This window comes from Curtobacterium sp. A7_M15, from assembly GCF_030705415.1.
GTDB lineage: Bacteria > Actinomycetota > Actinomycetes > Actinomycetales > Microbacteriaceae > Curtobacterium.
Genome location: NZ_JAUZED010000013.1, coordinates 1 through 50660, shown reverse-complemented (window position 1 = coordinate 50660; position 50660 = coordinate 1). Strand labels below are relative to the sequence as shown.

At 71.5% G+C, this 50660-nt stretch carries 45 protein-coding genes; 5 read left to right on the top strand and 40 right to left on the bottom strand.

Annotated elements, in window-relative coordinates; translation table 11 throughout:
* Positions 1-151: 151 nt before the first annotated feature.
* The 17 genes from pyk to fmt all read right to left on the bottom strand — a co-directional run bounded on the left by pyk (position 152) and on the right by fmt (position 20453).
* Positions 152-1597, bottom strand: a complete 1446-nt coding sequence (pyk, locus tag Q7F20_RS04490; protein WP_305738904.1) for a pyruvate kinase — start codon at positions 1595-1597, stop codon at positions 152-154.
* A gap of 140 nt (positions 1598-1737) precedes the next feature.
* A complete protein-coding gene (locus Q7F20_RS04485) occupies positions 1738-3195 on the bottom strand; it encodes a glutamate synthase subunit beta (RefSeq protein ID WP_305738903.1) in 1458 nt (485 codons plus the stop codon).
* Positions 3188-7705, bottom strand: a complete 4518-nt coding sequence (gltB, locus tag Q7F20_RS04480) for a glutamate synthase large subunit (protein WP_305738910.1) — start codon at positions 7703-7705, stop codon at positions 3188-3190. The genes Q7F20_RS04485 and gltB overlap by 8 nt, the downstream gene beginning before the upstream one ends.
* A 288-nt stretch (positions 7706-7993) precedes the next feature.
* Positions 7994-8992 carry a prolipoprotein diacylglyceryl transferase gene (lgt, locus tag Q7F20_RS04475; RefSeq protein ID WP_305738902.1) on the bottom strand — a complete coding sequence of 333 codons (999 nt, stop codon included), beginning with the start codon at positions 8990-8992 and terminating at the stop codon, positions 7994-7996.
* A gap of 286 nt (positions 8993-9278) precedes the next feature.
* Complete coding sequence (trpA, locus tag Q7F20_RS04470; RefSeq protein ID WP_305738901.1) at positions 9279-10073, bottom strand: tryptophan synthase subunit alpha; 795 nt, start codon at positions 10071-10073, stop codon at positions 9279-9281.
* Positions 10070-11284 carry a tryptophan synthase subunit beta gene (gene trpB, locus Q7F20_RS04465; RefSeq protein WP_305738900.1) on the bottom strand — a complete coding sequence of 405 codons (1215 nt, stop codon included), beginning with the start codon at positions 11282-11284 and terminating at the stop codon, positions 10070-10072. The genes trpA and trpB overlap by 4 nt, the downstream gene beginning before the upstream one ends.
* Before the next feature lie 97 nt (positions 11285-11381).
* Positions 11382-12167, bottom strand: a complete 786-nt coding sequence (gene trpC, locus Q7F20_RS04460) for an indole-3-glycerol phosphate synthase TrpC (RefSeq protein WP_305738909.1) — start codon at positions 12165-12167, stop codon at positions 11382-11384.
* Between the two features lie 16 nt (positions 12168-12183).
* The gene (locus tag Q7F20_RS04455; RefSeq protein ID WP_070416235.1) at positions 12184-12423 is read right to left on the bottom strand and encodes an HGxxPAAW family protein; all 240 of its coding nucleotides are present in this window, start codon (positions 12421-12423) and stop codon (positions 12184-12186) included.
* The gene (locus Q7F20_RS04450; protein WP_305738899.1) at positions 12420-13190 is read right to left on the bottom strand and encodes a Trp biosynthesis-associated membrane protein; all 771 of its coding nucleotides are present in this window, start codon (positions 13188-13190) and stop codon (positions 12420-12422) included. Before Q7F20_RS04450 ends, Q7F20_RS04455 begins: the two co-directional genes overlap by 4 nt.
* Positions 13187-14731: an anthranilate synthase component I gene (locus Q7F20_RS04445; protein ID WP_305738898.1), complete on the bottom strand. Its 1545-nt coding sequence runs from the start codon at positions 14729-14731 to the stop codon at positions 13187-13189. Before Q7F20_RS04445 ends, Q7F20_RS04450 begins: the two co-directional genes overlap by 4 nt.
* Positions 14728-15168 carry a phosphoribosyl-AMP cyclohydrolase gene (hisI, locus tag Q7F20_RS04440; RefSeq protein ID WP_305738897.1) on the bottom strand — a complete coding sequence of 147 codons (441 nt, stop codon included), beginning with the start codon at positions 15166-15168 and terminating at the stop codon, positions 14728-14730. Before hisI ends, Q7F20_RS04445 begins: the two co-directional genes overlap by 4 nt.
* A 79-nt stretch (positions 15169-15247) precedes the next feature.
* A complete protein-coding gene (gene hisF / locus Q7F20_RS04435; RefSeq protein WP_305738896.1) occupies positions 15248-16054 on the bottom strand; it encodes an imidazole glycerol phosphate synthase subunit HisF in 807 nt (268 codons plus the stop codon).
* Positions 16051-16890 (bottom strand): ATP phosphoribosyltransferase, encoded by an 840-nt coding sequence (gene hisG / locus Q7F20_RS04430; protein ID WP_305738895.1) that lies wholly within the window; start codon positions 16888-16890, stop codon positions 16051-16053. The genes hisF and hisG overlap by 4 nt, the downstream gene beginning before the upstream one ends.
* A gap of 45 nt (positions 16891-16935) precedes the next feature.
* On the bottom strand, positions 16936-17199 hold the full coding sequence (locus tag Q7F20_RS04425) for a phosphoribosyl-ATP diphosphatase (RefSeq protein WP_031259753.1): 264 nt from the start codon (positions 17197-17199) through the stop codon (positions 16936-16938).
* A 101-nt stretch (positions 17200-17300) separates the two neighbouring features.
* A complete protein-coding gene (gene rpe, locus Q7F20_RS04420; protein WP_305738894.1) occupies positions 17301-17960 on the bottom strand; it encodes a ribulose-phosphate 3-epimerase in 660 nt (219 codons plus the stop codon).
* A gap of 25 nt (positions 17961-17985) precedes the next feature.
* On the bottom strand, positions 17986-19521 hold the full coding sequence (locus Q7F20_RS04415) for an RsmB/NOP family class I SAM-dependent RNA methyltransferase (RefSeq protein WP_305738893.1): 1536 nt from the start codon (positions 19519-19521) through the stop codon (positions 17986-17988).
* Positions 19518-20453, bottom strand: a complete 936-nt coding sequence (fmt, locus tag Q7F20_RS04410; RefSeq protein ID WP_305738892.1) for a methionyl-tRNA formyltransferase — start codon at positions 20451-20453, stop codon at positions 19518-19520. The genes Q7F20_RS04415 and fmt overlap by 4 nt, the downstream gene beginning before the upstream one ends.
* Positions 20454-20542: 89 nt before the next feature.
* Between fmt and Q7F20_RS04405 the strand changes: the two genes are divergently transcribed.
* Positions 20543-21001 carry a DUF4383 domain-containing protein gene (locus Q7F20_RS04405; protein ID WP_305738891.1) on the top strand — a complete coding sequence of 153 codons (459 nt, stop codon included), beginning with the start codon at positions 20543-20545 and terminating at the stop codon, positions 20999-21001.
* 194 nt (positions 21002-21195) lie between these two features.
* Here the strand turns inward: Q7F20_RS04405 and Q7F20_RS04400 are convergent, their stop codons facing one another.
* The 14 genes from Q7F20_RS04400 to Q7F20_RS04335 all read right to left on the bottom strand — a co-directional run bounded on the left by Q7F20_RS04400 (position 21196) and on the right by Q7F20_RS04335 (position 37437).
* Positions 21196-23178: a primosomal protein N' gene (locus tag Q7F20_RS04400; RefSeq protein WP_305738890.1), complete on the bottom strand. Its 1983-nt coding sequence runs from the start codon at positions 23176-23178 to the stop codon at positions 21196-21198.
* A 9-nt stretch (positions 23179-23187) separates the two neighbouring features.
* Positions 23188-24402 (bottom strand): methionine adenosyltransferase, encoded by a 1215-nt coding sequence (metK, locus tag Q7F20_RS04395; RefSeq protein ID WP_305738889.1) that lies wholly within the window; start codon positions 24400-24402, stop codon positions 23188-23190.
* Positions 24403-24407: 5 nt separating this feature from the next.
* Positions 24408-24671 carry a DNA-directed RNA polymerase subunit omega gene (rpoZ, locus tag Q7F20_RS04390; RefSeq protein ID WP_022906709.1) on the bottom strand — a complete coding sequence of 88 codons (264 nt, stop codon included), beginning with the start codon at positions 24669-24671 and terminating at the stop codon, positions 24408-24410.
* A 35-nt stretch (positions 24672-24706) separates the two neighbouring features.
* Positions 24707-25621: a guanylate kinase gene (gene gmk, locus Q7F20_RS04385; RefSeq protein ID WP_305738888.1), complete on the bottom strand. Its 915-nt coding sequence runs from the start codon at positions 25619-25621 to the stop codon at positions 24707-24709.
* The gene (gene pyrF, locus Q7F20_RS04380) at positions 25618-26502 is read right to left on the bottom strand and encodes an orotidine-5'-phosphate decarboxylase (RefSeq protein ID WP_305738887.1); all 885 of its coding nucleotides are present in this window, start codon (positions 26500-26502) and stop codon (positions 25618-25620) included. The genes gmk and pyrF overlap by 4 nt, the downstream gene beginning before the upstream one ends.
* Positions 26499-29777 (bottom strand): carbamoyl-phosphate synthase large subunit, encoded by a 3279-nt coding sequence (gene carB / locus Q7F20_RS04375; RefSeq protein ID WP_305738886.1) that lies wholly within the window; start codon positions 29775-29777, stop codon positions 26499-26501. Before carB ends, pyrF begins: the two co-directional genes overlap by 4 nt.
* Positions 29777-30976 carry a glutamine-hydrolyzing carbamoyl-phosphate synthase small subunit gene (gene carA / locus Q7F20_RS04370; RefSeq protein WP_305738885.1) on the bottom strand — a complete coding sequence of 400 codons (1200 nt, stop codon included), beginning with the start codon at positions 30974-30976 and terminating at the stop codon, positions 29777-29779. Before carA ends, carB begins: the two co-directional genes overlap by 1 nt.
* Positions 30976-31518 carry a hypothetical protein gene (locus tag Q7F20_RS04365; RefSeq protein WP_305738884.1) on the bottom strand — a complete coding sequence of 181 codons (543 nt, stop codon included), beginning with the start codon at positions 31516-31518 and terminating at the stop codon, positions 30976-30978. Before Q7F20_RS04365 ends, carA begins: the two co-directional genes overlap by 1 nt.
* Positions 31515-32873 carry a dihydroorotase gene (locus tag Q7F20_RS04360; RefSeq protein WP_305738883.1) on the bottom strand — a complete coding sequence of 453 codons (1359 nt, stop codon included), beginning with the start codon at positions 32871-32873 and terminating at the stop codon, positions 31515-31517. Before Q7F20_RS04360 ends, Q7F20_RS04365 begins: the two co-directional genes overlap by 4 nt.
* The gene (locus Q7F20_RS04355) at positions 32870-33841 is read right to left on the bottom strand and encodes an aspartate carbamoyltransferase catalytic subunit (protein ID WP_305738882.1); all 972 of its coding nucleotides are present in this window, start codon (positions 33839-33841) and stop codon (positions 32870-32872) included. The genes Q7F20_RS04360 and Q7F20_RS04355 overlap by 4 nt, the downstream gene beginning before the upstream one ends.
* Positions 33838-34497 (bottom strand): bifunctional pyr operon transcriptional regulator/uracil phosphoribosyltransferase PyrR, encoded by a 660-nt coding sequence (gene pyrR, locus Q7F20_RS04350; RefSeq protein ID WP_370871615.1) that lies wholly within the window; start codon positions 34495-34497, stop codon positions 33838-33840. Before pyrR ends, Q7F20_RS04355 begins: the two co-directional genes overlap by 4 nt.
* A gap of 24 nt (positions 34498-34521) precedes the next feature.
* On the bottom strand, positions 34522-35007 hold the full coding sequence (gene nusB / locus Q7F20_RS04345; protein WP_305738880.1) for a transcription antitermination factor NusB: 486 nt from the start codon (positions 35005-35007) through the stop codon (positions 34522-34524).
* Positions 35008-35018: 11 nt separating this feature from the next.
* Positions 35019-35582 (bottom strand): elongation factor P, encoded by a 564-nt coding sequence (gene efp, locus Q7F20_RS04340; RefSeq protein ID WP_305738879.1) that lies wholly within the window; start codon positions 35580-35582, stop codon positions 35019-35021.
* 163 nt (positions 35583-35745) lie between these two features.
* Positions 35746-37437, bottom strand: coding sequence for an AarF/ABC1/UbiB kinase family protein (locus Q7F20_RS04335; RefSeq protein WP_305738878.1), 1692 nt, complete (start codon positions 37435-37437; stop codon positions 35746-35748).
* 137 nt (positions 37438-37574) lie between these two features.
* Here Q7F20_RS04335 and Q7F20_RS04330 point away from each other — a divergent pair, with 137 nt between their 5' ends.
* On the top strand, positions 37575-37859 hold the full coding sequence (locus Q7F20_RS04330) for a hypothetical protein (protein WP_305738877.1): 285 nt from the start codon (positions 37575-37577) through the stop codon (positions 37857-37859).
* 17 nt (positions 37860-37876) lie between these two features.
* The gene (locus Q7F20_RS04325; protein ID WP_305738876.1) at positions 37877-38053 is read left to right on the top strand and encodes a hypothetical protein; all 177 of its coding nucleotides are present in this window, start codon (positions 37877-37879) and stop codon (positions 38051-38053) included.
* Position 38054: 1 nt separating this feature from the next.
* Here Q7F20_RS04325 and aroB read toward each other — a convergent pair whose 3' ends face one another.
* The 9 genes from aroB to Q7F20_RS04280 all read right to left on the bottom strand — a co-directional run bounded on the left by aroB (position 38055) and on the right by Q7F20_RS04280 (position 48348).
* Positions 38055-39161: a 3-dehydroquinate synthase gene (aroB, locus tag Q7F20_RS04320; protein ID WP_305738875.1), complete on the bottom strand. Its 1107-nt coding sequence runs from the start codon at positions 39159-39161 to the stop codon at positions 38055-38057.
* The gene (locus Q7F20_RS04315) at positions 39158-39670 is read right to left on the bottom strand and encodes a shikimate kinase (RefSeq protein ID WP_305738908.1); all 513 of its coding nucleotides are present in this window, start codon (positions 39668-39670) and stop codon (positions 39158-39160) included. The genes aroB and Q7F20_RS04315 overlap by 4 nt, the downstream gene beginning before the upstream one ends.
* Positions 39671-39738: 68 nt before the next feature.
* Positions 39739-40959, bottom strand: a complete 1221-nt coding sequence (gene aroC / locus Q7F20_RS04310) for a chorismate synthase (RefSeq protein WP_305738907.1) — start codon at positions 40957-40959, stop codon at positions 39739-39741.
* Between the two features lie 45 nt (positions 40960-41004).
* Positions 41005-42525, bottom strand: a complete 1521-nt coding sequence (mltG, locus tag Q7F20_RS04305) for an endolytic transglycosylase MltG (RefSeq protein ID WP_305738874.1) — start codon at positions 42523-42525, stop codon at positions 41005-41007.
* 99 nt (positions 42526-42624) lie between these two features.
* Positions 42625-43068, bottom strand: coding sequence for a Holliday junction resolvase RuvX (gene ruvX / locus Q7F20_RS04300; RefSeq protein ID WP_305738906.1), 444 nt, complete (start codon positions 43066-43068; stop codon positions 42625-42627).
* An 8-nt stretch (positions 43069-43076) separates the two neighbouring features.
* Positions 43077-45734 (bottom strand): alanine--tRNA ligase, encoded by a 2658-nt coding sequence (gene alaS / locus Q7F20_RS04295; protein WP_305738873.1) that lies wholly within the window; start codon positions 45732-45734, stop codon positions 43077-43079.
* 54 nt (positions 45735-45788) lie between these two features.
* A complete protein-coding gene (locus Q7F20_RS04290; protein ID WP_070416260.1) occupies positions 45789-45971 on the bottom strand; it encodes a hypothetical protein in 183 nt (60 codons plus the stop codon).
* Positions 45972-46100: 129 nt separating this feature from the next.
* On the bottom strand, positions 46101-46730 hold the full coding sequence (rpsD, locus tag Q7F20_RS04285) for a 30S ribosomal protein S4 (RefSeq protein WP_058726527.1): 630 nt from the start codon (positions 46728-46730) through the stop codon (positions 46101-46103).
* A gap of 223 nt (positions 46731-46953) precedes the next feature.
* Positions 46954-48348, bottom strand: a complete 1395-nt coding sequence (locus tag Q7F20_RS04280; protein ID WP_370871614.1) for a replication-associated recombination protein A — start codon at positions 48346-48348, stop codon at positions 46954-46956.
* Positions 48349-48455: 107 nt separating this feature from the next.
* On the opposite strand from Q7F20_RS04280, the gene Q7F20_RS04275 reads away from it, so the two are divergent.
* Together Q7F20_RS04275 and Q7F20_RS04270 are read left to right on the top strand one after the other, a co-directional pair.
* Positions 48456-49271, top strand: a complete 816-nt coding sequence (locus Q7F20_RS04275; protein WP_305738872.1) for a peptidylprolyl isomerase — start codon at positions 48456-48458, stop codon at positions 49269-49271.
* A gap of 113 nt (positions 49272-49384) precedes the next feature.
* The gene (locus tag Q7F20_RS04270) at positions 49385-50617 is read left to right on the top strand and encodes a DUF349 domain-containing protein (protein WP_305738871.1); all 1233 of its coding nucleotides are present in this window, start codon (positions 49385-49387) and stop codon (positions 50615-50617) included.
* The last annotated feature ends 43 nt before the right edge of the window (positions 50618-50660 follow it).

The window sequence follows — 50660 nt, the reverse complement described above, 5'->3', positions numbered from 1 at the left end:
CGGCGCGAGGCGCGCGCGCGGCGCGCCACGGGGCGGAGACGGGTCGGGGACGGGAGCGCGACCGGCGGGGTGGAACGCGACAGGGCGCGGACCGGAGGGTGCGTGCGTCGCCGCACCGCGCCTCCCGTCCGCGCCCTGTCGGGACGCGACGTCAGTCGCGCACGTAGGCCGGAGCGGCCTCGGCGTGGGCGTCGCCCACGCGGTGCACGCGGAGGTCGTTCGTCGACCCCTCGATGCCGGGAGGGGAACCCGCCGTCACGATGACCCGGTCCCCGGGGGCGGCGAGGCCGTTCTCGAGGAGGACGTCGTCCACCTGCGAGAAGAGCTCGTCGGTGTGGGTCTTGCGCTCGACGAGGAACGAGCGGACGCCCCAGGTGAGTGCCATACGGCGACGCGTCGCCTCGTTCGGGGTGAACGCGATGATCGGCAGGCCGTGGCGGAGACGCGACATGCGGCGCGCCGAGTCGCCGGACTCGGTGAAAACGCAGAGGTAGGAGGCCTCGGTGAACTCCGCGATCTCGACGGCGGCGAGGGTGATCGCCCCGCCGAGGGTGCGCGGCTTGGTGCCGAGCGGCGCGATGCGCTCGAGGCCGTGGTCCTCGGTGGACTCGACGATGCGGGCCATCGTGCGGACGGTCTGCACCGGGTACTCGCCGACGCTGGTCTCGCCGGAGAGCATGACCGCGTCCGCGCCGTCGAGCACGGCGTTCGCGACGTCGGACGTCTCGGCGCGGGTTGGGATCGGCGACGAGATCATCGACTCGAGCATCTGCGTCGCGACGATGACCGGCTTCGCCATACGGCGGGCGAGCTCGACCGCGCGCTTCTGCACGATCGGGACCGCCTCGAGCGGGAGCTCGACACCGAGGTCACCGCGGGCGACCATGATGCTGTCGAACGCGTCGATGATCTCCTCGAGCGCGTCGACGGCCTGCGGCTTCTCGATCTTCGCGATGACCGGGAGGCGCTTGCCCTCCTCGTCCATGATCTCGTGCGCGCGCTCGACGTCGGCGGCGTTGCGCACGAAGGAGAGCGCGATGAGGTCGGCGCCCTGGCGGATGCCCCAGCGGAGGTCCGCCTCGTCCTTCTCGCTGAGCGCGGGGACGTTGACGGCGACGCCGGGCAGGTTGATGCCCTTGTTGTTGGACACGGTGCCGGCGACGACGACCTCGGTGCGGACGCGCACGCCGTCGGTGTCGAGCACGCGGAGGCGGACCCGGCCGTCGTCGATGAGCAGCGGGTCGCCGGGCTTGACGTCCTGCGGGAGGCCCTTGAACGTCGTGCCGCAGATCTCCTTCGAGCCGGGGACGTCCTCGGTGGTGATCGTGAACACGTCGCCGACGGCGAGTTCGTGCGGGCCGTCGGCGAACTTCGCGAGGCGGATCTTCGGACCCTGCAGGTCGACGAGGATCGCGACGGGCTTGCCGAGCTCCGCGGCGGCGCGGCGGACGTTCTCGTAATTGGCCTCGTGGACGCTGTAGTCACCGTGGCTGAGGTTGAGGCGGGCGACGTCGACGCCTGCCTCGATGATCTCCTTGACGGTCTCGTACTCCGACGTTGCCGGTCCGAGCGTCGAAACGATCTTTGCGCGTCTCAATGGATTCCTTCGTGGTGGTGGATGGTGCTTGGGTTTCCGCGCTGTGGGGCCGCGCGGAACGAAGCGAGGCCACCAGCACCCTATCGAGTGCCGGTGGCCTGTCGCTCACTGCTGGATGAGCATCGGGTGGACGTCCATGATCAGACCGAGATCGCCCGGTCGGTCGCCTTGACCGGAGCCGGGAGGATCGTCGAGCCCTCGAGGTACTCGTCGACCTTGGCGGCGGCGGCACGGCCCTCGGCGATCGCCCACACGATGAGCGACTGCCCACGGCCGGCGTCACCGGCGACGAAGACGCCCGGCTCGTTGGTCGTGTAGTCGGCCTGGCGGGCAACGGCACCGGACACCGTGACCGGCAGTCCGAGCTGCGGCTCGAGCGTGTCGGTCTCGGGGCCCGTGAAGCCCATCGCGATGAGGACGAGGTCCGCGGGGATCTCCCGCTCGCTGCCGGCCTTCGGGACACGGCGCCCGTCGAGGTACTCGGTCTCGGCGACCCGGAGCGCCCGGACCTCGCCGGCCTCGTTCGCGAGGAACTCGACGGTGGACGCGAGGTACTGGCGTTCGCCGCCCTCTTCGTGTGCGCTCGTGACCTCGAACACGGTCGGGAACATCGGCCACGGCTGCTCGGACGGACGCTCGAGCGGCGGCTGCTTGCCGATCGCGAGGTTCGTCACGCTCAGCGCGCCCTGCCGGTGGGCGGTCCCGATGCAGTCCGCACCCGTGTCGCCGCCGCCGATGACGACGACGTGCTTGCCCTCGGCGGTGACCTGGTTGTCGACCGTCGTGCCCGCGTTCGTCTTGTTCTGCTGCACGAGGTAGTCCATCGCGAAGTGGACGCCCGCGAGGTCGCGCCCCGGGATCGGCAGGTCGCGCGGGACCGTCGCGCCGGTCGCGACGACGACCGCGTCGTACCGGGACTTGAGGTCGTCCCAGGTGATGTCGCGCCCGATCTCGACGCCCGCACGGAAGCGGGTGCCCTCGGCCTGCATCTGCGCGAGCCGGGCGTCGATCTGACGCTTCTCCATCTTGAAGTCCGGGATGCCGTAGCGGAGCAGACCGCCGATGCGGTCGTCGCGCTCGTACACCGCGACGGTGTGGCCGGCCCGGGTCAGCTGCTGTGCGGCGGCGAGTCCGGCGGGTCCGGACCCGACGACCGCGACCGTCTTGCCCGTCAGGCGCTCCGGCGGGTGCGGGGTGACCCAGCCGTTCTGGAACGCCTCGTCGATGATCGACACCTCGACCTGCTTGATCGTCACCGGGGGCTGGTTGATACCGAGCACGCACGACGCCTCGCAGGGAGCGGGGCAGAGGCGACCGGTGAACTCCGGGAAGTTGTTCGTCGCGTGCAGCCGCTCGATCGCCTGTCGGCCCTCGCCGCGCCACGTGAGGTCGTTCCACTCCGGGATGAGGTTGCCGAGCGGGCACCCCTGGTGGCAGAACGGGACGCCGCAGTCCATGCAGCGTCCGGCCTGGCGCTTGAGCGCGCCCGACTCCTGCTGCTCGTAGACCTCTTTCCAGTCCATGAGTCGCACGGGCACGGGTCGACGGGCCGGGAGCTCGCGCTCCTGGACCTTGAGGAAGCCCTTCGGGTCAGCCACCGGTCACCTCCAGAATTCGGTTCCACACCACGTCGCCGTCGGGGTCGAGCCCCTCGTCGACGGCCTGCTGTCGGGTCTCGAGTACGGCCGCGTAGTCCCGCGGCAGCACCTTGACGAAGTCGCTCAGGTCCCCGGACTCGAGCAGCTCGCTCGCGAGCGACGACCCGGTCTCGACGGCGTGCCGCGCGAGCAGGTCGTTCACGATCTCGACGTCGGCGCTGTCGAGCGGGCCGAGCCGGAGTTCACCGGAGGCGAGCGAGTCGGCGTTCACGTGCTCTTCCCGCAGCCCACGGACGTACGCCGTGCCGCCGGACATGCCGGCACCGAGGTTCCGGCCCGTCTCGCCGAGGATGAGCGCGAGCCCACCGGTCATGTACTCGAGCGCGTGGTCGCCCACGCCCTCGACCACGGCGGTCGCACCGGAGTTGCGCACGAGGAACCGCTCCCCCACGATGCCGCGGATGAACATGCTGCCCTGGGTCGCGCCGTAGCCGATGACGTTCCCCGCGATGACGTTCTGCGACGGGTCGAAGCCGCTGCCCGCGTCGGGACGCACGACGATCTCGCCACCGGACAGGCCCTTGCCCACGTAGTCGTTGCTGTCCCCGATCAGGCGGAGCGTGATGCCCGCCGGGAGGAACGCTCCGAGCGACTGCCCGGCGGACCCGCGCAGCGTCACGTCGATCGAGCCCGACGGCAGACCGTTCTCGCCGTGGCGGAGCGTGACCTCGTGGCCGAGCATCGTGCCGACCGCGCGTTCGGTGTTCCGGATCGGCAGGTCGAGTGCGATCGTCCCACCGTGCTCCAGCACGTCGGCCGTCTGCTGGATGAGCTGCACGTCGAAGTGGTGCTCGAGCTCGTGGTCCTGCGCGCGCTGGTGCCGGCGGGGCTCGTCGGCGTCGAACCGCGGCCCCTTGAGCACCGGCTCGAGGTCGAGACCGGATGCCTTCCAGTGCTCCACCGCACGGTCGACGTCGAGGGCGTCGGCCTGGCCGATGGCCTCTTCGAGGGACCGGAAGCCGAGCTCGGCGAGCAGCTCGCGCACCTCTTGGGCGATGAACTCGAAGAAGTTCACGACGAACTCCGGCTTGCCGCTGAAACGCTTGCGGAGTTCGGGGTTCTGCGTCGCGACGCCGACCGGGCAGGTGTCGAGGTGGCACACCCGCATGAGGATGCAGCCCTCGACCACGAGCGGCGCGGTCGCGAAGCCGTACTCCTCGGCGCCGAGCAGCGCGGCCACGACGACGTCACGGCCGGTCTTCATCTGCCCGTCCACCTGGACCACGACGCGGTCCCGCATGCCGTTCAGCATGAGCGTCTGCTGCGTCTCGGCGAGACCGATCTCCCACGGGGTGCCCGCGTGCTTGAGCGAGTTGAGCGGCGACGCGCCCGTCCCGCCGTCGTGCCCGGAGACCAGGACGACGTCGGCCAGCGCCTTCGTCACGCCGGCGGCGACGGCCCCGATGCCCGACTGGCTCACGAGCTTCACGTGGACGCGTGCGGACGGGTTCGCCCGCTTGACGTCGAAGATCAGCTGCTTGAGGTCCTCGATCGAGTAGATGTCGTGGTGCGGCGGCGGCGAGATGAGGCCGACGCCCGCGGTCGCGTGCCGGGTGCGGGCGACCCACGGGTACACCTTGGTCGGGGGCAGCTGTCCGCCCTCGCCCGGCTTCGCGCCCTGCGCCATCTTCAGCTGGATGTCGGTGGCGTGCGTCAGGTACATGCTCGTGACGCCGAAGCGCCCGGAGGCGACCTGCTTGATCGCGCTGCGACGCTCGGGGTCGAGCAGGCGGTCGACGTCCTCGCCGCCCTCGCCCGTGTTGGACCGGCCACCGAGCCGGTTCATCGCGATCGCGAGGGTCTCGTGGGCTTCCTTCGAGATGGACCCGTAGGACATCGCGCCGGTGTTGAACCGCTTCACGATAGACTCGATCGGCTCGACCTCGTCCAGCGGGACCGGCTTCCGAGCGCCCTGCGCGAAGCGGAACAGACCGCGGAGCGTCATCAGCTGCTCGGACTGGTCGTCGACGGCCTTGGAGTACTCCCGGAAGATGTCGTAGCGCCGGGACCGGGTCGCGTGCTGCAGCCGGAACACGGTGTCCGGGTTGAACAGGTGCGGCGGACCTTCGCGACGCCACTGGTACTCGCCGCCGGTCTGCAGGCGCTCGTGGGAGAGCACCGCGCCGTCCTGCGGGTACGCCTGGGCGTGCCGCTCGGCGTTCTCCTTCGCGATGACCTCGATGCCGACGCCACCGAGGATCGACGAGGTTCCGGTGAAGTACCGGTCGACGAACTCCTGGCTCAGGCCGACGGCCTCGAACGCCTGCGCACCGGCGTAGCTCGACACGGTCGAGATGCCCATCTTCGACATGATCTTCAGCACGCCCTTGCCGAGCGCCTTGATCACGTTCTTGACGGCCTGCTCCGGCGTGACGCCGCTGATCATGCCCTGGCGGACGAGGATCTCGCAGGTCTCCATGGCGAGGTACGGGTTGATCGCCGAGGCGCCGTACCCGATGAGGGTCGCGACGTGGTGGACCTCACGCACGTCGCCGGCTTCGACGATGAGCCCGACCTTCATGCGCTGCTCGGTGCGGATCAGGTGGTGGTGCACCGCCGCGAGCAGCAACAGGCTGGGCACCGGGGCCTGCTCGGCGTTGCCGTCGCGGTCGGACAGCACGATGAACTGTTTGCCCGCTTCGATCGCGGCGTCGACCTCGTCGCACACCGCGGCGATGCGCTTCTGCATCGCCTTCTTGCCCGCGTCGACCCGGTACAGGCCCTTGATCGTCACGGTCAGGTGACGACCGGACGCCGTCTCGAAGTGCTGGATCTTCGCCAGTTCGTCGTTGTCGATCACGGGGAAGTCCAGCGTGATCTGCTTCGCGTGCTCGGGACCGGCGGTCAGGAGGTTGCGCTCCGGACCGAGTCCCATGCCCATCGAGGTGATGACCTGCTCGCGGATCGAGTCGAGCGGCGGGTTCGTCACCTGGGCGAACTGCTGGGTGAAGTAGTCGAAGAGCAGCCGGGGGCGCTGGGACAGCACCGCGATCGGCGTGTCGGACCCCATCGCGCCGAGGGGCTCGGCGCCGGTCTGCGCCATGGGACGCAGGAGGATGCGGACCTCTTCCTCGGTGTAGCCGAAGGCGCGCTGCCGTCGGGTCACCGACGCGGGCGTGTGCACGATGTGCTCGCGGTCGGGCAGGTCACTCAGGTTGATCCGCCCACGCTCGAGCCACTCGCCCCACGGGCCGGAGGTGGCGAGCTCACGCTTGACCTCGTCGTCCTCGATGATGCGCCCGGCCTCGGTGTCGACGAGGAACATGCGGCCGGGACGGAGCCGTCCCTTGCGCACGACCTTGTCGGCCGGCACGTCGATGACGCCCGTCTCCGAGCCCATGACGATGAGGCCGTCGTCGGTCACCAGGAAGCGACCGGGGCGCAGGCCGTTGCGGTCGAGGGTGGCCCCGACCAGCGTGCCGTCGGTGAAGGTGATGGCCGCCGGACCGTCCCACGGCTCCATGAGCATCGAGTGGTACTCGTAGAACGCCCGGAGCTCGGGGTCCATGCCGACCTGGTTCTCCCATGCTTCCGGGACCATCATCGAGACCGCGTGCGGCAGCGACCGACCGGTGAGCGTGAGGAGCTCGAGGACCTCGTCGAAGGACGCGGAGTCGCTGGCACCGGGGCTGACGATCGGCAGCAGGGGTGCCATGTCCCCGAGCAGTTCGCTCTGGAGCTGCGACTGGCGTGCACGCATCCAGTTGCGGTTGCCGCGGACGGTGTTGATCTCACCGTTGTGCGCGAGCGTGCGGAACGGCTGAGCCAGCGGCCACGAGGGGAACGTGTTCGTCGAGTAGCGCGAGTGCACGATGGCGAGCTTCGACGCGAAGCGCTCGTCGCTGAGGTCCGGGTAGAACGGCTCGAGCTGGAGCGTCGTGACCATGCCCTTGTAGACCATGGTCCGGCTCGACAGCGACATGAAGTAGACCTCGGCGTCGTGCTCGGCACGCTTCCGCAGACGGAACGCCTGACGGTCGAGCGCGACCCCGCTCCACGACGCGCCGTGCACGTCGTGCCGGATCGAGGCGACGAAGAGCTGCTCGAACGCCGGCATCGCCGCACGTGCGAGGGTGCCGAGGACCTCGGGACGGACCGGGACCTCGCGCCAGCCGACGACCCGGAGGCCTTCTTCGCGCGCCAGTCGCTCGATCGCACCCTTCACCGCGTGACGGTCGTCCTCGCCCACCGGCAGGTAGGCGGTCCCGACCGCGTACTCCCCCGCTGCAGGGAGCTCGAACGGCACCTCGGCCCGGAAGAACTCGTCCGGAACCTGGCAGAGGATCCCCGCGCCGTCGCCGGTCCCCGCGTCCGATCCGACCGCGCCCCGGTGTTCGAGGTTGCGCAACGCCCCGAGCGCGGCGTCGACGATGTCGTGCCCGGCCGTGCCACGGAGCGTCGCGACCATCGCCAGGCCGCAGGCGTCCTTCTCATTTGCCGGGTCGTACATGCCGGCGGCGTCCGGGATCGCGGAGAACCGACGGTGCGGCGGCACGAGTGCCGCCGGGGACTTGGGTGGCTGGAGCGCCATGGGGAACCGTCCTCACGAGGAAGTGGAACAGGGACAGCGGTGGCCCGGTGGTGCGTTCCGCGACGCATGAGCGGAACTGGTGCCCGTGCCCGCCGTCAGTGAGGTGCCCTGGCGGCGTGCGAGGTGTCGGACCCGCTTGTGGCGTGTCCGGGAGGTGCTGCTGGCACTCGTGGCCGATCGGGATCGGTCACGCAGGAGGGGTGCTTCCTAGGCGCGGCCAGCGGCGCTGGTGGTGACCGGATCGGAGTCCGGGACGACCGCCGGAGCGTCGTCGTCGTCCTCCGACCAGGTGTCGTCCGAGTCTACCCCGGACTTCGAGCGGGGCTCGCGACCGGGCAGGTACGGACTCGGTTCCTTGCCGACGTGCCGCTTCGACTGGACGAGGAAGATGATGATCCCGAGCAGGATCGCCGCGAAGGACATCCACACGTTCGTCCGGATGCCGAAGAACGTCTCGCTGGTGTCGACGCGGATGGACTCGAGGACCGAGCGACCGATGCCGTACCAGATCAGGTAGAGCGCCAGGACCTTGCCCCACTGCAGGCGGAACTTCTTGTCGAGCAGCAGGATCACGACGACGCCGACGACGTTCCAGATGATCTCGTACAGGAAGGTTGGGTGGAACAGCGTGCCCTCGGGCAGGCCCTTGGGGAACGCAGCGTTGGACGACTCAATCTGCAGCCCCCAGGGCAGGCTGGTCGGCATGCCGAAGAGCTCGTGGTTGAAGTAGTTGCCGAGGCGACCGAACGCCTGGGCGAGCAGCACGCCGGGGACGACGGCATCGATGAACGCGGTGAACCGCAGGCCGACCTGGCGGCAGCCGATGTACGCGCCGACCGAGCCGAGGATGAGCGCCCCGAAGATGGCGAGCCCGCCCTCCCAGATGTAGAGGAAGGACAGCGGGTCGCGCCCGGGACCGAAGTAGTCGCTGACGTGTGTGAAGACGTGGAACAGTCGACCGCCGATGATGCCCGCGGGCACCGCCCAGATCGCGATGTCGATGATGATCCAGCGCTCGACGCCGCGTGCGTTCAGCCGACGGTTCGCGAGGATGACCGCGGCCACGATGCCGAGCAGGATGCAGATCGCGTAGGCGTGGATGCGGAAGTCGAGCGGCAGCGACCAGCCGAACGCGTCGCGCAGCCAGGCGGTCAGGTCGAAGTACTGCCACGCGGTGCTCGGGCTCGGGATGCTCAGGAGGGGCATGGAGGTGCTGTCGCCTTTCGGTGCTGGCTGGGCGCGGTGCCGACGTGCCGTCGGCCCCGCTCACTGTAGCGCGGGAGGTGCGTGCGTCAGGAACCGAGGACCCGGTCCTGTGGAAACTGTGACCGACGGGAGGCGCGGTGCGGGCCGGACTCGTCGCTCACCCGCACCGCGGTGCAGGGCCGGAACCGTCGCTCACCCGCACCGCAGTGCAGGGCCGGACTCGTCGCTCACCCGCACCGCGGTGCGGGTGCGCCGAGCGGGTCGCCGGCACCGTGCCTCCTGGACGTCAGCGACGCCGCGCGCCGGACGTGAGGTCCGCTGCCCGGTCGGCGACGCCCTGCACGCCGAGGTCCGCGAGGGCGCGGACGAAGGCCGAGCCGATGATCGCGCCGTCGGCGTACTCGAGGACCTCGCCGACCTGCTCCGCCGTCGAGATGCCGAGACCGACGCAGGTGCGCTCGACGCCGGCGTCGCGGAGGCGCGAGACGACGGTGCGTGCCGCGACGTCGACACCCTCTCGTGCGCCGGTGACGCCCATCGTCGAGACGGCGTAGACGAACCCGCGGCTGGAGTCGACCGCCTGCTGCATACGCGCGTCGGATGAGGACGGAGCCGCGAGGAACACCCGGTCCAGACCGGTGCGCTCGGACTCGCGGATCCACTCCGCGCCCTCGTCGGGGATGAGGTCCGGCGTGATGAGCCCGGCGGCCCCCGCGGCGACGAGGTCGTCGGCGAACCGCTCCACCCCGTACCGGAGCACCGGGTTCCAGTAGGTCATCACGAGCACCGGGACGTCGGCTCGCGACGTGATCTGGTGGACCGCGTCGAAGACCTGCGCGACGCGGAAGCCGCCCGCCAGGCTCTCCTCCGCCGCGCGCTGGATGACCGGCCCGTCCATGACCGGGTCGGAGTAGGGCAGCCCGAGCTCGATGACGTCGACGCCGTTCTCGGCCAGTGCCACGGCGGCGTCGACGCTCGTCTGCAGGTCGGGGTAGCCGGCGGGCAGGTAGCCGACGACGGCCCCTGCGCGCTCGGCGTTGGCGGTGTCGATCGTCGTGGCGACCGTCTGGTTCGTGGTCACAGCTGCACCGCGTTCTCGTCGAGGATGCCGAAGTAGCGACTGGCGGACGCGACGTCCTTGTCACCCCGGCCGGACAGGTTCACGAGGACGACGCCCTCGGGGCCGAGCTCGTTGCCGAGCTTGATCGCGCCGGCGAGTGCGTGCGACGACTCGATGGCGGGCAGGATGCCCTCGGTGCGGCTGAGCAGGCGGAAGGCCTCCATCGCCTCGTCGTCGGTGATCGGCTCGTACTTCGCACGGCCGATCGAGGCGAGGTAGGCGTGCTCCGGTCCGACGCTCGGGTAGTCGAGGCCCGCCGAGATGCTGTGGCTCTCGATCGTCTGGCCGTCCTCGTCCTGCATGAGGTAGGACTTCGTGCCCTGGAGGACGCCCTCGCGGCCGAGCGTGATGCTCGCGGCGTGCCGGCCGGTCTCGACGCCGTCGCCACCGGCCTCGAAGCCGTGCAGCGCGACGGACTCGTCGTCGAGGAAGGCCTCGAAGATGCCCATGGCGTTCGAGCCGCCACCGACGCACGCTGCGACCGCGTCCGGCAGGCGCCCGACGCGGTCGAGGACCTGCTGGCGGGCCTCTTCGCCGATGACCTTGTGGAACTCGCGCACCATCTCGGGGAACGGGTGCGGACCGGCGACCGTGCCGAGCAGGTAGTGCGTCGAGTCGACGTTGGCGACCCAGTCCCGCAGGGCGTCGTTGATGGCGTCCTTCAGGGTGCGGGAGCCGGTCTCCACCGGGATCACCTCGGCGCCGAGCAGGCGCATCCGGGCGACGTTCAGCGCCTGCCGTTCGGTGTCGACGGCGCCCATGTACACGACGCAGTCCATGCCGAACAGCGCTGCGGCGGTGGCCGTCGCGACGCCGTGCTGGCCCGCGCCGGTCTCGGCGATGAGGCGGGTCTTGCCGAGCCGCTTCGCCACGAGCGCCTGTCCGAGCACGTTGTTGATCTTGTGCGAGCCGGTGTGGTTCAGGTCCTCGCGCTTGAGGATGATCCGGGCTCCCCCGGCGTGCTTGGCGAACCGGGGCACCTCGGTGATGATCGAGGGCCGGCCGGTGTAGTCGCGCTGGAGGGTGTAGAGCTCGTCACGGAAGGCCGGGTCGGCCCAGGCCTCGCGGAAGGCCGCTTCGAGTTCGTCGAGCGCGAGGACGAGCGACTCGGGGACGAACCGCCCGCCGAAGTCGCCGAAGTACGGTCCGTGCAGGTCGCGGAGTGAGGTCACGATGGGTCTCCCGGGACAGGCCCGGCGAACCGGGCTGGGACGGGCCCGGCGAACCGGGCGGGGTGCCCGGCGGACCGGGCGGGGACGGTCGCCGTCGTCAGCCGCGGTCGGCGGCTGCGATGAACGACGCGAGCGTGGCAGCGGGGTCGTCGCCCGTCACGAGCGCCTCTCCCACCAGGACGACGTCCGCGCCGGCGGCACGGTAGTGCGCCACGTCGGCTGGACCGGCGACCGCGGACTCGGCGACGCGCACGACCCCGTCGGGGATGCGGTCGGCGAGCGAGCCGAACAGGCCGCGGTCGAGCGAGAAGTCCGTCAGGTCGCGGGCGTTCACCCCGAGGATCCGGGCTCCGGCGTCGAGGCCGCGCGAGACCTCGTCCGCCGAGTGTGCCTCGACCAGGACGCGCATGCCGAGCTCTTCCGCCAGGGTGTGGAGCTCGACCAGCTGCTGCTGCTCGAGCGCCGCCACGATGAGCAGCACGACGTCGGCGCCCGACGCCCGGGCCTCGATCACCTGGTAGGGGTCGGCGATGAAGTCCTTGCGGAGCACGGGGACGGACACCCGCGCCTTGACCGCCTCGAGGTCGGCGAGCGAGCCGAGGAACTTGCGCCCCTCGGTCAGGACGCTGATCGTCGAGGCGCCACCGCGCTCGTAGTCGGCGGCGAGGGACGCGGGGTCCTCGATCGCCGCCATGGAACCGCGGGACGGGCTGGCACGCTTCACCTCGGCGAGGATCTTCACCCGGTCGCCGGGGGCCAGGAACGCGAGGGCGTCGAGTGGGGACGCGACGCGGTCCAGGTCGCGTTCGACGTCCGCGTAGGGACGGTCGATGCGACGGGCCGCGGCGTCCTCGAGCGCGCCCGCGACGAGGGTCTCGAGCACGTTCGGCATGCCGGACCTACTCGGAGTGGTGCTTGGGGACGAACTTCGGGCCGTCGACGCCGTAGCCCGCCTTCTTCATGACGCCACCGACGATGAGGCCGATGAGCACCACGCCGGCGGAGGCCCAGACGCCCCACGGCTGGTCGAACCAGAAGAACAGCGTGCCGGCCGCGAATCCGATCAGCATGATCACGACGGCGGTCCAGGCTGCCGGCGAGTGGCCTTCGCCGAGTTCTGCGGGCTCAGTGTTGCTCACGGTGCTCCTCGTTCTGCTTCGACGCCGTCGTTCGACCGGCGTCCGTTCGATCCTACCGTGTCGCCCGGCGCCGCTCCGGCAGAACCCGCGGTCGCGCCGTCGGGGGCCGCGACCGCGTCGTCGTGCCCAGCCACCGCGTCGTCGTGGCCGGCCACCGCGTCCGACGTCGGGTCGACGCCGGCGCTCAGGTCGTCCCAGTCCACGACGGCGTCCCGTTCGGCGGGAGCTGCGGCACGGGCGTCCGCGGCGGCGCCGGCCGTCGCGGCGCCGTACTTCCGGCTCGGTCCGGGCCAGGACCGCTGCACCACGAGCACGACGCCCCCGAGCGCCACGGCGAGCACGCCACCGGCGATGCCGACGGCGGGCCACACCGACACGTCCACGCTGGAGACGACTCGACGGACGGCGGACAGGTCGGCCACGCCCGCGACCTCGCCGACGGCACCCTTCGCCGCGGCCACCGGGTCCGCCAGGGCGGTGACGCCGGACACCACCACGCCGACGCCGAGCAGGATCTCGACGGCGGCGAGCACGATGCGGACGACCCGACCGGCGATCGTCATCGCCAGGAAGAGCGCGAGGCTCGCGATCGCCAGGGCGGTGTACTGCGGGACCGCGGCCGCACCGTCGGCGTCCACCTTCGCCGCGACGGCGGCGCCGGCGTGGAGGTGCACCGTGAACCAGGTCTGCGTCCACGACAGCATGATGATCCCCGCGACCGCGAGGCCGGCGACGACGACGAGCGGCCGGGAGCGGCGGGCCTTCACGAGTGCACCCCGCGCATGCGGTTCGCGGTCGCGACGGCGCGGAGCGGCGCTGCGGCCTTGTTCACTGCCTCGATGTGCTCGGTCTCCGGGTCGGAGTCCGCGACGAGCCCGGCGCCGGCCTGCACGCGTGCCACGCCGTCCTTGATGAGGGCGCTCCTGATCGCGATCGCGAGGTCGGCGTCGCCGGCGAAGTCGAAGTACCCGACCACGCCCGCGTAGGCGCCGCGCTTCGCGGGTTCGAGCTCGTCGATGATCTCGAGCGCCCGCGGCTTCGGCGCCCCGGAGAGGGTGCCTGCCGGGAACGTCGCACGGAACACGTCGATCGCCGAGGCGTCGGACCGCACGGCGCCCTCGACGCTCGACACCAGGTGCATGATGTGGCTGAATCGCTCGACGGTCATGAACTCCGTCACGGCGACCGTGCCCGGCTCGCAGACCTTCTGCAGGTCGTTGCGTGCGAGGTCGACGAGCATGAGGTGCTCGGCGCGCTCCTTCGGGTCCTCGAGCAGGTCCTCGCCCAGGCGGACGTCGGCCTCGGGCGTGGCACCGCGCGGACGCGACCCGGCGATCGGGTGCGTGATCGCCCGACCGTCCTGCACCTTGACCAGGGCCTCGGGCGAAGCGCCGACGATCCAGAAGCGCTCGTCGGCGGTGTCCGCGAGCGACAGGAAGTACATGTACGGGCTCGGGTTGAGCGTCCGCAGCACGCGGTAGACGTCGAGGGGGTCCGCGGTGACCTCGTGGTCGAACCGCTGCGAGATGACGACCTGGAAGACGTCGCCGTCGCGGATGAAGTCCTTCGACCGCTCGACGGCCGCCATGTAGTCCTCGGGGGTGGACCGGTGCGTCGGGGTCGGCTCGGCGATGTCGAACGCCTCGGCGACGGTCGCGGCCGAGGGCTGCACGAGGTCGGCCTGCATCCGGTCGAGTCGCGCCTGCGCGTCCGCCCACAGCGCCTCGGCGTCGTCGACGCCGTCGTTCAGCACGCTGGCGACGAGCAGGACGAGCCCGGTGCGGTGGTCGAGCGCGGCGAGCTCGGAGACGAACGCGAGGGCCTGCCCCGGGACGTCGAAGTCCGCCGGCGGGACGTTCGGCAGGTGCTCGAGCTGACGCACGGCCTCCCAGCCGATGAACCCGACGGTGCCCCCCACGAGCGGCGGCGTTCCGGGGATCCGCGGCGTGGCCCAGCGCTCGTGCAGTCGTGCGAGGACCTCGAGCGGCTCGCCGTCGAGGGAGTCCACGGCGCGGGACGCGGGGATGCCGGTGTCGATCCACGCGGCGCGGTCGCCGTCCTGGGTGAGGACGCCGAAGCTGCGCACGCCGACGAAGGACCAGCGCGACCAGAGCCCGCCCTGACCGGCGGACTCGAGCAGGAAGGTGCCGGGTCGGCCGTCGGCGAGCTTCCGGTAGACACCGACCGGCGTCTCGCTGTCGGCGTAGAGCGCGCGCACGACGGGGACGACGCGGTGGCCGTCGAGCAGGGCGTCGAACTCCGGACGGGAGGTCGTGTGCGGCGTGTCGGAGAGCGTCGCGGTGCTCATCGGGTCGTCTCCACGGCCCCACCCGCGGGAGCGGACGAGCCGCCGGCGGGCGCGGACGAGCCGCTGGCGGGCGCGGACGCCGTCACGGGGTCGAGGGGGTCGACGTCGAAGCAGCGGTGGGCGCCGGTGTGGCACGCGGCCCCGACCTGCTCGACGGTCACGAGGAGCGTGTCCGCGTCGCAGTCGAACGCCGCCCCGCGCACGTACTGCGCGTGCCCCGAGGTGTCGCCCTTGCGCCAGTACTCGTTCCGGGACCGCGACCAGAAGGTCACCCGTCCCTCGGTCAGGGTGCGGCGGAGGGCTTCCCGGTCCATGTAGCCGAGCATGAGGACGTCCTTCGACGACTCCTCTTGCACGACGGCGGGGAGCAGCCCGTCCGCACCGAACCGCGCGCGGTCGAGGACCGCGTCCGTACTGGTGCTGGTGCTGTCGGTCATGAGACTCCTAGCCTACGGCGGAGGATGGGCGAAAGGCTGCGGAAGAGCGGACGGTCGCGGGTGAGCGGACGGCGGAGGGTCAGCGGACGGCGTGCCCGGACGCGCGCAGCGCGGCCTTGACGTCCCCGATGGTCATCTCGCCACGGTGGAAGACGCTCGCGGCGAGGACGGCGTCCGCGCCCGCCTCGATCGCCGGGGCGAAGTGCTCGAGCCGACCCGCGCCTCCCGAAGCGATCACCGGGACCGTCGCGACGGCGCGCACCGCGGCCACGAGCTCGAGGTCGAACCCGCTCTTCGTGCCGTCCGCGTCGATGGAGTTGACGAGCAGCTCGCCCGCGCCGCGCTCGACGGCCTCACGCGCCCAGGCGAGCGCGTCGAGGTCGGACTCGGTCCGTCCGCCGTGGGTCGTGACGACGAAGCCCGACGGCATCCGGTCCGACCGCTTGACGTCCAGCGAGAGCACGACGGCCTGCGCGCCGAACCGGTCGGCGATCTCACCGACGAGCTCCGGGCGGGCGATCGCGGCGCTGTTCACGCCGATCTTGTCCGCGCCGCACTGCTGCAGCCGGGACACGTCGTCGACGCTCCGGACGCCACCGCCGACGGTGAGCGGGATGAACACCTGCTCGGCGGTCCGGGTCACGGTGTCGTACATCGTCGCCCGGTTCTCGACCGTGGCACCGACGTCGAGGAAGGTGAGCTCGTCCGCACCCTGCTCGTAGTAGCGCGCGGCGAGCTCGACCGGGTCGCCCGCGTCCTGCAGGTCGAGGAAGTTGACGCCCTTCACGACCCGACCGCCCTTGACGTCGAGGCACGGGATGACCCGGACGGCGACCCCGCCCTCGCGTGCCGGCGACACGGCGCCCGGCCCGGTCGCCCCGCTCACAGCCGTGCTGCGTGGATCGGGCTGACGAGGATGGCACGCGCGCCGAGGTCGTACAGCGCGTCCATGATGAGGTTCGCGTCGTCGCGCGGGATCATCACGCGCACCGCGGACCAGTCGCGGCCGTGCAGCGGCGACACGGTGGGCGATTCGATGCCCGAAGCGATCGCCGTCGCCTGCTCGAGCAGGCCGGTCGGGATGTCGTAGTCGAGCATCACGTAGCCACGGGCGACGAGCACGCCCTGCAGCCGGCGGCGCAGGACGTCGATGCCCGGGATCGTCTCGTCGGTGGAGATGAGGAGCGCGGTCGACTCGAGGATGACCGGCCCGAAGATCTCGAGTCCGGCCGCCCGGAGCGTGCTGCCCGTCGAGACCACGTCGGCCACGGCGTCGGCGACACCCAGGCGGACGGCGCTCTCGACCGCTCCGTCGAGCTTCACGAGCGTCGCGGTGACCCCGTGCTTCGCGAGGAACTCGCCGACGAGCCCGGGGTAGCTCGTGGCCACCCGGACGCCGTCGAGGTCCTGCAGCGTCGTGAACCGGCCGGGCGTGCCGGCGAACCGGAACGTCGAGTCGGCGAAGCCGAGCGCGTCGACCTCGTGCGCGGCGGACCCGGAGTCGAGGAGCAGGTCACGGCCGGTGATGCCGACGTCGAGCGCGCCGGAACCGACGTACGTCGCGATGTCGCGCGGGCGGAGGAAGAAGAACTCGACGCCGTTGCGCTCGTCGAGCAGGTGGAGGGCCTTCGGGTCGCGTCGGCCGGCGTACCCGGCCTCGCGCAGCATCTCGGAGGCGGTCTCGGACAGGGAGCCCTTGTTGGGCACGGCGATGCGGAGCATCAGGGGGTCTGCTTTCTGGTGGAGGGTCGGCGACTGATCAGCGGATCAGAGATGTCGCCACACGTCCGCCGGGGTGAGCCCCTTGGCGACCATGAGCACCTGCAGGTGGTACACGAGCTGCGAGATCTCCTCCGAGGTGCGCTCGTCGCCCTCGTACTCGGCCGCCATCCAGACCTCGGCCGCTTCTTCCACGATCTTCTTGCCGATCTGGTGCACGCCGGCGTCCAGTTCGGCGACGGTGCCGGAGCCCTCGGGGCGCGTGCGCGCCTTCTCGGTGAGCTCCTGGAACAGGTCGTCGAACGTCTTCACGCCCATCAGGCTACCGTCCCCCGACGGAGCGACCGACGTACCGTCCGGACGGGAGGCGCGGCTCCGCTCCGCCGTGCCCCTCACCTCGGTCGCGGGTCGGGTCACGAGCGCGCTGCCGCTGCCGCCTCGCGGAGGTCCACGATGCGTGAGGCCGGCTCGCCGCCGTAGACCGCGGAGCCCGCCACGAGGGTGTCGGCACCGCTGCGGACCGCCTCGGGCACGGTGTCGACCGCGATGCCGCCGTCGACCTCGAGCCAGACGTCGAGCCCCGAGGCGTCGACGGCCGCGCGGGCGTCGGCGAGCTTCGGCATCACCGAGGGCATGAAGGCCTGGCCTCCGAACCCGGGCTCCACCGTCATGAGCAGGATCATGTCGTAGGCGTCGAGGTGGTGGAGCACCTGCGTGATCGGCGTCCCGGGCTTCACCGCGACGGCCGCTCGGGCGCCGTTCGAGCGGATCGCCGCGGCGGTCGCCACCGGGTCGTCCGCGGCCTCGAAGTGGAAGGTCACGCTCGACGCACCCGTCTCGGCGTACTTCGGCGCCTCGGTGTCGGCGTTCGTGATCATGAGGTGGACGTCGAGCGGCACAGGGGAGACCTCCTGCAGGCGCTGCACGATCGGCAGGCCCAGCGTGAGGTTCGGCACGAAGTGGTTGTCCATCACGTCGACGTGCACCAGGTCGGCGGTCTCGATGCGGTGGAGCTCGCGTTCGAGGTTCGCGAAGTCGGCGGACAGGATGCTCGGCGAGATGCGGATCGTCACCCGTCGAGCCTACCGGCGCGCAGCGTCAGGCGACGCGACGGAACAGCGCGATGAACATCGCGTCCGTCCCGATCCGGTGCGGCCAGAGCTGCACCGTGTTCCCGTCGGCCACCCGTGGGTCCCGAGCGGCGACGGACCGCACGACGGACGCGGTGTCGAGCTGCTCGAGTTCGCCACCGTGCCGGGCCATCAGGGCGTCGACCTGTCCGCGGGTCTCCGCCAGGTGCGGCGAGCACGTCACGTACGCCAGCGTGCCGCCGGGCGCGAGCACGCGCACCGCGGCGTCGAGCAGCTCCGCCTGCAGCGCGGCGAGTTCGGGGACGTCCTCGGGTTGCTTGCGCCACCTGGCCTCCGGACGTCGCCGGAGCGCCCCGAGTCCGGTGCACGGCGCGTCGAGCAGGATCCGGTCGAACGTCACCCCGGCGCCGTCGCGCCCGAACCGCCGTCCGTCGCCCTCGACCACGGTCACGCCGTCACCCGAGCCCGCGAGGGCCTTCCGCACGAGCCCGGCACGCGCCGGCACGAGCTCGTTCGCCACGAGGGTCGCCCCGCCCTGTGCGGCCTCGGCCGCGAGCAGCGCCGCCTTGCCACCCGGCCCGGCACAGAGGTCGAGCCACCGCTCCCCCGGCCGGATCGCGGACGACCGGCTGAGGGCCAGCGCCGCGAGCTGCGACCCCTCGTCCTGCACGCGGAGCCGACCGGCGGTGACACCCGGCACGCGGGCCGGGTCGCCGGAGATCCCGCGGATGCCGACGGGCGAGACGGGCAGGTCCGCCTCGGGGTGCGCGGGCGGTCCGGGAGGCGCGACCTGCGTCACCTCGTCGGCTCCGGTCGCCGACACGGCCGGGTCCGAGCCGGTCGTCGGGTCCGCCTCGTCGGCTTCCGCTCCGTGCTCGGCGTGGGCCCGGGCGGCGGCGAGGTCCTCGTCGGTGGCCAGGCCGGGCAGCGCGGCGAGCTGCACCCGCGGTGCGACGTTGTCGGCCGCGAGCAGCGCCGCCAGCTCGTCGCGTGAGCGCTCGGCCGCGAGGGCGTCCCGCAGCGCGGACACGACCCACGTGGGGTGCGACCACCGGGTGGCGAGGAGTGCGTCCCCACCGCGGCCCTCGGTGATGAGCGCGTCCCACTCGTCGTCGGTGCGTGCGGCGACCTTACGCAGCACGGCGTTCACGAAGCCCGTGGCGCGGCGGGCACCGATCTCGCGGGCGAGTTCGACCGTGGCGTCGACGGCGGCGTGCGTCGGGGTGCGCATCCCGAGCAGCTGGTGCGCACCGAGCCGGAGGACGTCGAGCACGTCCGACTCGACGTTGTCGATGCGTCGACCGGAGGCGAGGGCGATGATCGCGTCGTACCGGCCGAGCATCCGGATCGAGCCGTAGGTCAGCTCGGTCGCGAAGGCGGCGTCCCGCGCGGAGAGTCCGGCGCGGCGGATCCGGGTGGGGAGCAGGAGGTTCGCGTAGGCGTCGTCGACCTGCACCGCACGCAGCACGTCGAAGGCGACCCGCCGTGCGCTGCTCGGCCGCGTCCCGCGGTGCCGACGCTGCCCGGTGTTCTCGGCGCTCACGCGAGGACCTTCCCGTCGAGGGAGCCGAGGCCACGGGCCCAGGCCGCGGCGTCCATGGCCTTCTTGCCGGCGGGCTGCACCTCGGTGAGCACGAGCGGGTCGTCGGCGGTCCCGACCAGCAGCCGACCGCCCTGGACGCTGAGCGCACCCGGGTTGAGCCGCGTGGCGGGGTCCGTCGCGCCTCCTGGCAGTCGACTGCTGCGGAGCAGCTTGACGCGGGTCTCGCCGAGGTGGGCGTACGCACCGGGCTCGGGCGTGACGCCGCGCAGGCGCGCGTGCACGACCGGTGCGGGTGCCGCGAAGTCGATCCGGCCGTCGTCGATGGTGAGCTTGGTGGCGAGGGTGGGCTCGCCGGTCTGCGCGACGGCGACCGCGGTCCCGGCGGCGATGTCGTCGACGACCCGGGCGACGGTCTCTGCGCCGGTCTCGGCCATGGCGGCGAGGACCTCGCCGGAGGTCGCCTCGGGATCGATGTCGAACGGGTCGCTCGCGTAGACCGGGCCGGCGTCGAGCGCCTCGACGAGCTGGAACACCGTCGCGGCCGTCCGGGTGTCGCCGGCCATGACCGCACGCTGGACGGGCGCGGCGCCGCGGTACCGCGGCAGGTCCGAGAAGTGCAGGTTCACCCAGCCGAGCCGCGGCGCCTCGAGCGCCGGGCGTCGGAGCAGGGCGCCGTACGCGACGATGACACCGAGGTCCGCTCCGAGCGCGGCGATGCGGGTCGTGACGTCGTCGTCGACGCGGGCGGCCTCGATCACCGGGAGGCCGAGTTCCTGGGCGACCTGGGCGACGGGCGTGGGCGTCAGGACGCGCTTGCGGCCCTGCGGGGACGCCGGACGGGTGAGCACGGCGACGATCTCGTGCTCGGACGCCGCGAGTCGGCGGAGGGTGGGGACGGCCGCAGCGGGGCTGCCGGCGACGACGAGACGCATGGAGTCCATCGTCCCACGTGCGGACGTGCTCGCCGCGCACTGCGGATGGCGCGGAACACCGCCACGGCGGGGTGCGTACCGTCATGGCGATGACGGACATCACCACCTCCACCGACCGATACGCGGGCTCGAGCATCCAGAAGATCGCGCTCGTCGTCGGGATCGTCTTCCTGCTCGTCGGGATCGCCGGGTTCGTCCCCGGGCTGACCACGGGCGACCTCGGCGGCGCCGGCCACGGCTCGATGGCGATGCTGCTCGGGCTGTTCCAGGTGTCGGTGCTGCACAACATCGTGCACCTGCTGTTCGGCGTGGTCGGGCTGCTCGCGGCCCGGTACGCCACCGGGTCCCGCACGTACCTCGTGATCGGCGGAGTCGTCTACTTCGTGCTCTGGGTCTACGGGCTCTTCACCGCCGGGTACGACTCCGGCGCGAACTTCGTGCCGCTGAACTGGGCGGACAACTGGCTGCACCTGGTGCTCGCGATCGGGATGGTGGCGCTGGGCGTGGTGTTCCCGCGCGAGCGCCGCCGTCCCGTCAGCGCCGGCTGAGCGCGGGCGGGCCGGCGTGCCGCGCGGCGGACTCGGAACGACATCACCGATGTCGCACGACCTCGATGTTGTCGCCCGTTGCCGACGCGGGCAGTCGCGGCGCGGAAGGAACGACGAGGCCGATGTCGTACGACGTCGAGGATGTCGTTCGGCATCGGACCGTCGGAGCCGCGCCGCGCCACGACGACCCCGCGTCACACCTCGGTGAAGGGCTCCGCGTCGTCGAGGCGCACCCGGAGCGCCGGCGCCGCCCGACGTCGGTTCCCCCCGGGGAGCACCCGCCGGGTGGAGGCGCGCCGGATCACCTCGGCCTTGAGCGTCGCCGCGACCTCAGCCCCGTGCGCGTACGGGAACCGCACGATCGCGCGGACCGTGCCGGGGAGCGCGTCGTCCTCGACCGGCACCGGACCGAGCACGGGGCCGACCGTGAGCCCGTCGAGCGCCTCGACCGCGGCCGTCACCGCCTCGTCCGTGCCGGTCAACGTCGCGACCCGGACGGCCGGTGGGAAGTGCAGCTCGCGGCGGTCGGCGAGCTCGTCGTGCGCCGGACCGTCGAGCCGCCACAGCGCCATCGCCGTCGCGAGCTTCCCGCCGATGCCGACGAGGTACGCCTCGGCGCCGGGGGCACCCTTGGCGGCGGCGTTCGTCCAGAAGCGCAGGACGTCCTCCTGCACGCGGAGCCCCTCGCGCGCGAGCATGCGCTCCCCGTCCAGCAGGAGCACGCAGGCGTAGCCGCCGGGGACGCTCGGCTCGGCGCCGCGGGTGGCGACGACGACCGAGGGGCGCGCCGGGACCTCGTCGAGCGGACGCGAGCCGTCGGCCACCACGATGCGGGTGCCCGGGAACGCCCGACCGAGTTCGTCCGCCGTCCGTTGCGCTCCCTGACCGACCGGCTTCACGGTGCCGTTGCCGCAGGTCGGGCAGCGGAACCCGACCGCGAGTGCGCCGCAGAACCGGCACTGCGGCGTGGCACCCCGGTGCGGACTGCCGAGCGGCCCGCCGCAGATCCGGCAGTGTGCCCGCTCACCGCACTCGGCGCAGACCAGCCCGGTGCCGAACCCCGGACTGGCGACCTGCACGAGGACGGCCCCGTGCTGACTGGCCTCGCGCGCGGCTCGCCACGCCGAGCTCGGGATGCGCGCCTGGGCGGCGTACCCCTCGACCCCGGTCTGCTGGACGGTCGGGATGACCTTCGGCGTCTGCACGCGGTACGGCGTGACCTCCTGCAGCCAGTGCAGCTCGACGAGCCGCTGCACGTCGGTGCTCCGGGCGTGCGACACGAACAGCAGCGCGGCACCCGACTGCGCGGCCCGGACGAGGGCGACGTCCCGGGTGTGCACGTAGGGGGCGCGCGGCTCGACGAACGAGGCGTCCCCGTCGTCCCACATGGCGATGAGCCCGAGGTCCGTCGCCGGCGCGTACACCGCCGTGCGGTTTCCGATCGCGACGACTGCGTGGGTCCGCGCCTGCAGCAGCGCCTTCGCCCGCTGCCCGTTCGTCTGCTTGGCGTCGAACCGGACGACCCGTTCCGGTGGCAGCACCGCGAGGAGGGCACGCTCGAGGTCGGTCACGTCACGGAAGTCCGGGACGGCGATGACCGCGGACCGCTCCGCTGCGATCGCGTGCGCCGCCGCCTGGGCGAGCGTCGCGGCCCACCCGGGGACCCACACCGGCGCGTCGGCGTCACCGAGCGCCACCGGGTGGGGGACGGCGGCGACCGCAGCCCGACCGTGGTCCGCGACCAGTGCCTCCAGGACGCCCTCGGCGTAGCCGGCGACGGGCCCGGGCGTCACCGCGGGCGGCGACCAGGACGTGTCGCGGGCGAGCCAGGCCTTCTCGGCGCGGACCTGGCGCGTCGGGACGGCGAGCCGGAGCACGTCGGACGCGACCCCCGCCGCCCGGTCGGCGACGGCGCGCGCGAGCTTCCAGATCTCCGGGGCGAGGACCGGCACCGGGGAGACCACCGTCTCGATCGCGCTGAGTTCGCCCGGGTAGTCGCCCTCGTCGACGATCTCGACGACGTAGGCGTCGGACATGCGCGCGCCCGTGCGGAGCGGCACCTTGACCCGCACCCCCGGCACGCAGTCGTCCCCGAGCTCGTCCGGCACCCGGTAGTCGAACAGACGGTCCAACTGCGGGAGCGGCGAGTCGAGGACGACGCGCGCGACGGTGGTCACGCCGCGGCCTCAGACGGCGGCGGCGACGAGTCCTGCGGCGGCGCGGAGTTCCTCGACGCGGTCGAGCTGCTCCCAGGTGAACCCGGGGAGCTCGCGGCCGAAGTGCCCGTAGGTCGCGGTCTTCGCGTAGATCGGACGGAGGAGGTCGAGGTCGCGGATGATCGCAGCCGGTCGCAGGTCGAACACCTGCAGGATCGCGGCCTCGATCGTGGCGTCGTCGACGTGTCCGGTACCGAACGACTCGACGTAGAGCCCGACGGGCTTCGCACGGCCGATGGCGTAGGCGACCTGGACCTCAAGCCGGTCGGCGAGGCCCGCGGCGACCGCGTTCTTCGCGACCCAGCGCAGCGCGTAGGCGGCCGAGCGGTCGACCTTCGACGGGTCCTTGCCGCTGAACGCACCGCCACCGTGGCGGGAGGCCCCGCCGTAGGTGTCGACGATGACCTTGCGTCCGGTGAGGCCGGCGTCGCCCTGCGGGCCACCGATCTCGAAGCGGCCGGTCGGGTTCACGATGACGTCCACGTGGGACGAGTCGAGGTCGACCTGGGCGAGCACCGGACGGATGACGTGCTCGGTCACCGCGGCGGTGAGCTCGTCGAGCGTGACGGACGGCGAGTGCTGCGTGGAGAGCACCACGGTCTCGACGGTCTTCGGCACGACGCCGTCGTACCCGACCGTGACCTGGGTCTTGCCGTCGGGCCGCAGGAACGTGAGCTCACCGGACTTGCGTACGGCGGCGAGGCGCTCGGCGAGCCGGTGTGCGAGCCAGATCGCGACGGGCATGTACTCGGGGGTCTCGTTCGTCGCGAAGCCGAACATGATGCCCTGGTCACCGGCGCCCTGGCGGTCGAGCGGGTCGACTCCGGCACCGGACCGCGCGTCGAGCGACTCGTCGACGCCCTGGGCGATGTCGGGCGACTGGGCGCCGATCGAGACCTCGACGCCGCAGGTGTGGCCGTCGAACGAGACCTCGGACGAGTTGTAACCGATGCCCGTGATGACGTCACGGACGAGCTTCGGGATCTCGACGTAGCCCGAGGTCGTGACCTCGCCGGCGACGTGCACGAGCCCGGTCGTCACCATCGTCTCGACCGCGACGCGTGCGTGCGGGTCGACCGTCAACAGTGCGTCGAGGATCGTGTCCGAGATCTGGTCGCAGATCTTGTCGGGGTGCCCCTCCGTCACCGACTCGGACGTGAAGAGGCGCAGGCTGCTGCTCGTCACCGCGGTCAGTCGGTGGGCTGCTGCTGCTTGGTGACGGTGAGCTTGTCCTCGTTGATCTCGTGCAGTGCGACGGACAGCGGCTTGTCGTCGATCGTCGAGTCGACCAGCGGGCCGACGTTGTCGAACAGCGAACCCTCGTGCAGGTCTGCGTAGTAGTCGTTGATCTGCCGCGCGCGCTTCGAGGCGAAGATGACGAGCGCGTACTTCGACTCCACCTTGGCGAGCAGGTCGTCGATGGGCGGGTCGATGATGCCCTGGGGGTTGGCCATGGTGTCTCCAGTCGACGGAACGGGGGGACGCCCGGTCAGGGCGCAGTGAACAAGTCTACGACCTCGCGCGCCGCGGTGCCGACATCGGAGTTCACGATGCGGACGTCGAACTCGTCCTGGGCGGCGAGTTCGACCTTCGCCGTGTCGAGCCGGCGCGCCTGTTCCTCGGCGGACTCGGTGCCACGGCCGATCAGTCGTCGCACGAGTTCTTCCCACGAGGGCGGCAGCAGGAACACGAGCACCGCGTCCGGCATGGCGTCCCGGACCTGCCGGGCGCCCTGCAGGTCGATCTCGAGCATCACCTTGTCGCCGGCGTCGAGCGCACGGTCGATGGGCGGGCGGGGCGTGCCGTACCGGTACGAGTTGTGCACGGTCGCCCACTCGAGGAGTTCGCGGTCGCGGATCATCCGGTCGAACTCGGCGTCGTCCACGAAGTAGTAGTGCACGCCGTCGACCTCGCCCGGGCGCGGCTTGCGGGTCGTCGCCGAGACGCTGAGGTTGACGTCCGGGTACTGCTCGCGGATGTACGCGCTGACCGTGCCCTTGCCGACCGCGGTCGGTCCGGCGAGGACGACGAGCTTCGACGTGCCGCGCTTCCGGCCGCGCGCGGCGAGCCAGTCGGCGAGCTCCGACCGCTGCCGGGTGCCGAGACCGCCGAGTCGCTTCGAGGGTGCGATCCGCAGGTCGCCCATGATCGACTCGGCGCGGGCCGGCCCGATGCCGGGCAGGCTCGTCAGCAGGTCCCGCACGCGCAGGGACTTCTCGGCGGGGGCGTCCTGGTCCGACCACGCCGTCCGGGCGACCTCGAGTGCGGAACGGTCCTCGGCCGCCACCGCGGCCTTCACCGCGGCCCGGGCTCGCCGTGCGGCGACCGCAGCCGCAGCCGCTGCCACCCGGTCGACCTCGGGCGGGTTCCGGTGTGCGGGCACGCCGTCACGGTCGGCCGTCATGCGGCCTCCCCCAGCGCTGCGCGGATGCGCTCGGCGCGGTCGGACACGAGGGCGGCGACGCCGTCCGGACCGTCGGTGAGCAGACCGCGCGACTCGCTGACGAGCACCTGCTCGGCGCGGGCGCCGTACAGCGCGCGGAGGTCCTCGATGCGGGCGCCCTGGGCACCGAAGCCCGGTGCCAGGATCGGCGACGTGCCGATGGTGTCCGCGTCGATGCCGAAGTCGTCGAGTTCGAGGGTGGCGCCGAGCACGAGCCCGACGTCACCGAGGGGCTGGTCGCCGCCTCTCCGGTTGTCGTCTGCCACGTCCAAGACGATACCGGCAGCGACGCTGCGTCCCGTACGAGGGCCCTCGGCGAGCACCGCGGTCTGCAGCACGCGCGCCTCGGGGTTGCTCGTCGCGGCGAGCACGAAGACACCGGCCCCGTTCCGGCGCGCCACGTCGACCGTCCCGGCGAGGGAGCCGTAGCCGAGGTAGGGCGACACCGTCATGGCGTCGGCGGCGAAGGGTCCGTCGCGGTCCAGCCACGCGAGCGCGTAGTCGTCCCCCGTCGACCCGATGTCGCCGCGCTTCACGTCGGCGACGACCAGGAGGCCCGCATCGCGTGCCCGACGGATCGTCGCGTCGAGCGCACGGTAGCCCGCCACCCCCGCGGCCTCGAAGAACGCGATCTGCGGCTTGACCACCGCAGCGCGGCCGGCGGCCGCGTCGACCAGGGTCGCGCCGAAGGACGTCAGACCCTGCTCGTCGCGGCCGAACCCCCACGCCGCCAGGGTGGCGGCGTGGGGGTCGATGCCGACGCAGAGCGCGGAACGCGACCCGATGGCGGACGCGAGCCGGACGCCGAAGGAGGACGTGCCTCCCGTGCCGCCGTCGCTCACCAGGTGGCGCGCTCGAGCGCGTAGTCCTGCAGGCTCCGCACGCTGTGCGGCGACCCGATCGTCTCGATCGCCGCGACCGCGGCCCCGAGCTGCGCGATCGTCGTGAACAGCGGCTTGTCCGCCGCCACCGTCGCCGCACGGATCTCGTACCCGTCCGCACGACCGGCGGCACCCGACGGCGTGTTGATGACGATGTCGACCTCGTTCCGGGCCAGCAGGTCGACGACGCTCTCGCCGCCCTCGCTGTACTTGCCGACGAGCGTGACCTCGATGCCGTTGCGGCGGAGGATCTCGGCCGTGCCCTCGGTCGCCGTGATCGTGAAGCCGAGCTGCTGCAGCCGGTGCACCGGCAGCACGATGGCACGCTTGTCGGTGTCGGCGACGCTCACGAACACGGTGCCGCTCGTGGGCAGCCCGCCGTACGCGGCTTCCTGCGACTTGAGGAACGCGCGCGGGAAGTCGCGGTCGATGCCCATGACCTCGCCGGTGGAGCGCATCTCCGGGCTGAGCACGGAGTCGACGACCTGGCCGTCGTGGGTACGGAACCGGCGGAAGGGCAGCACGGCCTCCTTCACGGCGACCGGGGACTGGATCGGCACGAACGCGCCGTCACGAGCAGGCAGGAGCCCCTCGTCGACGAGGGTTTCGACCGTCGTGCCGGTCATGATCCGCGAAGCGGCCTTGGCCAGCGGGATGCCGAGCGCCTTCGAGACGAACGGGACGGTACGGCTGGCGCGCGGGTTCGCCTCGAGCACGTAGAGCACGCCCGCGCCGATGGCGAACTGCACGTTGAGCAGGCCCTGGACGCCGATGCCGCGGGCGATCTTGCCCGTCGCCTCGACGACCGCGGCGATCTCGGCACGACCGAGCCCGACCGGCGGCAGGGTGCAGGCGGAGTCACCGGAGTGGATGCCGGCCTCTTCGAGGTGCTCCATGATCCCGCCGATGTAGAGCCGCTCGCCGTCGAAGAGCGCGTCGACGTCGATCTCAACAGCGTCGTCCAAGAAGCGGTCGACCAGCAGCGGGAGCTCCGGGCCGATGATCGCCTGGTCGGCCATCCGGTCGAAGTAGTCCGCGAGCGACGGGGAGTCGTAGAGGATCTCCATGCCGCGGCCACCGAGCACGAAGGACGGGCGGACGAGGACGGGGTACCCGATCTCCTCGGCCACGGCGGTCGCGCTCGCGAGGTCGTGGGCGGTGCCGTTCCGCGGGGCGAGCAGACCGGCGGCGTCGAGGATGGCGGAGAACTGGCCGCGCTCCTCGGCGGAGTCGATCGCTGCGGGAGACGTGCCGAGGATGGGGATCCCCGCCGCCTCGAGCGGCTTCGCGAGTCCGAGTGCCGTCTGACCGCCGAGCTGCACGACGACGCCGACGAGCTCGCCGGAGGCAGCCTCGGCCTCGATGACCTCGAGGACGTCCTCGGTGGTGAGCGGCTCGAAGTACAGCCGGTCCGAGGTGTCGTAGTCGGTGGAGACCGTCTCCGGGTTGCAGTTGATCATGATCGTCTCGAACCCGGCGGCGCTCAGCGCGAAGGACGCGTGCACGCAGGAGTAGTCGAACTCGACACCTTGTCCGATGCGGTTCGGGCCGGAGCCGAGGATGACGACCTTCTTGCGGTCGCTCGCGGCGACCTCGGTCTCGGTGTCGTACGACGAGTAGTGGTACGGCGTGAGGGCCGGGAACTCGCCGGCGCAGGTGTCGACGGTCTTGAAGACCGGACGGATCCCGAGCGCGTGGCGGGCGTCGCGCGCCTCCTGCTCGGTGATCCCGCGCAGCGACGCGATCTGGGCGTCGCTGAAGCCGTGTTCCTTGGCCCACCGCAGCGTGTCGGCGTCGAGCGTCTCGGCCGCGCGCACCTCGTCCGCGACCTCGTTGATGAGCACGATCTGGTCGATGAACCACGGGTCGATCTTCGTGGCCTCGAACACCTCGTCCGCGGTGGCGCCGGCGACGAGGGCCTGCTGCACCGTGACGATGCGGCCGTCGGTCGGGATGGTCGACTCCTGCAGCAGCGCGTCCTTGTCGAGCTCGGCGGCCGGCGTGTCCCAGTGGAACGACGACCCGCGCTTCTCGAGGGAGCGGAGCGACTTCTGGAGCGCGGTCGCGTAGTTGCGGCCGATCGCCATCGCCTCGCCGACGCTCTTCATCGTCGTCGTCAGGGTCGCGTCGGCGGCCGGGAACTTCTCGAACGCGAAGCGCGGGGTCTTCACGACGACGTAGTCGAGCGTCGGCTCGAAGCTCGCCGGCGTGACGCGGGTGATGTCGTTCTCGATCTCGTCGAGGCGGTACCCGATGGCGAGCTTCGCGGCGATCTTCGCGATCGGGAAGCCGGTGGCCTTCGACGCCAGCGCCGACGAGCGGGAGACGCGCGGGTTCATCTCGATGACGATGACGCGGCCGTTCGACGGGTCGACGGCGAACTGGATGTTGCAGCCACCGGTGTCGACGCCGACGCGACGGATGATGTCGATGCCGATGTTCCGCATGTTCTGGTACTCGCGGTCGGTCAGCGTCAGGGCCGGGGCGACGGTGATCGAGTCACCGGTGTGGACACCCACCGGGTCGACGTTCTCGATCGAGCAGATCACGACCGTGTTGTCGTAGTTGTCCCGCATCAGCTCGAGCTCGTACTCCTTCCAGCCGAGGATCGACTCCTCGAGCAGGACCTCGGTCGTCGGGCTGGACTGCAGCCCGTCGCCGACGAAGCGGACGAGTTCTTCCTCGTTGTAGGCGAAGCCGGAGCCGAGGCCGCCCATGGTGAAGGACGGACGGACGACGAGCGGGTAGCCGAGGTCCTGCGCGTACTCCTTGGCCTCCTCCAGCGTGTGCGCGATGTGGCTGCGTGCCACGTCCGCGCCGGACTCGAGGACGAGCTCCTTGAAGAGCTGGCGGTCCTCGCCGCGCTGGATCGCGTCGACCTTGGCGCCGATGAGCTCCACCCCGTACTTGTCGAGGATGCCCTCGGCGTCGAGCTTGATCGCCGCGTTCAGGGCGGTCTGGCCACCGAGGGTCGGCAGCACGGCGTCCGGCTGCTCGATCTTGATGATCTCCTCCAGCGAGGCGCTCGTGATCGGCTCGATGTAGGTCGCGTCGGCGAAGTCCGGGTCGGTCATGATCGTCGCCGGGTTCGGGTTGACGAGGATCACGCGGACGCCCTCGGCGCGGAGGACGCGGCACGCCTGGGTGCCGGAGTAGTCGAACTCGGCAGCCTGCCCGATGACGATCGGGCCGGAGCCGATGACGAGGACGGAGTTGATGTCTGCGCGCTTCGGCATCAGTTGGCTTCCTTGGTGACGTCGGCTGCGGGGGTGGTGGCGGTGGCGGTCGCCGGGTCGAGCGGCTCGCCCGCGCGGCGTTCGCGCACCATGTCCGCGAACCGATCGAAGAGGTACATGGAGTCGTGCGGGCCGGCGGCGGCCTCGGGGTGGTACTGCACGCTGAACGCGGGCACGTCGAGCGCGCGGAGCCCCTCGACGACGTTGTCGTTCAAGGAGTAGTGCGAGACCTCGACCCGGCCGAACCCGGCCGGCGACTCGAGGACCTCGCCGAGGGGCGCGTCGACCGCGAAGCCGTGGTTCTGACTGGTGATCTCGACCTTGCCGGTGGCCGTGTCGAGCACGGGCTGGTTGATGCCGCGGTGGCCGAACGGCAGCTTGTAGGTGCCGAACCCGAGCGCGCGTCCGAGCAGCTGGTTGCCGAAGCAGATGCCGAAGAACGGGCGGCCGGTCTTCAGGCTGTCCTGCAGGAGCTCCACCTGCGCGTCGCTCGCCGCCGGGTCGCCGGGGCCGTTCGAGTAGAAGAGGGCGTCCGGGTCCAGTGCTTCGAGCGCCTCGGCCGTGATGTCCTGCGGCACGACGTGCACCTCGAAGCCGCGCTCGGCGAGGTACCGGGTCGTCGAGGCCTTCACGCCGAGGTCGAGCACCGCCAGGGTGCCGATCTGTTCGCCGACGGCCGGCACGACGTAGGTCTCGGGGGTGGAGACGACGGCCGAGAAGCTGGAGCCCGCCATGGTCGCCTGCGATCGCACGGCGTCGAGCTGCTCGGACTCCGACAGCGCCGCGTCGGCACCGCTGAAGACGCCGCCCTTCATCGCCCCGGCGTCGCGGATCCGTCGGGTGAGCGCGCGGGTGTCGATCCCGGAGATGCCGACGATGCCGTCGCGGACCAGGTGGTCGTCGAGCGTCGCGGTCGCACGGTGGTTCGACACGACCCGGCTGGGGTCGCGCACGACGTAGCCGGCCACCCAGATGCGACGGGACTCGGGGTCCTCGTCGTTGACGCCCGTGTTGCCGATGTGCGGCGCGGTCTGCACCACGATCTGCCCGGCGTACGAGGGGTCGGTGAGCGTCTCCTGGTAGCCGGTCATGCCGGTCGCGAAGACCACCTCGCCGAGCGTGCGCCCGCGGGCACCGTAGGCCCAGCCGTCGTACCGGGTGCCGTCCTCGAGGACCAGTACGGCCCGTTCGCGTGTCATCAGTTCGTCCCTTCGCCCGCGGTGTGCGGGTGTTCGTGCTTCGTCGACAGTCCCTGCAGGGCGACGAGCGCTGCTGCGTCGCCCTCCGGGAACCGGAAGTAGGTGTCGAGGTCCGTCGCACCTGCGGCGCCGGTCGCCGTCCATCGCAGACGGACCAGTCCCCCGGGTTCGACCACGCGGTCGATGGCCCACGTCGCGCGGTCGGCGCCGCGGACGGCGTCGGCTTCGATCCAGCGGTCCGGGGTGCCGGCGTGGTGGAGCACCACGCCGGTGTCGTGGACGGTCACGCCGCCGCGGCCCCGGAAGCCGAGACCGCCCGCGGTGATCCGCTCGAGCGGCTGGTCGGCGCGGGTCGTCGCGACGGTGAAGCCGTCCCAGGACCCGGCCGCCGGTCCGACTTCGGTCGGCACCGGGACGGGAGGCACGGATTCCGCCTGCTTCCTCGCCCGCGTCCGCCAGGTGCGTGCCATGGCGACGAACAACGCGACGACGAGGGCGAGGATGATCCCGCCTTCGACCCAGCGCAGTGCGTCACCGCTCATGCCGTCGCCTCCGTCCGCGCGGCGCGCGCGTGTCCCGCGACCGTCTCGGCGTCGACGAGCTCCCCCGCCAGGAGCGTCGGGTACCCGTGGTGGAAGGTCGCGACGACGCGGCCGGGGAGCCGCATGCCGAGGTACGGCGAGTTCTGCGACTGTCCGGCGAGGTCGGCGACGGAGAACTCGCGGACGGCCGACGGGTCGTACAGGGTGATCTCGGCCGGGGCGCCCTCGGCGATCCGCTGCCCGTGGCCCTCGACCTGGCCGATCCGCGCCGGCGCCTCGGAGAGCACACGGGCGACGTCGGCCCAGTCGAGCTGGCCGGAGTCGACCACCGCCGCCTGCACGACGCTCAGGGCGGACTCCAGCCCGACCATGCCGTTCGCGGCGGCCGGCCACTCGCAGCACTTCGCCTCGGCGGTGTGCGGGGCGTGGTCCGTCGCGACGATGTCGATCGTGCCGTCGGCCAGGGCGGCACGGAGCGCGTCGACGTCCTCGCGGGAACGCAGCGGCGGGTTGACCTTGTACCGGGCGTCGTAGCCGGGGGCGCCGTCGTGCCCGGCGATGAGGTCCTCGGTCAGGACCAGGTGGTGGGGCGTGACCTCGGCGGTGACGTCGATGCCCCGGGACTTGGCCCAGCGGATCACCTCGACGCTGCCGGCGGTCGACACGTGGCACACGTGCAGGCGGGCACCGACGTGGTCGGCGAGCAGCACGTCACGCGCGATGATCGCCTCTTCCGCGACCGCCGGCCAGCCCGCGAGCCCGAGCTCCGAGGACAGCCGGCCCTCGTTCATCTGCGCGCCGATCGTCAGGCGCGGCTCCTGCGCGTGCTGTGCGAGCACGCCGCCGAACCCCTTGATGTACTCGAGCGCGCGGCGCATCAGGAGCGGGTCGGAGACGCACGAACCGTCGTCCGAGAAGACCCGGACCCTCGCCCGGCTCGTCGCCATCGCGCCGATCTCGGACAGGTGCGTGCCCTGCAGTCCCTGCGAGACCGCGCCGATCGGGCGGACGGTGACGTAGCCGGCGTCGTCACCGAGCGCCTGGACCTGCTCGACCACGCCGGCGGTGTCCGCGACCGGCGACGAGTTCGCCATCGCGTTGACGGCGGTGAAGCCGCCGGCGGCCGCCGCGCGCGAGCCGGTGAGGACCGTCTCCGACTCCTCGAAGCCGGGCTCCCGCAGGTGGGTGTGGAGGTCCACGAGGCCGGGCAGGGCGATCAGACCGTCCGCGTCGACGACCGTGGCGCCGGCCGCGTCGAGACCGGACCCGACCGCGGTGACGCGCCGCGCCTCCAGTCGGATGTCGGCACGCGTGCCGTCGACCAGCTGCGCGCCGCGGATGAGGTGGGCGGTCATGCGACGGTCTCCTTCGTTGCTGCGGTCGCTTCGGCCCCGGTCAGGGCCAGGTAGAGCACGGCCATCCGGACCGACACGCCGTTCTCGACCTGCTCGACGACCGTCGAGCGGGGGTCGTCGGCGGCGACGCCGGCGATCTCGAGCCCGCGGTTCATCGGTCCGGGGTGCATGATCAGCGTGCGCTCGTCGAGCCGGGCGAACCGGCTCGCCGTGAGCCCCCAGTGCCGGGTGTACTCGCGCGGGTTCGGGAAGAACGCGTCGTTCATCCGCTCCTGCTGGATCCGGAGCGTCATCACGACGTCCGGGTCCTCGGCGAGGGCGACGTCGAGGTCGTGGTGCACCGCGGCACCGAACGGCGTGTCCCCGACGGGGAGCAGCGTCGGCGGCGCGGCGAACGTGACGGTCGCGCCGAGCGTCCGGAGGAGCCAGGCGTTGCTCCGCGCGACCCGGCTGTGCAGGACGTCGCCGACGATGAGCACCCGGACACCGTCGAGACCCTGGCCGCGGCTGCCCGCGCCGTGCAGGCGTCGACGCATCGTGAACGCGTCGAGCAGCGCCTGCGTGGGGTGCTCGTGCGTGCCGTCACCGGCGTTGACCACCGGGACGTCGATCCAGTCGGCGTCGGCGAGGACCCGCGGCGCGCCGGACGCGCCGTGCCGCATGACGATGCCGTCGATGCCCATCGCGCCGAGCGTCTGCACGGTGTCCTTCAGGGACTCGCCCTTGGAGACGCTCGAGCCCTTCGCGGCGAAGTTGAGGACGTCGGCGGAGAGGCGCTTCGCGGCCGCCTCGAACGAGATCCGGGTGCGCGTCGAGTCCTCGAAGAAGAGGTTCACGACGGTCTTGCCGCGCAGGGCGGGGAGCTTGCGGACCTCGCGCGTGTTGACCTCGGCCATCTCCTCGGCGACGTCGAGGATGTGGATCGCCTCGGCGCGGGAGAGGTCGGCGGTGGAGAGCAGGTGCTTCACGCTGCACCCCCGTCGCGCTGCGTCCCGGTCTGCGTCCCGGCCTGCGCCTCGGGCTGCTCGATGACGACCTCGTCGCTGCCGTCGGTCTCGGTGAGGCGGAGCGTGACGCGCTCGTCGGACGCCGTCGGCAGGTTCTTGCCGACGTGGTCCGCACGGATCGGCAGCTCGCGGTGGCCCCGGTCGACCAGCACGGCCAGCCGGACCGCCCGCGGCCGTCCGATGCCCTGGAGCGCGTCGAGCGCCGCCCGGACCGTGCGGCCGGAGTACAGGACGTCGTCGACGAGGACGACGACCTTGCCGTCGATGCCGCCCGCCGGGATGGTCGTCCGGTGCGGCGCGCGACCGATGCCGTGACCGAGGTCGTCGCGGTGCATCGTGACGTCGAGCGTGCCGACGCGGTGCGAGCGGGCTGCGTCCGCGCCGGGCACTGCCGGTGCGCTCGTCCACTCGGGTTCGATGTCCGCCAGGATGCGGTCGAGCCGCTCGGCCAGGACGGCACCCCGCGTCGGGATGCCCAGGAGCACGAGGTCCGAGGCGCCGTGGTTGGCCTCGAGGATCTCGTGCGCGATGCGTGTCAGAGCACGCGTGATGTCGGGGTGCTGCAGGACCGTTCTGGTGCCCACGCCGACCTCCTTCCCCGCCTCACCGGACGGCATTAAAGGATGCTGACGTGGTCAACCCTACCGGGACTCCTGGTCCTCTGCGACCGTCCGACCGGACGGTCCAGCGGTGACGCCGTTCGTCTTCTCGCCGGGGGCCCGGCCGCCTGCGACCGCGCCGAGCACGCCGTTGACGAACCCGGCGGACTCCTCCGTCGAGAGCGACTGGGCGAGCTCGACCGCCTCGGCGATGGCGACCGCGTCGGGGACATCGGGGTTGAACCGGAGCTCCCAGACGCCCATGCGCAGGATGCAGCGGTCGAGCACCGGCATCCGGGCGATCGACCACCCTTGGGCGTGCTCGACGATCACGGCGTCGATCTCGGCGCGCGCGTCGTCGACGCCCGTGACGATCTGGCGTGCGTAGTCCCAGCTGGAGGCACGCTCCGGCTGGTCGAGGTGCCGCACCGTCTCGGTCGCGAGGACGTCCGCGATCGGGAGCTCACGCACCTCGGCCACGTACAGCATGTCGAGGGCGCGCTTGCGGGCCTTCGAACGAGCACTCATACGGCGGTCGCCTAGGAGTTGACGCGGCCGAGGAAGCTGCCGTCGCGCGTGTCGATCTTCACCGTGGTGCCGCTCTCGAGGTACAGCGGGACCTGGATGCGGTGGCCGGTCGCGATGATCGTCGCGTCCTTCGTGCCACCGGACGAGCGGTCGCCCTGCAGGCCGGGCTCGGTCTCGACCTCGGTCACGATCGACGTCGGGAGCTCGATGTAGAGCGGGTTGCCCTCGTTCATCGCGATGGTGACCATGGCGGACTCGAGCAGGTAGTTCTTCGCGTCGCCCACGACCGTCGCCGAGACCGGGATCTGGTCGTAGGTGTCGGTGTCCATGAACACGTAGGAGTCGCCGTCCTCGTAGAGGAACTGGTAGTCGCGACGGTCGACGGTCGCGGTGTCGATCTTCGCGCCCGCGTTGAAGGTGCGGTCGACGACCTTGCCCGACACGACGTTCTTGAGCTTGGTGCGGACGAACGCGCCGCCCTTGCCCGGCTTGACGTGCTGGAACTCGACGACCGACCAGAGCTGCCCGTCGATGATGAGAACGGCGCCGTTCTTGATGTCAGTGGTACTGGCCATGAGTCTTCGATGTCCCGTTCGATCGTGTTGTGAAGGTCTGCGGACCGCGCTGGGTCCCGGACGAGTGTAGCGGACGGGCCGTGGGACGCCCGCGCGCTGCGCCCGCGCCCGCACCTGCGCCCGCGCACTGCGTCTGAGCCTGCGCCTGCGCCTGCGCCTGCGCTCACTCTCGTCGTCGCGCGCGGATCGCGTCGACCGCTGCCCAGACGAGCAGCACCACCGCCGCGCCCCCGAGCAGCGCCCCCGCCACCCCGGTGGAGATGACGGCGGTAGGGCGGGCGGGCAGCGCGAGGTACACGATCGCCAGGACACCGGCTCCGGCGCCGAGCAGCACGAGCAGCACCCGCCGGACCAGCCCGTTCAGCGTCCGACGGTCGCGCCGGTCCGCGAACAGCCGGATGTTGACCGACAGCTTCCCGGTCTCGATCGCCTCGCCGATCCGGTCCACCCGTCGGGGCAGCCGACGCGCGGCCGTCACCGCGCCGAACAGCTCGCGGACCGCGACGTCCCGGAGCTTGCCAGGTCGCAGCTGGTCGCGGATCTGCTCCGAGGCGAGCCCGCGCGACTCCTCGAGCAGGTCGAACGAGGGCGCGAGCGTGCGGAGCGTCCCCTCGAAGATCGCGAGGGCGCGAGCCGCGGCGACGAAGTCCGGCGGCGCCTTCAACCGGTACCGTCCGAACACCGCCACGGCGTCGTCCACCGTCTCGACGCCGATCCGGGCCCCGGGCCCGAGCTCGTCCGCGACGAAGCGCGCGATGTCCCGACGGAAGTCCGGTTCGTCCTGCACGTCGCGGACCGGCGCCATCCGGAGCACCGCGTCGGCGATCCGCGAGGTGTCGTCCTGGATGTACGCGGCCAGCAGCTCCTGCACGATGTCCCGGAGTCCGGGGTCGAGGCGGCCCACCGAGCCGAAGTCGATGAGCGCCGGCCGGCCGTCGGGCAGCAGCAGGACGTTCCCGGGGTGGAGGTCGCCGTGGTAGATCCCGTCGAACACCACCTGTCGGAGGAACGCGCGCAGGATCGCCCGCATCGGCTGGTCGAGGTCGCGGTCGCTCCGCTCGGCCCGGACCGCACTGAGGGTGTCCCCCTCGAGGAACTCCATCACGAGCACGCGTCGGCCGGAGAGCTCCGGGTACGGGTCCGGGAAGCGCACTTCGTCCGGACGTGCACTGCGCCGCTGTGCGGCCCGCAGTGCCTCGAGGTTGCGGAGCTCCGACCGGAAGTCGACCTGCCGCACGAGGTCGTCGGCGTACTGCTGGGCCACGTCCTGCACGCCGACCTGGCGCGCCTCGACCGACCAGCGCGCCATGAAGCGCACGACGCGGAGCGCGATGTCGACGTCGCGCCGCACGGCCTGGTCGATGCCCGGCCGCTGCACCTTGACGGCGACGCTCGTGCCGTCGGTGAGTCGGGCGCGGTGCACCTGCGCGATCGACGCCGCGGCCACCGGGGCCGGGTCGAACGCGGCGAAGACCTCGTCGACCGGAGCACCGAGTTCGCGTTCGAGCAGCGCCGCGACCTCATCGGCGGGCGCCGGGGACACGTTCCGCTGCAGGTGCGCGAGCCCCTCGGTCCACTCCTCGGGCAGCAGGTCGTCGCGCGTGGAGAGGAGCTGCCCCATCTTCACGAACCCACCGCCGGCCTCCTCGAGCGCACGACGGAGGTGTTCGGCCTGGCTGCGACGAAGCTCCGAGGTCGTCGGGTCGTGCGAGAAGTCCAGGCGACGGAACGGGACGAGGCCGTGCCGGCGCGCGATCGAGAGCAGCTCGGTGAACCGGCGGGCGCGGGCACGGAGGGACCCGGGGTCGGTCTCGTCCGGAGTGGACAGGTCGCTCAGGCGTGGCGGGGTGGGCACCTCTCCAGTCTGCTCCCCCGCCCTGCGTGGTCCCTTCCTCCACAGCCTGGAGGCGCTGGTCGCCGTCCACAGCTCAGCCGAGCCCCGTCGTCCGGGCGCCTCCACTGCGTCAGGCTCGGGACATGGAGACAGCACTCGTGACGGCGCTCATCGCCGCTGCCGCGGCGATCGTGGCCGCGGTGGTGAGCTGGTTCGGCGCGTTCCAGAACAGTCGGACGACGGATCGCGACCACGCATGGCGGCGGCTCACCTGGGCCGTCCGGCGCGCCGAGACACAGTCGGAGTACGACATTTCGAGAACTGTGCTCAAGCGGCTGATGAACGTACGGTGGGCGCCGAAGCCAGACAGGAACCTCGCTCGACGGGCGCTTCGGCGACACCGGTTCGAGCGCGTCCGTGACCGAGAACCGGAGGCCGACTGATGCCACTCCTTCGCCCCTTGCCCGACGCACCGCGGTTCAAGATGGACGGCACCGAAGAGGACGACGCGATCCTCGATGCCTGGGTGGACGGCGCCACCCTCGCCGAGTGGTACGAAGTGGAACGGACCGGCGTCGTCACCGTGTCGATGCGGGTGAAGTGGTGGTGGCGCCGGACCCGCCGCGTCCTTCGCTGAGCTAGACGCCGACCTCTTGGTAGGCGGTGAAGAGCAGGTGGTCTTCGGGCCCCTCGAGCGTGATCGGCTTGCCGACACCGTCGAGGATGATGAACCGGAGCATGCCGGCGCGGGCCTTCTTGTCACGACGCATCGTGGCGAGGAGTCCCTCCCAGCGGCCGATGCCGTACGTCGTCGGCAACTCGAGGGACTCGAGGATCGCGCGGTGACGGTCCACTGTGGCGTCGTCGAGGTGTCCGGTGAGCCGCGCGAGCTCGGCTGCGAACACCATGCCGACCGCGACGGCTGCCCCGTGCCGCCACTGGTACCGCTCGGCGTGCTCGATGGCGTGCCCGAGGGTGTGCCCGTAGTTGAGGATCTCGCGGCGGCCCTGCTCGGTGAAGTCGTCCGAGACGACCTGGGCCTTGAGCTCGATCGCCAGTTCGACGACGCGGCGGAACTCCGGTGTGCTCGGGTCGGTGACACGGTCGACGTCGGCCTCGATGACGTCGAGGATCTCGGGGACGGCGATGAAGCCGGCCTTCACGATCTCGGCGAAGCCGGTGAGGATCTCGTTGCGGGGCAGCGTGGCGACGAGGTCGATGTCGGCGACGACCGCGCGTGGCGGGTAGAAGGCGCCGACGAGGTTCTTGCCCTCGTTCGTGTTGATGCCGGTCTTGCCGCCGACGCTCGCGTCCACCATGCCGAGCACGCTCGTCGGGATCGCGACGTACGGCACCCCGCGCAGCCAGGTCGCCGCGACGAACCCGGCGAGGTCGGTGACCGCGCCCCCGCCGAGGCCGATCACCGCGTCCGTGCGGGTGAAGTCGGACTGCCCCATGATCTGCCAGCAGAACGCGGCGACCTCGACGCGCTTCGCTCCCTCGGCGTCCGGGACCTCGGCGATGAGGGCCTCGAGACCGGCGTCGACGAGCAGGTCGCGCAGCGCGTTCGCCCGGGCGCCGAGCGTCGGGGCGTGCACGATGAGGACCTTGGCCACGCGGGGGCCGAGGAGCGCCGGCACCGAGCCGAGCAGGCCGTTCCCGACGGCCACGACGTAGCCGTCCTCGCCGCCGACGCGGATCTCGGTGGTGCCCTCGGGGAGGACGGACTGGGTCGGGTCGGTCACGCTGTTCCTTCGCTGGTCGGTGTGTCGGTGCTGTCCTGCCGGTCGCCGTCGCGCAGCCATGCCACGACGTCGTCGACGACGTGCGACATCGGCCGGCGCGAGGTGTCGAACACCGCGTGTGCGAGCTCGGCGTAGGTCGCCGCCCGCTCGTCCGCGATCGTCTGCCAGGCGTCGAGGCCGCCGTTCGCCAGCAGCGGCCGGTCGCTCCCCGCGATCCGGGCCGCGACGGCCTCGGGCGAGACGGTCAGCAGGACGATGCGCGCGCCGACCATGGCCTCGCGCGTGGCCGGGTGGGTGACGGCGCCGCCACCGACGGCGATCACGCCCCCGGTCGACAACGCTGCCCGGACCGCCGTGGCCTCGAGTTCACGGAACGCGGGCTCGCCGCGATCGGCGAAGATCCCGGGGATCGGACCGTGTTCGCGGGCGATCACCCGGTCGGTGTCGGTGAACGGCATGCCCAGCGCCTTCGCGACGCGCTTGCCGACGCTCGACTTGCCGGCGCCCATCGGTCCGATGATGACGACGGGTGCCGCGGGACGGACCGACGGTGACGCCGCCGGCCCGGGTGCGTGGGTCACCAGGCCGTGGAGTGCTCGGCGGCCTCGGTGCGGCGGGTGCGCAGCGTCTCCGGGATCGACGCGAGGTAGGCGTCGAGGTTCCGCTTCGTCTCGACGACGTTGTCGCCCCCGAACTTCTCGAGCACCGCGTCGGCGAGGACGAGCGCGACCATGGCCTCGGCCACGACGCCGGCGGCCGGGACGGCGCACACGTCGGAGCGCTGGTGGTGCGCCGAGGCGTCTTCACCCGTGGTGACGTCGATGGTGTGCAGTGCGTGCGGGACCGTCGCGATCGGCTTCATGCCGGCACGGACGCGCAGGACCGTCCCCGTGGACATGCCGCCCTCGGTGCCACCGGCGCGGTCGGAGGTGCGGTAGATCTCGCCGTCCTCGCGGAAGAGCTCGTCGTGCGCCTCGGACCCGCGGCGGGCAGCGGTCGCGAAGCCGTCGCCGACCTCGACGCCCTTGATCGCCTGGATGCCCATGATCGCCGCGGCGAGGCGGGCGTCGAGCCGGCGGTCCCACTGCACGTGCGATCCGAGCCCGGGCGGGACGCCGTAGAACAGCACCTCCACCACGCCGCCGAGGGTGTCGCCGTCCTTCTTCGCGGCTTCGACCTCCGTCACCATGCGGGCGGAGGTCTCGGCGTCGAAGCACCGCAGCTGGTCCTCGTCGAGGCGGTCGACGTCGTCCGGCAGCGGCAGCGCGGTGCCGTCCGGGACGCGGACGGTCCCGACCTGCAGCGTGTGCGCGACCGAGCGGATGCCGAGCTCAGCCAGGAAGGACTTCGCGACGGCACCGAGTGCGACACGGGCCGCGGTCTCGCGGGCGCTCGCGCGCTCGAGGATCGGACGGGCCTCGTCGAAGCCGTACTTCTGCATGCCGACGAGGTCGGCGTGGCCCGGGCGCGGACGCGTGAGCGGTGCGCTCCGACCACGCGAGAGGTCGGTCTGCTCGACGGGCTCGGGGTTCATGACCTCGACCCACTTCGGCCACTCGGTGTTGCCGATGCGGATCGCGATCGGGCTGCCGAGCGAGTAGCCGTGCCGGACGCCACCCGAGACGTGGAGCTCGTCCTGCTCGAACTTCATGCGGGAACCGCGGCCGTAGCCGAGCTTGCGTCGCGCGAGATCGGTACGGATGGACTCGAACGACACCGGGACACCCGCGGGCAGGCCCTCGAGCATCGCGATCAGTTCGGGTCCGTGGGACTCACCAGCAGTCAACCAACGAAGCATGGTGTCCATCTTCCCACAGCCTGGGTGCCGTGCGACGCCGCCGGACTACTGGTAGTCGGGGTGTGCCCGGAGCCACGCCTGGAACTGGTCCACGGCGACGAGGTGCTGCGCGTAGGTGTCGGAGAACACCGTCTCGCCGGTCTCGAGGTTCACCGTCACGAAGTACAGCCACTTCCCCTGCGCCATGTTCGTGACCGCCTTGATCGCGACGTCACCGGGGTTCGAGATCGGTGCCGGCGGCAGACCGTCGTGCACGTAGGTGTTGTACTTGTTCGACGCGTCCTTCCGTTCGGCGTCGGTGGTCGTCACCCGGTGGGTGTTGCCCGTGCCGTAGGCGACCGTCGCGTCGGACTGCAGCGGCATGTCGATGTCGAGCCGGTTCTGGAACACCCGCGCGACCTTCGGGTAGTCGGCGGCGAGGCCGGCTTCCTTCTGCACGAGCGAGGCGAAGACGATGACGTGCTCCTGGTCGGCCTCGGCGACGCCCGCCGCCGAGAGGTGCTCCTTCATCGTGTCGACCATCGACTTGAAGTACTGCGTCGCGCTCCACCCCGGGTTGATCGGGTAGGTCGCCGGGAACAGCCAGCCCTCGAGCGTGGTCACGTTCGACGGCAGGTCGTAGGCGGACAGGTCCTTCGCAGCCGCGGAGACCTCGGCGGCGGACAGACCGGCCTTCGAGACCATGCCGGCCTCGATGTCCTTGAGCGCCGTGCCCTCGGGGATCACGATGGAGGCCTGGACGCGGTTGTCCTTGTCCTGCAGCGCCGCGAGGGCCGCCTTGGAGCTCATCTTCTTCTTGAGCGAGTACGACCCCGGCTGGAACTGGACGTCCGGCGAGGCGAGTAGGAGCTTGTAGAAGACCTTCGAGTCCTTCACGACACCACTGCGCTGCAGGGTCGCGGCGACGTTCTCACCGATGTCGCCCTGCTTGATGGTGATCGTCACCGTGCTGGTGCCGTTGCCCGAGTAGTCGTCGGGCTCCTGGGCGCCGCTGATCGCGGCCAGGACCTGCTGCACCTTCGGGGCCGCGAACGAGTACGCGGAGACCCCGACCGCGAGGACCACCGCGACGATCACGATGCCCGCGATGAGCGGGCCACGACGTCGCTTCGGACGCGGCTCACGCGGACCGCGTGGCGCCCGGGAGGCACCCCCACGTCCGCCGCGACCGCCGCGTCCACCGTCTCCCGCGCCTCCTGGGCCGTGGCCGGGCTGGGCAGGACCGCCTGCGCCCGCACCCGCGGCGCGCGCGTCGTCGTCGACGCGGAGTTCGCCGGTCAGGAGCGCGTGCACGTCCGGGTGCAGCTCGTCGGGCGACGACGCGACCGGTGCTGTCGCGGGACGGTCGTCCGTGCCCGTCACCTCGGCATCGGCGCGTGCCCGCGCGGTCTCGGCCGCACGCGCTTCGCGCCGGGACATCGGTCGACCGGTACCGACCGGAGCGCCGGAGGTCTCGCCCGCGTCACCGCGTGCGTCGGGGTTCTCCGCACGGTCGGAAGTCGTCTTCCGCCGCTCGGCGTCGTTGCCGGGCGCGATGATCGCGTTCCAGTCCAGGTCGTCTGCCAACGGTCCTCGGGTCTCTCGGTCGGGAACTCCGCCTGGGCTACTGTGCTGGGCGACGGTGTGGCAGCCGCGTGCAGGCGGGCACTGCTGGGGTGCCCGCTGTCAGGGGAGCGTGGCCCCGGGAGGGGCACTGGCCGCACGCTCGTGGTCGAGCGCGTGTTGCAGAATGATAACAGCGGCCGCTTGGTCGATCACGGCGCGGGACTTCTTCGTGTTCTTGCCGGCCTGGTGCAGCCCGCGCTGGGCCGTCACGGTCGAGAGTCGTTCGTCGACGAGCCGCACCGGACGGTGCTCCGCCAGACGGCCGGCGAACTCCCGGGCGTCCGCCGTGGACGGGGTGTCCCCGCCCGACATCGACAGTGGGAGCCCGACGACGATCTCGAGCACGTCGTACTCGTCCGCGATCTCGACGATCCGCCGGACGTCCGTGGTGTCGTCACGGGCGACGGTCTCGACGGGCGTCGCGAGGAGCCCGTCGCGGTCGCACACCGCGACCCCGATCCGGGCCCGGCCGACGTCGACGCCGAGCCGGCGCCCGGAACGGATCGCCACGGTCAGGCCGCGAGCCGGTCGGTGACCGCACGGAGGGCCGCCGGGAGCGCCGATGCGTCGGTGCCACCGCCCTGCGCGAGGTCCGGCTTGCCGCCGCCGCCACCGCCGAGGACACCGGCGGCCTCCTTCGCGAGCGGGCCTGCCTGCACCCCCGCGGCGCGGGCGGCGTCGTTCGTCGCGACGATGACCACCGGCTTGTCGTTGATGACCGCACCGAGGACCACCACGGCCGCGCCGTCGCCGAGCTGGCTCCGGACACCGGTCGCGAGCGCCCGGAGGTCGTCCCCGGACTGCAGACCCTGGACGGACTCCGCCACGACGGTGGTCGCGCCCACCGTCGTCGCCTGGCGGGCGATCGCCGGGACGCGCTGCTGCAGGTTGGCGGACTCGAACTCGGCGACGCGCTTCTGTGCCGTCCGCAGGTCCTCCATCAGGGACTGCACGCGGGACGGCAGGTCTTCGCGCGGAGCCTTGAGCGCGCTCGACAGCTGCGACACGATGGTGCGCTCGACGGCGAGGTCGCGGAAGCCCTCGAGGCCGACGAGCGCCTCGACGCGACGGTTGGTCGATCCGACGCTCGACTCCCCCACCAGGTTCACGAGCCCGACCTGGGCACTGGACGCCACGTGCGTGCCACCGCAGAGCTCGCGGGACCAGGGGCCGCCGATGTCCACCATGCGGACCTCGGACCCGTACTTCTCACCGAACAGTGCCTGCGCGCCGAGGGACTTGGCCTCGTCGAGCGGCAGCACGCGCGTCGAGACCTCGAGGTCGGAGCGGATCGCGTTGTTCACGACCTCTTCGATCTCGGAGCGGGTCTCGAGCGAGACGGGCTGCGACCACGAGAAGTCGAGGCGCATGTAGCCGGACTTGTTGTACGACCCGGCCTGCAGTGCCTCGGGACCGAGGATGTCGCGCAGTGCGGCGTTGACGAGGTGCGTCGCGGAGTGCGCCTGCGTCGCGCCACGGCGGTACTCGGCGTCGACGACGGTCGTCGCCGGTGCGCCGACACCGACCTCGCCCGAGCGCACCTGGACGGTGTGGCTCCACAGTCCCGCGACCGGGCGCTGGACGTCGAGCACCTCGAGGTCGAAGCCGTTGCCGACGATCGAGCCCTGGTCGGCGTCCTGACCGCCGGACTCGGCGTAGAGGGAGGTCTCGCCGAGGATGACCTCGGCGATGTCCCCCACGACGGCGCGGTCGACGCTGACCCCACCCACGATGATGCCGAGGACGGACGTCTCGGCCTCGAGCGCGTCGTAGCCGAGGAAGACGGTCTCGCCCTTCGCCCGGAACGCGCTGTAGACGCTGAGGTCGGCGAGCGCGGTCTTCTTGCTCTTGGCGTCCGCCTTCGCCCGGGCCCGCTGCTCGGACATCAGGGTCTCGAACGCGGACCGATCGACCTGGACACCTGCCTCTTCCGCCATCTCCATCGTCAGGTCGATGGGGAAGCCGAAGGTGTCGTGCAGGAGGAACGCCGTGTCCCCACCGATCGCGGGTGCGCCGTCCTGCTTCGCGCGCTCGACCGCGACGTCGAGGATCGTCGTGCCCTGCGCGAGCGTGCGGAGGAAGGTCTCCTCTTCCGCGTAGGCGATGCGCGCGATGCGGTCGTAGTCGGTGCCGACCTCGGGGTAGGCGTCGCGCATGGCGTCGCGGGACGCAGGGAAGAGCCGGGGGAAGGTCGCACCCTCGACGCCGAGCAGTCGCATCGCGCGCACGGTGCGGCGCAGCAGACGGCGCAGGATGTAGCCGCGGCCCTCGTTCGACGGGGAGACGCCGTCGGCGATGAGCATCAGCGCCGACCGGACGTGGTCCGCGATGACGCGCATGCGGACGTCGTCCTCGTGCACGGCACCGTAGCGACGACCGGAGATCGCCGCCGCTTCGTCGAGGACCGGGCGGACCTGGTCGATCTCGTACATGTTGTCGACGCCCTGCTTGATGAAGGCGACGCGTTCGAGGCCCATCCCGGTGTCGATGTTCTTGTTCGGCAGCTCGCCCGTGATCTCGAAGTCGTACTTCGAGCGGACGTCGGCGATCTGGTACTGCATGAACACGAGGTTCCAGATCTCGACGTACCGGTCGTCGTCGGTCGCCGGGCCGCCGTCGATCCCGTACTCGGGACCGCGGTCGAAGAAGATCTCCGAACAGGGGCCCGCCGGACCCGGCTGCCCGGTCGACCAGTAGTTGGTGTCCTTGCCGAGCCGCTGGATGCGGTCGTCGGGCAGCGACGAGTGCTGCTTCCAGAACGCGATCGCCTCGTCGTCGTCCTCGTACACGGTGACCCAGAGGTCGTCGGGCGAGAAACCGAGCCCACCGTCCGTCTCGGGCGTCGTCAGGAACTGCCAGGCGTACTCGATCGCCTGCTCCTTGAAGTAGTCCCCGAACGAGAAGTTGCCGTTCATCTGGAAGAACGTGCCGTGGCGTGGGGTCTTGCCGACCTCTTCGATGTCGTTCGTCCGGATGCACTTCTGGACGCTCGTGGCGCGGGGGTACGGCGCGGGGACGAGCCCGGTCAGGTACGGGATGAACGGCACCATGCCGGCGACCGTGAACAGCAGCGAGGGGTCGTCCGAGACGAGCGAGGCGGACGGGACGACGGTGTGCCCGCGGTCACCGAAGAACTGGAGCCAACGGCGGCGGATCTCTGCGGTCTGCATGGTGCTTCCTGGTTTCAGGTCGTGTGCGTGGGAGGGTCGTCGGTCGGACGTCGGTCAGACGTCGGTGCGGAGCTCGGCTTCGCGAGAGCGGTAGCCCTCGGCGACGGCACCACGGAAGGCTTCGGCGCGAGCGTTCACGTCGGCGAAGAACCGCGCGCCACCGGGGGTGTTCGCGACCTTGTGCGCGACGGCGAACCCGATGACGACGCCGACGGCGACGAAGAACAGCTGCTTCACGGTGCCTCTCCCTCTCGTGCACGCGAGCGGTGCGTGCCCAGACGATCTTAGCGACGACACCGGGCACCGACGCCGAACGGCGGGCCGTCCTGTGCAAGGACGACCCGCCGTTCGGGTGTGATCAGTGGATCAGCGAGCTGCGTAGTACTCGACGACGAGCTGCACTTCACAGGTCACGGGGACCTCGGCGCGCTTCGGACGACGGACCAGGCGGGCCTGGAGCTTGTCGATCTCGACCTCGAGGTAGCCCGGGACCTTCGGCAGGACTTCCTGGTGCCCACCGGCGGCGGCGACCTGGAACGGCTCGAGGGACTCGGAGCGCTGCTTCACGTGGATGAGCTGCCCCTCCTTCACGCGGAAGGACGGACGGTCGACGAGCTTGCCGTCGACGAGGATGTGACGGTGCACGATCAGCTGACGGGCCTGCGCGGTGGTGCGGGCGAAGCCGGCACGGAGCACGAGGGCGTCGAGGCGCTGCTCGAGGAGCTCGACCAGGTTCTCACCGGTCAGGCCCTTCGTCTTGCGGGCCTCTTCGAAGACGATGCGGAGCTGCTTCTCGCGGATGCCGTACTGGGCGCGCAGACGCTGCTTCTCACGGAGACGGACGGCGTAGTCGCTGTCCGCACGACGGCGGGTGCGGCCGTGCTCACCGGGGCCGTAGGGGCGCTTCTCGAGGTAACGGGCCGCCTTCGGCGTCAGCGGGATGCCGAGCGCGCGCGAGAGGCGGGTCTTGCTGCGGGTACGTGACTTGGTAGACACAGGGTCCTTTTCTCTGTCTGAACTGAATGACTCACCGGAGACCGGGCACGCGAGTGCCACTCGTCCCGATGACGGGATCCAGAGGGATGAGCCTGTGGGATCGGACGGCTACAGTCCGAACCTCTGCCCCCGTACCACCGGAGTGGCACTCTGTCCTCGACGCAGCCGTGCTCGAGGACCAGGACGTAGGCCCGGCAATGGTAGCAGGAACTCGGTGCGGCCACTACTCGCCGCGGGTGATCTTCCGGAGTCGCTCGAGTCGCGGCCCGACCTCGCGCTCGTAGCCGTTCGCCGTGGGGGTGTAGTACTCGGTGCCCTCGAGCGCATCGGGCAGGTACTGCTGCTCGGCGACACCGTGCTCGGCATCGTGGGAGTACACGTAGCCCTTGCCGTGGCCGAGCCGCTTCGCCCCGGGGTAGTGGGCGTCGCGGAGGTGCATCGGCACGACGCCGAGCCGCCCGGCCTTGACGTCGGCGATCGCGGCATTCACCCCGTTGTAGGCGGCGTTCGACTTCGGCGCGGTCGCGAGGTAGACCACTGCCTCGGCCAGGGGGATCCGGCCCTCGGGCATGCCGATGAGCTGGACGGCCTGCGCCGCGGCGACGGCGATGGGCAGGGCCTGCGGGTCGGCCATGCCGATGTCCTCGGACGCCGAGATGATGATGCGCCGGGCGATGAACCGCGGGTCTTCCCCCGCCTCGATCATGCGCGCCAGGTAGTGCAGTGCGGCGTCGACGTCGCTCCCCCGGACCGACTTGATGAACGCGCTGATGACGTCGTAGTGCTCGTCGCCCTGACGGTCGTAGCGGAGCAGTGCCCGGTCGACTGCTGCCGCGACGGTGTCGGCGTCGACGACCGGGACGGTGTCGACACCGTCGAGGGTGCCGTCGGCGTCGTCGTCGTGGGCGGCGACGGCCGAGGACGCCGCGGCCTCGAGTGCGGTCAGTGCCCGACGGGCGTCACCGGAGGAGAGCCGCACGATGGCGCTGCGGGCTTCGTCCCCGAGTACGACCGATCCGCCGAGGCCACGAGGATCCTCGACCGCGCGGTCGACGAGCATGCCGAGGTCCTCGTCGGTGAGGGGCTTGAGCGTGAGCAGCAGGGATCGGGACAGCAGCGGGGAGATCACCGAGAAGGACGGGTTCTCGGTCGTCGCCGCGATGAGGATGACCCAACCGTTCTCGACCCCGGGCAGCAGGGCGTCCTGCTGCGCCTTGCTGAAGCGGTGGATCTCGTCGAGGAACAGGACCGTGGTCGAACCGTAGAGGTCGCGGTGCGTGAGCGCCTTCTCCATGACCTCGCGCACGTCCTTCACGCCGGCGGTGACGGCCGAGAGCTCGACGAACTCGCGACCGGACTGCCGCGCGATCGCCTGCGCCAGGGTCGTCTTGCCGGTGCCGGGTGGTCCCCACAGGATCACCGAGACACCACCCGGGTTCTCGCGCGTACCCGTCGCGAGCTGCACGAGGGGGCTGCCACGGCCGAGCAGGTGCTGCTGGCCGGCGACCTCGTCGAGGCTCGTCGGCCGCATCCGCACCGCGAGCGGGACGGAGCCCTGCGCCAGTCCTGTGCGACCGCCGGTGGTGGGCGCACGCATGCCCGAACGGTCCGCTGCCATGTGACCAATCGTAGGCCGACCCACTGACAGGGGCGCGCCTCCAGGCCCCGGACAGGGCGGCTTACAGTACGCTCGTCGCACACTCGACGAGAGGTACGACCAGCACCGTGGCACCGAAGAACCAGGCGCGTGACAACCGGGAGGCGCGCGAGCGTCTCCGCCTCTACACGGCACGGCAGGGCCTGCACGAACGGCAGCGGCGGCGGCGGATCCGGGACAACGTCGTCGGCGCGGGTGTCCTCGTCCTCGTCGCCGCGCTCGCGACCGGTTCCCAGCTCGCCTTCGCCGGTTCGCAGGGCAGCGATGCCGATGCGAGCGCGAGCTCCTCCGCGACCGCGACGCCGACCCCGTCCGCGAGTGCCAGCGCGTCCAACACGGGTGACGTCCCGAGCAAGTCCATCGCGAAGGACGCGACCTGGAAGGGGACGCTGACCCTCAACAAGGACGTCACGCTCGGCATCGAGCTCGACGGGAAGAAGGCGCCACAGGCCGCGAGCGTGGAGATCAAGCTCATCCAGGAGCAGTTCTACAACGGCACGACCTGCCACCGGCTCGCCGACAGCACCGGGTTCAAGTTCCTGCAGTGCGGCTCGGCGAACGGTGACGGCACGGGCGACGCCGGGTTCCAGTACGGCCCGCTCGAGAACGTCCCGAGCGACGGGGAGTACGCCGAGGGCACCATCGCGATCGCCCGCGGCTCGTCGGCGTACTCGCAGACCACGCAGTTCTTCATCGTCTACGGCGACACCACGCTCGACGGCTCGACCGGCGGGTACACCGTCGTCGGCAAGGTCACCAGCGGCCTCGACGACCTCGAGTCGAAGATCACCTCGAAGGGCATCTCCTCCCCCGGTGACGACGGCACGGGCGAGCCGAAGGTGGCGACCACGATCACCGGCGCGACGATCGAGCAGGAGAAGTAGTCCACAGGCGCGCCGACCCGGCGGGTCGCAGATGCGCTCCGTGCAATAGGCTGACGACCTGACCGTGCCGACGGCGACGTCGGTGATGCACGACCACGATCGAGGCGAGACCTGTGGGACCTGACGAAGCAACGACCTGGGGCCGGGTCGACGAGAACGGGACGGTGTACGTCCGGTACGAGGACACCGAGAAAGCCGTCGGTGAGTACCCGGACGCGAGCCCCGAAGAAGCCCTCGCCTACTTCGCGCGGAAGTACGCCGATCTCGAGGGACAGGTGAAGATCGCCGAGCAGCGCGTGCAGCGTGGTGCCTCGGCGAACGACGTCGCCCGCACGGTCGAGCACCTGCAGACCCTCGTGGCCGAAGCCCGGGTCGTCGGCGACCTCAAGTCGCTCGAGACCCGCGTCGGCGCCCTGACCGAGCAGCTCGGCTCCCTGACGAAGGAACAGGCGGAGCAGGCCCAGCAGGCCCTCGCGGACGCCCTGGCACACCGGACCGCCCTGGTCGAGGAAGCCGAGGCACTCGCGGCGGTCGACCCGGCACGAGCGCAGTGGAAGCAGATCACCGCGCAGCTCGACGACGTCTTCGCCCGGTGGCAGCAGCACCAGCACGACGGCCCGCGCATCCCCAAGAACGAGGCGAACGAGCTCTGGAAGCGTTTCCGCGCGGCCCGCTCGACCGTCGACCAGCACCGTCGGGCGTTCTACTCCGAGCTCGACGCCCAGCACCGCGACGCCCGCAACCGCAAGCAGGAACTCGTAGAGCGGGCCGAGGCGCTCGCACCCCGCGGGTCCGACGCGATCCCGGCGTACCGCGAACTGCTCGACGACTGGAAGGCCGCGGGCCGAGCGGGCAAGCGCCACGACGACGCGCTCTGGGCACGGTTCAAGGCCGCCGGTGACGTGCTGTTCGAACAGCGCCACGCCGAGGCCGCTGCCGAGAACGTCGAGTACTCGGCCAACCTCGAGGCGAAGCAGGCCCTGCTGACCGAGGCCGAGCCACTGCTGCAGGTCACCGACCGGGCCGCCGCGCGCAAGACCCTGACGGGCATCCAGCGCCGGTGGGACGAGATCGGCAAGGTCCCCCGCGGCGACGTCCGGCGCATCGAAGACCGTCTGCGCGCCGTCGAGGACCACGTGCGCAGCCTCGAGGACGAGCACTGGAAGGCGTCCGACCCGGAGCGCAAGGCTCGCCAGACCGGGCTCGCGAGCCAGCTCGAGGACGCGATCGGCAAGCTCGAGGCGGAGCTCGCCGATGCCCGGGCCTCGGGCGACGCGCGCAAGATCAAGGACGCGCAAGAGGCGCTCGACGCGCGCAAGATCTGGCTCGACGCACTCGGCGGCTGACGGAACCGGACGACGAAGCCCCCGCGACCGATCGGTCGCGGGG

Excerpts from the sequence above, each read along its gene's own strand:
- gmk (WP_305738888.1), bottom strand. The coding sequence starts at position 25,621 with ATGACGGCCGACCGTGACGGCGTGCCCGCACACCGGAACCCGCCCGAG.
- hisG (WP_305738895.1), bottom strand. The coding sequence starts at position 16,890 with ATGCTCCGCATCGCCGTGCCCAACAAGGGCTCCCTGTCCGAGACCGCC.
- carA (WP_305738885.1), bottom strand. The coding sequence starts at position 30,976 with ATGACACGCGAACGGGCCGTACTGGTCCTCGAGGACGGCACCCGGTAC.
- alaS (WP_305738873.1), bottom strand. The coding sequence starts at position 45,734 with ATGCAGACCGCAGAGATCCGCCGCCGTTGGCTCCAGTTCTTCGGTGAC.
- hisI (WP_305738897.1), bottom strand. The coding sequence starts at position 15,168 with ATGACCGACAGCACCAGCACCAGTACGGACGCGGTCCTCGACCGCGCG.
- efp (WP_305738879.1), bottom strand. The coding sequence starts at position 35,582 with ATGGCCAGTACCACTGACATCAAGAACGGCGCCGTTCTCATCATCGAC.
- gltB (WP_305738910.1), bottom strand. The coding sequence starts at position 7,705 with ATGTACGACCCGGCAAATGAGAAGGACGCCTGCGGCCTGGCGATGGTC.
- rpoZ (WP_022906709.1), bottom strand. The coding sequence starts at position 24,671 with ATGGCCAACCCCCAGGGCATCATCGACCCGCCCATCGACGACCTGCTC.
- pyrR (WP_370871615.1), bottom strand. The coding sequence starts at position 34,497 with ATGCCGTCCGGTGAGGCGGGGAAGGAGGTCGGCGTGGGCACCAGAACG.
- Q7F20_RS04445 (WP_305738898.1), bottom strand. The coding sequence starts at position 14,731 with ATGAGCACCGCGACGCTCTCCGACACGCCGCACACGACCTCCCGTCCG.
- Q7F20_RS04360 (WP_305738883.1), bottom strand. The coding sequence starts at position 32,873 with ATGACCGCCCACCTCATCCGCGGCGCGCAGCTGGTCGACGGCACGCGT.
- Q7F20_RS04405 (WP_305738891.1), top strand. The coding sequence starts at position 20,543 with ATGACGGACATCACCACCTCCACCGACCGATACGCGGGCTCGAGCATC.
- Q7F20_RS04315 (WP_305738908.1), bottom strand. The coding sequence starts at position 39,670 with ATGGGCGCCGGCAAGTCGAGCGTCGGCAAGCGCGTCGCGAAGGCGCTG.
- lgt (WP_305738902.1), bottom strand. The coding sequence starts at position 8,992 with ATGCCCCTCCTGAGCATCCCGAGCCCGAGCACCGCGTGGCAGTACTTC.
- fmt (WP_305738892.1), bottom strand. The coding sequence starts at position 20,453 with ATGCGTCTCGTCGTCGCCGGCAGCCCCGCTGCGGCCGTCCCCACCCTC.
- nusB (WP_305738880.1), bottom strand. The coding sequence starts at position 35,007 with ATGAGTGCTCGTTCGAAGGCCCGCAAGCGCGCCCTCGACATGCTGTAC.
- carB (WP_305738886.1), bottom strand. The coding sequence starts at position 29,777 with ATGCCGAAGCGCGCAGACATCAACTCCGTCCTCGTCATCGGCTCCGGC.
- Q7F20_RS04280 (WP_370871614.1), bottom strand. The coding sequence starts at position 48,348 with ATGGCAGCGGACCGTTCGGGCATGCGTGCGCCCACCACCGGCGGTCGC.
- aroC (WP_305738907.1), bottom strand. The coding sequence starts at position 40,959 with ATGCTTCGTTGGTTGACTGCTGGTGAGTCCCACGGACCCGAACTGATC.
- Q7F20_RS04365 (WP_305738884.1), bottom strand. The coding sequence starts at position 31,518 with ATGAGCGGTGACGCACTGCGCTGGGTCGAAGGCGGGATCATCCTCGCC.